Source organism: Polaribacter cellanae (assembly GCF_017569185.1).
Classification (GTDB): domain Bacteria; phylum Bacteroidota; class Bacteroidia; order Flavobacteriales; family Flavobacteriaceae; genus Polaribacter; species Polaribacter cellanae.
In genome coordinates this window covers 692,057-749,727 of the sequence record NZ_CP071869.1, presented here as the reverse complement: position 1 = coordinate 749,727, position 57,671 = coordinate 692,057, and the positions used below count along the sequence as shown (strand labels likewise).

The 57,671-nt window shown below is 30.1% G+C and carries 61 protein-coding genes (2 of these 61 running past the window's edge); 20 read left to right on the top strand and 41 right to left on the bottom strand.

Features of this window, described 5'->3' with window-relative positions:
• The 12 genes from J3359_RS03430 to J3359_RS03375 form a co-directional block, all read right to left on the bottom strand.
• On the bottom strand, positions 1–268 hold the start of the coding sequence (locus J3359_RS03430) for a hypothetical protein (protein ID WP_208079355.1). It extends 533 nt beyond the left edge of the window; only the first 268 of its 801 coding nucleotides appear in the window; its start codon is at positions 266–268; its stop codon lies off the left edge, out of view.
• Positions 269–298: 30 nt separating this feature from the next.
• Entirely contained in the window at positions 299–490 is a 192-nt protein-coding gene (locus tag J3359_RS03425; RefSeq protein WP_208079354.1) for a hypothetical protein, read from the bottom strand.
• Entirely contained in the window at positions 480–857 is a 378-nt protein-coding gene (locus tag J3359_RS03420; RefSeq protein WP_208079353.1) for a hypothetical protein, read from the bottom strand. The genes J3359_RS03425 and J3359_RS03420 overlap by 11 nt, the downstream gene beginning before the upstream one ends.
• Before the next feature lie 193 nt (positions 858–1,050).
• On the bottom strand, positions 1,051–1,317 hold the full coding sequence (locus tag J3359_RS03415; protein ID WP_208079352.1) for a hypothetical protein: 267 nt from the start codon (positions 1,315–1,317) through the stop codon (positions 1,051–1,053).
• 489 nt (positions 1,318–1,806) lie between these two features.
• Positions 1,807–2,331 carry a hypothetical protein gene (locus tag J3359_RS03410; RefSeq protein ID WP_208079351.1) on the bottom strand — a complete coding sequence of 175 codons (525 nt, stop codon included), beginning with the start codon at positions 2,329–2,331 and terminating at the stop codon, positions 1,807–1,809.
• 38 nt (positions 2,332–2,369) lie between these two features.
• Positions 2,370–2,756, bottom strand: coding sequence for a hypothetical protein (locus J3359_RS03405; RefSeq protein ID WP_208079350.1), 387 nt, complete (start codon positions 2,754–2,756; stop codon positions 2,370–2,372).
• A gap of 71 nt (positions 2,757–2,827) precedes the next feature.
• Positions 2,828–3,475, bottom strand: coding sequence for a hypothetical protein (locus J3359_RS03400; protein ID WP_208079349.1), 648 nt, complete (start codon positions 3,473–3,475; stop codon positions 2,828–2,830).
• Positions 3,469–8,178 (bottom strand): polymorphic toxin type 23 domain-containing protein, encoded by a 4,710-nt coding sequence (locus J3359_RS03395; protein WP_208079348.1) that lies wholly within the window; start codon positions 8,176–8,178, stop codon positions 3,469–3,471. Before J3359_RS03395 ends, J3359_RS03400 begins: the two co-directional genes overlap by 7 nt.
• Entirely contained in the window at positions 8,117–10,129 is a 2,013-nt protein-coding gene (locus J3359_RS03390; RefSeq protein ID WP_208079347.1) for a SpvB/TcaC N-terminal domain-containing protein, read from the bottom strand. The genes J3359_RS03395 and J3359_RS03390 overlap by 62 nt, the downstream gene beginning before the upstream one ends.
• Positions 10,130–10,141: 12 nt before the next feature.
• Positions 10,142–11,248 (bottom strand): T9SS type A sorting domain-containing protein, encoded by a 1,107-nt coding sequence (locus J3359_RS03385; protein WP_208079346.1) that lies wholly within the window; start codon positions 11,246–11,248, stop codon positions 10,142–10,144.
• Between the two features lie 400 nt (positions 11,249–11,648).
• Positions 11,649–13,124 carry a recombinase family protein gene (locus J3359_RS03380; protein ID WP_208079345.1) on the bottom strand — a complete coding sequence of 492 codons (1,476 nt, stop codon included), beginning with the start codon at positions 13,122–13,124 and terminating at the stop codon, positions 11,649–11,651.
• Between the two features lie 82 nt (positions 13,125–13,206).
• Complete coding sequence (locus tag J3359_RS03375) at positions 13,207–13,452, bottom strand: helix-turn-helix domain-containing protein (RefSeq protein WP_208079344.1); 246 nt, start codon at positions 13,450–13,452, stop codon at positions 13,207–13,209.
• 116 nt (positions 13,453–13,568) lie between these two features.
• On the opposite strand from J3359_RS03375, the gene J3359_RS03370 reads away from it, so the two are divergent.
• Together J3359_RS03370 and J3359_RS03365 are read left to right on the top strand one after the other, a co-directional pair.
• Positions 13,569–14,309 carry a hypothetical protein gene (locus J3359_RS03370; RefSeq protein WP_208079343.1) on the top strand — a complete coding sequence of 247 codons (741 nt, stop codon included), beginning with the start codon at positions 13,569–13,571 and terminating at the stop codon, positions 14,307–14,309.
• Between the two features lie 205 nt (positions 14,310–14,514).
• On the top strand, positions 14,515–14,772 hold the full coding sequence (locus J3359_RS03365) for a hypothetical protein (protein WP_208079342.1): 258 nt from the start codon (positions 14,515–14,517) through the stop codon (positions 14,770–14,772).
• 56 nt (positions 14,773–14,828) lie between these two features.
• Here the strand turns inward: J3359_RS03365 and J3359_RS03360 are convergent, their stop codons facing one another.
• From J3359_RS03360 to J3359_RS03340, 5 genes are all read right to left on the bottom strand, one after another.
• Positions 14,829–15,128, bottom strand: coding sequence for a type II toxin-antitoxin system RelE/ParE family toxin (locus J3359_RS03360; RefSeq protein ID WP_208079341.1), 300 nt, complete (start codon positions 15,126–15,128; stop codon positions 14,829–14,831).
• Positions 15,089–15,340 (bottom strand): hypothetical protein, encoded by a 252-nt coding sequence (locus tag J3359_RS03355; protein ID WP_208079340.1) that lies wholly within the window; start codon positions 15,338–15,340, stop codon positions 15,089–15,091. The genes J3359_RS03360 and J3359_RS03355 overlap by 40 nt, the downstream gene beginning before the upstream one ends.
• 101 nt (positions 15,341–15,441) lie before the next feature.
• The gene (locus J3359_RS03350) at positions 15,442–15,936 is read right to left on the bottom strand and encodes a hypothetical protein (protein WP_208079339.1); all 495 of its coding nucleotides are present in this window, start codon (positions 15,934–15,936) and stop codon (positions 15,442–15,444) included.
• Positions 15,933–16,265 (bottom strand): helix-turn-helix domain-containing protein, encoded by a 333-nt coding sequence (locus tag J3359_RS03345; protein WP_208079338.1) that lies wholly within the window; start codon positions 16,263–16,265, stop codon positions 15,933–15,935. The genes J3359_RS03350 and J3359_RS03345 overlap by 4 nt, the downstream gene beginning before the upstream one ends.
• 582 nt (positions 16,266–16,847) lie before the next feature.
• Entirely contained in the window at positions 16,848–17,297 is a 450-nt protein-coding gene (locus J3359_RS03340) for a replication protein (protein ID WP_208079337.1), read from the bottom strand.
• 398 nt (positions 17,298–17,695) lie between these two features.
• On the opposite strand from J3359_RS03340, the gene J3359_RS03335 reads away from it, so the two are divergent.
• Positions 17,696–19,396 (top strand): recombinase family protein, encoded by a 1,701-nt coding sequence (locus tag J3359_RS03335; protein WP_208079336.1) that lies wholly within the window; start codon positions 17,696–17,698, stop codon positions 19,394–19,396.
• Between the two features lie 143 nt (positions 19,397–19,539).
• On the opposite strand, the gene J3359_RS03330 is transcribed toward J3359_RS03335, so the two are convergent.
• Positions 19,540–20,220, bottom strand: coding sequence for a hypothetical protein (locus J3359_RS03330; protein WP_208079335.1), 681 nt, complete (start codon positions 20,218–20,220; stop codon positions 19,540–19,542).
• Between the two features lie 78 nt (positions 20,221–20,298).
• Here J3359_RS03330 and J3359_RS03325 point away from each other — a divergent pair, with 78 nt between their 5' ends.
• From J3359_RS03325 to J3359_RS03280, 10 genes are all read left to right on the top strand, one after another.
• The gene (locus J3359_RS03325; protein ID WP_208079334.1) at positions 20,299–21,477 is read left to right on the top strand and encodes a type IV secretory system conjugative DNA transfer family protein; all 1,179 of its coding nucleotides are present in this window, start codon (positions 20,299–20,301) and stop codon (positions 21,475–21,477) included.
• A gap of 213 nt (positions 21,478–21,690) precedes the next feature.
• Complete coding sequence (locus J3359_RS03320; RefSeq protein ID WP_208079333.1) at positions 21,691–22,077, top strand: JAB domain-containing protein; 387 nt, start codon at positions 21,691–21,693, stop codon at positions 22,075–22,077.
• Between the two features lie 34 nt (positions 22,078–22,111).
• The gene (locus J3359_RS03315) at positions 22,112–22,915 is read left to right on the top strand and encodes a DNA adenine methylase (protein WP_208079332.1); all 804 of its coding nucleotides are present in this window, start codon (positions 22,112–22,114) and stop codon (positions 22,913–22,915) included.
• Positions 22,912–24,165 carry a DNA cytosine methyltransferase gene (locus tag J3359_RS03310; protein WP_208079331.1) on the top strand — a complete coding sequence of 418 codons (1,254 nt, stop codon included), beginning with the start codon at positions 22,912–22,914 and terminating at the stop codon, positions 24,163–24,165. The genes J3359_RS03315 and J3359_RS03310 overlap by 4 nt, the downstream gene beginning before the upstream one ends.
• Positions 24,166–24,206: 41 nt before the next feature.
• The gene (locus tag J3359_RS03305; RefSeq protein ID WP_208079330.1) at positions 24,207–24,443 is read left to right on the top strand and encodes a hypothetical protein; all 237 of its coding nucleotides are present in this window, start codon (positions 24,207–24,209) and stop codon (positions 24,441–24,443) included.
• Entirely contained in the window at positions 24,433–25,029 is a 597-nt protein-coding gene (locus J3359_RS03300; protein WP_208079329.1) for a hypothetical protein, read from the top strand. Before J3359_RS03305 ends, J3359_RS03300 begins: the two co-directional genes overlap by 11 nt.
• Before the next feature lie 30 nt (positions 25,030–25,059).
• Positions 25,060–25,563 (top strand): hypothetical protein, encoded by a 504-nt coding sequence (locus J3359_RS03295; protein WP_208079328.1) that lies wholly within the window; start codon positions 25,060–25,062, stop codon positions 25,561–25,563.
• Positions 25,564–25,567: 4 nt separating this feature from the next.
• Entirely contained in the window at positions 25,568–26,008 is a 441-nt protein-coding gene (locus J3359_RS03290) for a hypothetical protein (protein WP_208079327.1), read from the top strand.
• 255 nt (positions 26,009–26,263) lie between these two features.
• The gene (locus tag J3359_RS03285; RefSeq protein WP_208079326.1) at positions 26,264–26,476 is read left to right on the top strand and encodes a hypothetical protein; all 213 of its coding nucleotides are present in this window, start codon (positions 26,264–26,266) and stop codon (positions 26,474–26,476) included.
• Between the two features lie 80 nt (positions 26,477–26,556).
• Positions 26,557–27,441 (top strand): UPF0236 family transposase-like protein, encoded by an 885-nt coding sequence (locus J3359_RS03280; protein ID WP_208079325.1) that lies wholly within the window; start codon positions 26,557–26,559, stop codon positions 27,439–27,441.
• Between the two features lie 72 nt (positions 27,442–27,513).
• Here J3359_RS03280 and J3359_RS03275 read toward each other — a convergent pair whose 3' ends face one another.
• The 8 genes from J3359_RS03275 to J3359_RS03240 form a co-directional block, all read right to left on the bottom strand.
• Complete coding sequence (locus J3359_RS03275) at positions 27,514–28,377, bottom strand: CPBP family intramembrane glutamic endopeptidase (RefSeq protein ID WP_208079324.1); 864 nt, start codon at positions 28,375–28,377, stop codon at positions 27,514–27,516.
• A 10-nt stretch (positions 28,378–28,387) separates the two neighbouring features.
• On the bottom strand, positions 28,388–30,244 hold the full coding sequence (lanM, locus tag J3359_RS03270; RefSeq protein WP_208079323.1) for a type 2 lanthipeptide synthetase LanM: 1,857 nt from the start codon (positions 30,242–30,244) through the stop codon (positions 28,388–28,390).
• 116 nt (positions 30,245–30,360) lie between these two features.
• Positions 30,361–30,720 carry an NHLP leader peptide family RiPP precursor gene (locus J3359_RS03265; RefSeq protein ID WP_208079322.1) on the bottom strand — a complete coding sequence of 120 codons (360 nt, stop codon included), beginning with the start codon at positions 30,718–30,720 and terminating at the stop codon, positions 30,361–30,363.
• 39 nt (positions 30,721–30,759) lie between these two features.
• Positions 30,760–31,092: an NHLP leader peptide family RiPP precursor gene (locus J3359_RS03260; RefSeq protein WP_208079321.1), complete on the bottom strand. Its 333-nt coding sequence runs from the start codon at positions 31,090–31,092 to the stop codon at positions 30,760–30,762.
• A 91-nt stretch (positions 31,093–31,183) separates the two neighbouring features.
• The gene (locus J3359_RS03255; protein WP_208079320.1) at positions 31,184–31,540 is read right to left on the bottom strand and encodes an NHLP leader peptide family RiPP precursor; all 357 of its coding nucleotides are present in this window, start codon (positions 31,538–31,540) and stop codon (positions 31,184–31,186) included.
• A gap of 56 nt (positions 31,541–31,596) precedes the next feature.
• The gene (locus J3359_RS03250; RefSeq protein ID WP_208079319.1) at positions 31,597–31,941 is read right to left on the bottom strand and encodes an NHLP leader peptide family RiPP precursor; all 345 of its coding nucleotides are present in this window, start codon (positions 31,939–31,941) and stop codon (positions 31,597–31,599) included.
• 343 nt (positions 31,942–32,284) lie between these two features.
• Positions 32,285–34,237, bottom strand: coding sequence for an adenylate/guanylate cyclase domain-containing protein (locus J3359_RS03245; protein WP_208079318.1), 1,953 nt, complete (start codon positions 34,235–34,237; stop codon positions 32,285–32,287).
• A gap of 4 nt (positions 34,238–34,241) precedes the next feature.
• Positions 34,242–34,574, bottom strand: coding sequence for an NHLP leader peptide family RiPP precursor (locus tag J3359_RS03240; RefSeq protein ID WP_208079317.1), 333 nt, complete (start codon positions 34,572–34,574; stop codon positions 34,242–34,244).
• A gap of 110 nt (positions 34,575–34,684) precedes the next feature.
• On the opposite strand from J3359_RS03240, the gene J3359_RS03235 reads away from it, so the two are divergent.
• A complete protein-coding gene (locus J3359_RS03235) occupies positions 34,685–35,368 on the top strand; it encodes a hypothetical protein (protein ID WP_208079316.1) in 684 nt (227 codons plus the stop codon).
• A 2-nt stretch (positions 35,369–35,370) separates the two neighbouring features.
• Here the strand turns inward: J3359_RS03235 and J3359_RS03230 are convergent, their stop codons facing one another.
• The 10 genes from J3359_RS03230 to J3359_RS03185 all read right to left on the bottom strand — a co-directional run bounded on the left by J3359_RS03230 (position 35,371) and on the right by J3359_RS03185 (position 49,116).
• The gene (locus J3359_RS03230; RefSeq protein WP_208079315.1) at positions 35,371–37,512 is read right to left on the bottom strand and encodes a GAF domain-containing protein; all 2,142 of its coding nucleotides are present in this window, start codon (positions 37,510–37,512) and stop codon (positions 35,371–35,373) included.
• Positions 37,512–38,648, bottom strand: a complete 1,137-nt coding sequence (locus J3359_RS03225) for a DUF7005 family protein (RefSeq protein ID WP_208079314.1) — start codon at positions 38,646–38,648, stop codon at positions 37,512–37,514. The genes J3359_RS03230 and J3359_RS03225 overlap by 1 nt, the downstream gene beginning before the upstream one ends.
• A 10-nt stretch (positions 38,649–38,658) precedes the next feature.
• Complete coding sequence (locus J3359_RS03220; RefSeq protein WP_208079313.1) at positions 38,659–41,568, bottom strand: NHLP bacteriocin export ABC transporter permease/ATPase subunit; 2,910 nt, start codon at positions 41,566–41,568, stop codon at positions 38,659–38,661.
• A 7-nt stretch (positions 41,569–41,575) separates the two neighbouring features.
• Positions 41,576–43,768: an NHLP family bacteriocin export ABC transporter peptidase/permease/ATPase subunit gene (locus tag J3359_RS03215; RefSeq protein WP_208079312.1), complete on the bottom strand. Its 2,193-nt coding sequence runs from the start codon at positions 43,766–43,768 to the stop codon at positions 41,576–41,578.
• Positions 43,769–43,779: 11 nt separating this feature from the next.
• The gene (locus J3359_RS03210; RefSeq protein ID WP_208079311.1) at positions 43,780–45,045 is read right to left on the bottom strand and encodes an NHLP bacteriocin system secretion protein; all 1,266 of its coding nucleotides are present in this window, start codon (positions 45,043–45,045) and stop codon (positions 43,780–43,782) included.
• Positions 45,046–45,069: 24 nt separating this feature from the next.
• Positions 45,070–46,635, bottom strand: a complete 1,566-nt coding sequence (locus J3359_RS03205; RefSeq protein WP_208079310.1) for a TolC family protein — start codon at positions 46,633–46,635, stop codon at positions 45,070–45,072.
• A gap of 12 nt (positions 46,636–46,647) precedes the next feature.
• Positions 46,648–47,166: a cyclic nucleotide-binding domain-containing protein gene (locus tag J3359_RS03200; protein ID WP_208079309.1), complete on the bottom strand. Its 519-nt coding sequence runs from the start codon at positions 47,164–47,166 to the stop codon at positions 46,648–46,650.
• 164 nt (positions 47,167–47,330) lie between these two features.
• Positions 47,331–47,666: a hypothetical protein gene (locus J3359_RS03195; RefSeq protein WP_208079308.1), complete on the bottom strand. Its 336-nt coding sequence runs from the start codon at positions 47,664–47,666 to the stop codon at positions 47,331–47,333.
• A 78-nt stretch (positions 47,667–47,744) separates the two neighbouring features.
• The gene (locus J3359_RS03190; RefSeq protein ID WP_208079307.1) at positions 47,745–48,413 is read right to left on the bottom strand and encodes a helix-turn-helix transcriptional regulator; all 669 of its coding nucleotides are present in this window, start codon (positions 48,411–48,413) and stop codon (positions 47,745–47,747) included.
• 28 nt (positions 48,414–48,441) lie between these two features.
• The gene (locus J3359_RS03185; RefSeq protein ID WP_208079306.1) at positions 48,442–49,116 is read right to left on the bottom strand and encodes a hypothetical protein; all 675 of its coding nucleotides are present in this window, start codon (positions 49,114–49,116) and stop codon (positions 48,442–48,444) included.
• 169 nt (positions 49,117–49,285) lie between these two features.
• Here J3359_RS03185 and J3359_RS03180 point away from each other — a divergent pair, with 169 nt between their 5' ends.
• Positions 49,286–50,044, top strand: coding sequence for a helix-turn-helix transcriptional regulator (locus J3359_RS03180; RefSeq protein ID WP_208079305.1), 759 nt, complete (start codon positions 49,286–49,288; stop codon positions 50,042–50,044).
• Here the strand turns inward: J3359_RS03180 and J3359_RS03175 are convergent.
• The 4 genes from J3359_RS03175 to J3359_RS03160 all read right to left on the bottom strand — a co-directional run bounded on the left by J3359_RS03175 (position 50,041) and on the right by J3359_RS03160 (position 52,935).
• Positions 50,041–50,796: a ThiF family adenylyltransferase gene (locus J3359_RS03175; RefSeq protein WP_208079304.1), complete on the bottom strand. Its 756-nt coding sequence runs from the start codon at positions 50,794–50,796 to the stop codon at positions 50,041–50,043. The genes J3359_RS03180 and J3359_RS03175 overlap by 4 nt on opposite strands.
• 78 nt (positions 50,797–50,874) lie before the next feature.
• Complete coding sequence (locus J3359_RS03170) at positions 50,875–51,531, bottom strand: HD domain-containing protein (RefSeq protein ID WP_208079303.1); 657 nt, start codon at positions 51,529–51,531, stop codon at positions 50,875–50,877.
• A 7-nt stretch (positions 51,532–51,538) separates the two neighbouring features.
• Positions 51,539–52,522 (bottom strand): hypothetical protein, encoded by a 984-nt coding sequence (locus J3359_RS03165; RefSeq protein WP_208079302.1) that lies wholly within the window; start codon positions 52,520–52,522, stop codon positions 51,539–51,541.
• Positions 52,523–52,530: 8 nt separating this feature from the next.
• Entirely contained in the window at positions 52,531–52,935 is a 405-nt protein-coding gene (locus tag J3359_RS03160; protein WP_208079301.1) for a hypothetical protein, read from the bottom strand.
• Positions 52,936–53,102: 167 nt separating this feature from the next.
• Between J3359_RS03160 and J3359_RS03155 the strand changes: the two genes are divergently transcribed.
• From J3359_RS03155 to J3359_RS03145, 3 genes are all read left to right on the top strand, one after another.
• A complete protein-coding gene (locus J3359_RS03155) occupies positions 53,103–53,276 on the top strand; it encodes a hypothetical protein (RefSeq protein WP_208079300.1) in 174 nt (57 codons plus the stop codon).
• 151 nt (positions 53,277–53,427) lie between these two features.
• On the top strand, positions 53,428–55,467 hold the full coding sequence (locus tag J3359_RS03150; protein ID WP_208079299.1) for a tetratricopeptide repeat-containing sensor histidine kinase: 2,040 nt from the start codon (positions 53,428–53,430) through the stop codon (positions 55,465–55,467).
• The gene (locus J3359_RS03145) at positions 55,460–56,086 is read left to right on the top strand and encodes a response regulator transcription factor (RefSeq protein WP_208079298.1); all 627 of its coding nucleotides are present in this window, start codon (positions 55,460–55,462) and stop codon (positions 56,084–56,086) included. The genes J3359_RS03150 and J3359_RS03145 overlap by 8 nt, the downstream gene beginning before the upstream one ends.
• Before the next feature lie 5 nt (positions 56,087–56,091).
• Here the strand turns inward: J3359_RS03145 and J3359_RS03140 are convergent, their stop codons facing one another.
• Complete coding sequence (locus J3359_RS03140) at positions 56,092–56,622, bottom strand: TIR domain-containing protein (protein ID WP_208079297.1); 531 nt, start codon at positions 56,620–56,622, stop codon at positions 56,092–56,094.
• A 140-nt stretch (positions 56,623–56,762) separates the two neighbouring features.
• Between J3359_RS03140 and J3359_RS03135 the strand changes: the two genes are divergently transcribed.
• Entirely contained in the window at positions 56,763–57,557 is a 795-nt protein-coding gene (locus J3359_RS03135; RefSeq protein WP_208079296.1) for a hypothetical protein, read from the top strand.
• Positions 57,558–57,566: 9 nt separating this feature from the next.
• Positions 57,567–57,671: the start of a toll/interleukin-1 receptor domain-containing protein gene (locus tag J3359_RS03130; protein ID WP_208079295.1), read on the top strand. Its footprint extends 438 nt past the window's final position; 105 of the gene's 543 nt are visible here — the first part of the coding sequence; it begins with the start codon at positions 57,567–57,569; its stop codon lies beyond the right edge, outside the window.

Genomic DNA, 57,671 nt, shown 5'->3' with positions numbered 1-57,671 from the left:
TAACACTGCCAATACCACCAGAAAGAGAACCTGCTGTAATGGTACCAGCGGCTTTCCAAAAGTTGTTAGCACCTACACGTTCTAGACCTTTTAAAGCATAATGCCCAATCGCAGAACCAACAGCACCAGCAGCAAAGCCACTAAAATAGTCACCACCCATAGCCAAAGACATCATTCCACCTAAATGCCCATGGGCTACAGCTTGTACACCTACTTTAAGAATACCTTTGAGCCCTTTTACAGCATTACCTATTGCTTTAGCAAACACACCACCAATAGCACCAAATTGGCGTTGCTTTTATGTTAAAGAACGTTTGTTAAATATACTATTTTTTTTAAAAGTAGTTATTCCGTTTATAGGTACGTTTGTGTTACTAGCAACCAACTCTACTGTAAATGGTTGTTCTTGTGGTTCTACAATATTATTATTTTCTGAGTTACATGAAAAAAGCATAATAGTAAGTAGAAATAGTAATATTTTATTTTTCATTTTTCAACAACTTAAATTTTAGTGTGTCATTATTTTTAATTATTTTAAATAATAAACTGTTGCTTTTCTTTAATAGATGATATGGAGCACTTATATGTCTGATAGCAGGATAAAATTTTGCGCTTTTTGATAGATATATTGGATTACCATGTTCTTTAATCCATTTTGGAAAAGAATCTTTATAAATTAATTTGCATCCGCTAGAAAGAGAATACTTATCGTTTAGATATACTATTCCTCTTTTATTTAAACTATGTTTAACATCTATATTTAAATACATTTCATAAGTAATTGAAATACCCTTTTCTTCTTTTTTACATTGAAGAAACATAAAAATCAAAGCGATATACTTAAATTTTTTTATCATAATTTATTTTTTAAGATACCTTCCATTGTCATAAAAGTGATCTGTAGCACCAAATTTAAATTAGCATCAATAAACGTTGCGCTAGCACCTACGCCCACAAAACCGCCAATACCTAAAACAAAATTATTTTTACCATCAACATTTCCAGCGTATAAAGCTTACCAATATCTTTAATAAAACTATTGGAATATTATTACATATTTATTTTCTCTTTAACTTTATAAATATTTTTAAATTCTTTAAAAATATATTCTTCATTTCTACTATAAACACCTAAATAATAGTGTTTTACCTCTTTTAACTTATCTAAAGATTCTATTCGAATTATAGTCGTTGATATATGCTTTTCAAAAGTGTTTCCTCCTATAATTGATTGAGAAATTATTTTATCATCCTCAATTAAAAAAGGTTGAATAAGGTATTTATTATTTCTCAACATTAAGTTAAAGTCATCAGACAAAAGAAATTTTTCAAACTCTTTAAAATTCACAAAACTGATAGAAAACGAACCAACTCTTAGCCCTTTTTTTGTAAAAAAACTGAAGTAATTATTTCCTTTTCAGAATCATATCTATCCTTTTTTAGTTTGTAATAATATCCATCAAATCGTATTTTGTTTAAATTTTCTATCTTGTTTTTTTATTCTTATATCTTTTTGATACAAATTTTTCATTTTACAAGAAATTAATAAAAAGAGAACAGTGAAAATAATTGTAATTCGAATTACTATAGTGTATAAGGATTATATGATTGGTATTGAAAATAAGAGTGAGATGGAAAACGACCAGGAAGTTCTCTAAACCACCCAGAATCATCAGTAATTTTATGATGTACAAACCTATTTTGAATTGCCCCTCTTATTGCTTCATTATGATAACCTACTTGATGCCCTTTATAACCTAGTAATACTGAACCAAGTCTATATTTATCTCTCCAATAGAAAAAAGTTTTATTTGCAAATAAGAGTTGGTCTTTTTATTCTCTTTAGTTCATATAATTGATTTCTTACAAATCTTTCGCTGCCATCAATTTCAGTTTTAAAATGAGTTAGTTTATTCTTATTTATTATCTTGTAATAATTAGCATAATTTAATATTTTTGAAAATCCTGCTTTTCCTTCACTGTATGCAACTAATGTGTCATTAATAATTTTATACTTTCCCCATGACCTTGAAAAGGTATCCCATTTTTTTAATCTTGACCAATTATTCCCAAATTTATTAGATCCTAAGCTATCAAAATTTTTATCTTTTTCATAAAACAATTTTGTATAATTGCCAAGACTTAAATCGGAGTTTATTCCAATCAAATAACATCCATTTTCATAAAGGACAAATGAACTAATATAGCCTTTTTTATCAACTCCAAAAAACACACCATCTATACTTAGTCCTATTGATGTTGTTATATTTTTGTTGTTCAAGACAATATCTTTTTTCTTTATAACGGTACATTTCACTAGTAATAAAATCATTATCACTAATTTGAATGTTCTTACTATTTTGGGTATTCTTACCATAATGTATAAGGATTATAAAATTGGCACTGGTAATAACCTTGCTTTCGATTTTCTGTTACAGGAACAACTAACATCAATTTAAAATTATTCTTTTCTTTATAACAAATTCCTCTATAGCCATATTTATTTGAGTCAAAATTCTTTTTTTTATTCTCATCGTAGTAGAAAAGATTAACTCTCCCTTTTTTATAAAACTTAAAAGCAGATTTATTATTTTTTCTAGTGTTGAAAAATTTCTTGTTTTTATAATCAATTTGATAAGCATATTCATATAAAGATGTTAAATCGATATTACTTGGTAATTGAACATTCAATATTTCATCGTATTTCTTATAGAAATTAATGTCCTTAGGGACTTTTATATTTGATAAATTACTCAAATTTAACAGATCTACTGATTTACAAGATGATATAATCAAAATTATCGCAAAACAATATCTACCTAATACTATCAGTTATTTTTTATCCAATAATTCTTAATCTCTGGTTTATTGTTATCTGGAATAAAATAAAAATGTATTTCTTTATTATCAATCTTATTTTTTCTATAGTTTTTTTGCTTAGTTATTTTAAATTCATTTTTATTTAAAATTTTTCCACTTAATTCGTAAAGAAAATAAGAATTGAAGGAATCTTTATCTTCTTTTTCTCTCTCTAAATTATAATATTGAATTTTAATTTCTCCTTTACTATCTATTTTATATAATCCTTTATTATATATGTCCTTTTCATCAAATCCACAAGATTTTAACTTTTTTAAATTATTGCTGTTCTTTAAAAAATCTAAACGAAATTTGAAGTTTTCTATAGCCTTATCATAACTATTATCATTTATAAACTTTTTGTCACTACAAAAGTAATTAGAAACACCGTCATAATCTCCTGCATTTACTAGAAATCCATTTTCATAAAGTATAAATACCTTTATTCTCTTCACTCCTTTCCACTTGTAAGTAGTATAATAAAAACCATTTATATTAAGTGGTAGTTTCTGATCTTTGACAGAGTTATATTTTATTAAGTATTCCTTATGGTGAATTTTTGTAAAACAACCATAAATACCTAAAAAACAAAATATTAATATTACTTTTTTTACCATAAAGTGTAAGGATTATGTGATTGATATTGAAAATAACCTCCCCAATTCCAACTTTGATTCATAAATCCAGGCTGTCTCTTATCGATAACCCCTGGAATTCTAAGATTATGTATTGCTTGATCTTGTATTGCATGCCTTACATGTTCAGAGTTTGTGCCAAGTCTATATCCTTTATAGCCTACATATAAAGCTCCAAGTCTATATGGATTACCAACCTCCTTAACAAAGCCATTAGGATATCTCCTACCGTATTTACCAACTTGATTAGAACCTACTTGTGGAGGAGAATCTTCTCCCTCAACATATTCTCTTTTACCTGTAAATAAATTAAATCCTGCTGTAAAATTTTTATATCTAAACTGAACAGCAGCACTTCTATGACTGTCACCACCATCTCCTAATGTACCGCTGAAAGGAGTTCCGTCATTTTCATATCTAAACCCAAACTCTCCATTTCTATAGTTTAAACCACCAACTTTTTGACTTGTTTCTCCGCTTTTAAAGGTCGTACTATACAATCCAAATCCTTGTTCACCATCATCCCAATTTACTCCCCAAGATTTTCTATATTCCCATCCTTTATGACCAGTACCGTGCGCTGAACCATAGAAGGTTACTCCATACCCAGCGGAAAAAGTAAAATCTCCATCTTGATAGCTCACACTTATATTTGCCCCAAAACCTGTAGCTCTTCCAAAAGCTAAAGCTGGGCTTAATCCAAAACTCCAATCTCCAATTTTTACATCTACGGAAGGTAAAAAACTACTTGCTGCAGAAAGAGCTACATTACCCCAAAAACCACCTCCATTTATCAACGACTTAAGCATTCCTGCATTCCCAAGTATGGCTCCTCCAATTGCTCCAGAAATAGCTCCTCCCAAAATAGCTTGCCCAAAACTAGCCCAATTCCAATTTCCAGTAATGGCTGCATTTACAATATAACCAACTGCTCCTGCTGTTGCTCCAATTAAAGCTCCTACCAAAATAGCTGTAAAAAAGAACTCCCCACTTTTATCAGTAAATTTTAACGGATTATTCCAAACATACCCATATCGATTAAAACTTTGTGTACTAAACGGTTCTTGTATATAATTATCTGGCGATAAAAAACGCCCTAGTTTGGCATCGTACATACGACCATTCATATGTATTAAACCAACGCTTATAAAATGTTCGTGCCCTGTATAGCCTCTGTTTAATAAGGTAGTATTGCTTGTAAAAGCTACCTCGCTATTGCCGGTTTTAAATTTATCTACCTCGCCCCAAGCACCAAATTGGCGTTGCTCTATTACATTTGCATTGCTATCTGTAATTGCTAAAATACTACTTAAATAATCTCTATGCAAGTAGTAAAAGCCACTGGTTTCGCCTGTTTTTGTTTGTTTAATGTGTACTATAGGGGCAGAATAAGCATCACCACCTATATAGGTAATAATTTTTGTGTTTCCTTGTTTATCTACCTCAATTTCTACAGGAGTAATACCCGAATAGTGTTTTTGGTACCTACGGCTTAATTTATTATCCTCATTCCCTCCATAATAAGCATGGCTTCTGTTTTGTAAAATGCCATATTCAAAATCTACCTGTGCCTTATTTTTAACCTTAATAGAAACAGGTTTTTTATAGGCATTGTATTTTATATCTTGTAATGGTTGGTTTTGGTAATGTAAATCTCCTTTTGTATTTAAATCTACATTTTGTAAACGATACAAATTACTGGAATTGTACTTATAACTACCTATCTCGGAGTTAGAGGTAATACGCCCTCTGGTATCATAAGCTTGCGAGCGACTTACGGAACCAGATATGTTTGTTAAGCGGTCTAAATTATCGTAGGTAAAAGTTTCACTCCAACCTAAATTAGTGTTTTTTCTACTGTTTAGGTTTCCTCTAATAGTGTTAAAACTATATGCTAAATTCAAGGCTGTTTTTGGGGAGTTTCCAGAAGTTTGGTCCAATATCTCGGTTAAAAAACCAAATTGGTCATAGGTTCTTTTTTTAACCATTCCATTACCTAAAAGAACTTCTTTTGCCTGCCCTCTTTCGTTTGCGTCTTTTAGTTTCCACAAAGAAGTTCCTGCATTATAGTCTTGTACCTCAGTTAAAATTCCAGAATTTGTATCGAATACATTTCTAACTTTTACAGTACTACTTGCATTATTTCCTAAGTTTTTACCAATATAAGTTTCTGCATTTACCCTCCCATAAGAATCTCTAGTTACTTGATGTTCAAAATAAGCTTTGCCATTTTGCTCTTTTGTAATAGAAGGCCTTTTATAGCTATCATATACATAAGTATACGAATAATTTTCATTGGTACGAGCATTATTTCCTTGAATAGAAGTTAACAATTTTGTGGAAGAATTATACGTATAATTCAAATTTATATTCGTTTCCTCTCCATTTATTTTTTTCGTGGTTATTTTACCAAAAGCATCGTAAGTATAAGTTGTAGTGCCTTTGGGGGTGGTTTCTTTTAAAATTTCCCCTAAGTTATTGTATTTATAGGTATAAACGCCTGCAGAAGGGTCTGTTAACTTTGTTTTTCGCCCCCAACCATCTATTTCTGTACTTACTACATGGCTTCCGTAATTCGCTGTTTTCATTACCCCATTACCAAAATACGTATAATTAATAACCCCTCCTGGATCTTCCATTTTTAGGATATTGCCTCCACCATCTTTGGTTGTTTTTACGGTTTTAGTACCATCAGATACGGTGGTAACCAAACCGTTATAAGTTATATTTGCCACTAAACCATTAAAACTAGTTTTCGTAATCTCCCTACCATAAGCATCATAAATAACGGTATTCCATTGGCTTGCAGAGGTAAAATAAGGCTCACTCTCTTTCGTTTTTCTACCAGCTACATCATATTGAAAACTTTTATACGTCCATTTATTATTAATGCCTAAAGCACCACTTTTTAATACCCAACCTAAAGCATTATATTCTACGGTTTCGTCAGTTCCTTGGTCATAATTTGTAGTTTTTCTCAATCCACCTCCATTTAAATAGGTATAAGAAAAGGTAGTCGTTTTATTTAGGTAGTTTTTTTCAGAAATCAAACGATTCCAACCATCATAAGAGAAAGTAGTAACTTGGTTAAAAGGGTTTGTACTTGTTAAAGGGTTTCCAAAAGTATCGTATGTAAACGTTGTTTTTAAGCCTTCGATATCTGTAGATTCTATTAAAAAGCGACCACTGGTGTCATATTTAAAATTTTCTGTTCTTGTAGCTACACCACTCGGAGTTAGTGTTTTTCTAGCAACATTACCAAAAGTATCATAGGTAAAATTCTCCGTATTCCAAGCCGTTCTATTTCCTTTTACTTTTTGCTGTGTGAGTAAATTATTACTGTAACTATATTGTTCTTCTGTGGTAAAAGCATTCCCTCCAATGGTATTGGTTTCCACTTTTTTGGTAATTCGTCCTATATGATAATATTGGTTGTTAGAATTCGGGTTGTTAATATAAGTATATGTAACTTTTTTGCTACCTCCACTATAAACCGTGTTTTCGGTTAGTAAATTTTTATAAGCATCGTAGGTAAAGGTTTTTGTCGTGGTAACATCATTTAAAGCATTGTGTTGTACCACTTTTGTAGGAATGTTTGTAAACACCTTATTACTCGCTAAATTTGTACCAAACGTATTGGTATTCTTAGAGATGTAACTACTACCTTCATACTGCGAAGTAGAAACCCATTGTTCGGTAACTGCTCCTTTTTTAGTAACATCGTGTTTCGATATTGTCCATAGAGTACCTACACCATTACCATACCAATTACTTCTTTTTGTTTTTAAAAACCCTTGGAAACCAATATTAATATTAGAAACCGCTCCATGATACATAAAATCTTGGTAACGTTTTATTCCTGCGCCTTCTTCTGTTAATTTCTTAACGAGTTGAAACGAATTAGCCCTATTAATATTAACATAAGGGTAATTTTGGCTATTATCAGATGTATAGGCTTGATTTCCTAATTGGTTTTCTGGTATTCCTAAACGTTCATAATTAATAGTTGTTTTTATACCATTATTAGTAATGCTCTTAAGAGTAGCATCTTTCCTATGGTCTTTCGCAAACTCATACATATAGATATTGTTTACACTAATATAGCCATATTCTAAATTACCGTTAGTACGATTAGATTCTAAAAAAATTGGATATCCAAATTTACCAACTTGACCACTGGTATCTGTATACCCAGTTTCATAAGAAAATGTAGGAGTAGTACTTGAACTACTTTGATTATTTTTATAAATACTAATATATTCAACAGATCTATCATAAGCAGAATACGGGGCTATTGTATTGTGCATAACCAAATCTGTTTTACCATCTCCATTTACATCTTGCGCTGTATAACGATATTCATAATAAGGGTTGTATATATAAATTCCACTTTTAACAACAGATCCTCTTATTAATTCATCTTTATAATATGCAAAAGGAAGTGTTTTTGTTTGTTTATAAAAGCCTTTCCCTTTAGAGATAAAGTACCTCCAGTTTTTAGATTTATTAACTGTTGCCACTAGAAAATCAGTCTTTCCATCTCCATTATAATCTCCCAATAAAATTGGGTTGTCTAATTTTATTCCTGAATCACTTTCTTCATGAAGTAACACCAAATTATTATCAACATTTAATGTATATATATAACTTCCCTTCTTTAAAATGATAAATATCTTGTTTCCCATCTCCATTATGATCAGCAGTCAGTATTCTATCTTTAGAACCAATTCCTTTTCTTAAATAACCAGAAACTTTAGCGAAATTTGAAGTTACTGTTCTTTTTAAGTCAATAAAATGAACCTTTGCATTGTATTGATTTGTTGTATAAGAACTACAATCGCAATCATCAATAGGTTTTATTTTAGATATTGATTTTTCTTCTGTGTTGATTTTGTTAGCCGATTCTGGTAAAGCTTCTATTAAATCTCCTCCACCAATACCTTGTATACAGTTTCTTGAAGTATATGATTTTTCTATGGCAATAACATCCGTTAAACCATCTCCATTAAAATCTCCTGAAATGTATTTTTTAGGAATGGCATAATAACTAGAACTACTACAATAATTATCGGTTCTGTATTTTGAAGCATTCCATACCTTATCATATTGATGAACAGGTCCATAAGCTGCTTGCGCAAACGTTCTAAATCGAACAGCAGAAGTCGAAGATGTAGATGAGGTAGATGTTTCTCTCACTGTGGTTACAGCTTGTTGTCTTAAGATTTTATTATTCCAAGATAAAATAGTACTTGAAAAAACATCACTAAATTGTTCTGTATTTATTTTGTAGCCTAAACTAATTTTATCATACAAATTTATATGTAAGTATATTTTATCTCTTGTATTTTTATTATAAAAAATAACATCTGTTCTACCATCTCCATCATAATCTCCTGCGATTAAACTACTTGTCTTATAATTAAAACCTGGGTATAAATCTCCAGATTTTACTCTTTTTTTAATCCAAGAAGATGTATTCTCGTAACCAAAAGTAATGGGTCTTAAAGCTTTGTTTTGAGCATTGTATTCTTTAACAGATGCCAAACGTTGGTATCCTAAAGAAGTGGTATTATGGGTTAATTCATATTTTCTATATTGAGAACCACTTGCTGTTACTTGAATACTTCTTAATAAATTAGTTCTTTTAAAGCTATATTCTCCTACATATACATTTTCAGGTCTAACTCTTGTGGCATAGGTAAAGTTAATTTGGTTCATGGGCGAAGGTCCACCAATTCTTCCACCATATTTAATCGTTTTAATGCTCAACAATCCATTATCTGACTGATAATTATAATCTACATAATTTCCTTGTGGGTCTTGCCACCTAAAAATAGCCCACTCTAACCTGCCTCTAGAGTTTCCTGAATTTCCATACCAAGCTCTAGTACCATCAGGATAATACACAATAAAGTAAGAAGGTCCATATGTACTTCCATAAGGAGAAGCTCCATAAGCAACTACTTTAACATTGGAATAATTTTCTGTTTGATACACAGATCCACTTGCTCCATAAGTGCCCGATTTTATAATTAAACGTTGCCCGTCAAGAGAAAAACGATCCTCTTTAAAATCGATACCATCGTGTTTGTTATCATAATATTTAGTGGCAGGTATTCTACTAATAGTAGATAAGCCAGAAACATTCCACCCCCAACCAGCCAAACCATTTGCACCTTGGCTCGTGTAACTTATCCCAATATTAGGCGCTACATCTTTTATACCTGGAGGCACCATTATAGGAATGGAATAACTTGCAGCACCTGTTAAAGAAACGGATAAGCTACCAGCTGTACTACCAGCTTCTTTTGTGTTTGTAATAGGGTCACCTGGTATATCAAAATCAACACACTTTCCTGTTTTGGGGTCTGTTAAACAGTTAGGGTCTATTGGGTCATCTGGTCCAATGGGATCGTCTGGATCAATTGGCTGTACTTTTCTATTGTTTAATTTATTTTTTTTAGAAAAATTACTTAAATTCTTAGCTTCGTTAAATGTTATTTTAGTTTTAATATTGGTTTTTTTAAAATCTATTTTAACCGTACTTTTTCCTCCAACAACGTTTGGGTCTTGTGCGTTAGAAAATTGAAATCCTAAAAATAATAATACGATAAATATGTGTAGTCTTCTTTTCATCGGGGTCAATTTTTATTTTTTTATAATTTTTTTGGTCATACTTTTTCCTCCTTTTAAATGTAAATGAAGAAAATAAACTCCAGAAGGTGTATTCGTTAAATCAACTTCAATTTTATTCGCTTTATTAAAAGATAAATCCTGTAACAGCGTAGAGTTTGTATTGTAAATGCGAATTGTATGAATCTGTGTTAATAATTCTTGTTCCACTTGAATAGATACCCTATTCTCTGTTGGGTTTGGGTACACAGTTAGTTCATTGTTATAATCAGGTTCGGTATCGTCTGTTTCTTCAACAATTTCTTCTTCATGTGTTATTAACTCTTTTGTTTTTTGTTGTTTTCGAGCAGCAGGAGGGGAGCAGTAAGAAGGATCTCCACAATAAAAATTTTGAGTTTGATTGCCAGCAACATCATAAGACAGTATTAATTTAGAATTTTCATTAATTTTTAACAACTTCTTAATTGTTGGTTCATTACCATTTATAACATCTATTCTTGGTTCATAAAAATATTGTTTATCTAATGTATTAGTGTCGTAATACAAATATGAACGATGTCTTAAAGCAGTAACTTTATTTGAAACTTTGTAATCTGTAATTGTTTTTACTTTTTCTCCAGTGGTACCATCATAAATACCTCCTGTATTGGTAGTTCCTGTATAACTACTTTTATGCACATAACCTACCAACAAATACCACCTATTTAGTTTTGGTAAATCTCCATACCAAAAATATAAGTTATGGTAATAAGTACCATTAAGTCTTAAAGAACCAGAATTATTAGCATAAAAACCAAAATAAGTACTTCCATTATTAGAATTTGTTTTTTTTATCCAAACACTAAAACGATATGAATTGGTACTTGAAGCATTTATCCAAGACGTGTTCCAACCTCCATCTGCATTGTTAGCGGCATCTGGTGTGGCTTTCCACAAAACAACATCTTTACCTATGTGGTTTTTACCTAACTCTCTACTATTTTCTATAGTAGCTCCATTTTGTATAAAACCAGTTACAGAACCAGAACCCACAGTCCAAGAACTATTGTTTAGTAAATTTTGAGAATGAATTGAAAATGTAATTGAATAAATAATAGTTAAATAAAGTAATTTTGTTTTCATAACTTATGTAAAATGAGATACTTTACAATAATAAATAATAAATATTAAAATTTTATCCCTGAACTCCGTATATTTTTCGTATCCCTGAGCTCAGGGATACCTATCCCTGAACTCAGGGATATCTGAAAAATAAACACCTGATAATCAGAATTTTAAAAACGATTAAATTTTATTATTTTTAAAATCAAAAAAAAGAAGCACAGCAAGCTGTATGTCAATTATAAAAATGAACTACCCATTTTTATAATTGTTGTCCTATCAATTGCATCCAGCTTCAACAAGATGTTGTCTATCGATCTCGGCTATAAGTAGTTGCGTGGGTTAGCACTTAACTTTGCAAGTACACACCAAGCTAAAAATTTGCGAGGATTTTCAGAAGTAGGCGAGAACAAGCAATTACTTATAGTCTATGTAACCCATTTGCAGTCGATTTAAAAGAAGATGCCTTCGGCAATATATAGTTAAGGTTTATAGTAACTTCCTGCTCGGACACTATTATCTTCTCGGTAATGATTTCTATGATGTTACGCTTTTGTAGTTTATCTAACTTATCCCAATTTTCATATAAAGAACGTGCTTCTTCAATAATATATCCGCTAGATTTAAATTGGTCATTTAATGCATAAATTTCTCCTTCCAGTTGTGGAATTTTCATTTTAAGCTCTTTAATTTCTCTATTAGGTTTATCATAAAATTCTTTAAATCTATCAGTTTCAATTTGTCCTTTTTCATGAAGGTCAAATAATTTTTGAATTTTTATTTCTAGTTTTTCAACCTTAGATTGTATGATTTTTATCTCTTCTTTTTTATCATTTACTATAGTATGAGTTCCATCGAAATAACGATTAACTTCTTCTTTTGATAAAATAAATTCTGTTAACTGTTCTTTAAAGATTTCTTCAATATCTTCTATCCCAATTTTACGTTTACATTTTTTACAGGTATATTTTGGATTTCCAGACGGAATGTACATCTTTCCTCCACACTCACAAAATAGATAACTGGTAAATAAATGGACCTTCTTATTAAGAGGCTGAATTCTGCCTTTTTCTTGTTTGGTAATTAGTTGGTTTACTTCGTCCCATAATTCATCAGAAACAATTCTAGGAGCTTCATGGATGTACCAATCTTCTTTATCTCGAATTTCTGTTTTTCCTTCCTTATTGACTTTAGTATAATGCGACCGCCTTATTCCTTTAGCTGTTGGATCCTTAAGTAATCGTTTAATACTAGTTCCTGAAAAAAGACTATTTCTTTTTGTTCTGTGTCCTTTATCATTTAATATTTTCGCAACAGTACCAAAACGTTGGTGTTCTAAAAAAAGCGTATACATCATTTTTCGAATTGGTGCTTCTTTTTCATCAATATCCATTTCCTCCTTTCCAACTCGCTTATATCCATAAGGGATAGCACCCATTACTTTCCCCATTTTTGCACGTACTTCAACAGAAGATTTTATACGTTCTACAATGTTTTCTCTTTCCCACTGGCTCATTGCAGAAATGATAGTATAGAAAAACCTACCTGAAGGAGAACTAGTATCTATAGATTCTCCAAGTGAAACGAGGTCTGCATTATATTCTTGAAAATGATCTGAAAATTCAAGAAGCTCTTTTACGTTTCTTGCTAGTCGAGCAATTTTAGAAAAAATAAGACCTTGAATATGTCCGCTTTGAATATCTCTGAGCATTCGCTGGGCTTCATGATGAGCCATTACACTTTTCCCACTTACTGCTTCCAAATGATATTCTTCAACAATATCCCATTCTTTTAAATCAGCATACATTTTCGCTTTTTCTAAATGATGCTCTGGACTATCTGAGTTTTGTTGTAATTTAGTAGATACTCGAATCCATACTCCAACTCGTTTTTTCATTGTCTAATACACTTTAAATGAATATCTAAAGTAGACAATGACACTGTTAAAGTCAAGTTTTAATGAAGATATATAACAGAGGTTACTCTTTTGATTTAGTTGGTAAATCAAAAAAATATGATGGGTCAACATCTAGGGCTTTAACGAATTTTAAAAACATAACAAGATGAATATTTGTTTCTCCTTTTTCAATACGCCTTAATACTCTCACATCAATATCCAATAAATCGGATAACTCATATTGTTTCAACCCTCGTTTTTCTCGAAGTTTAACTATTAATTTCCCTAGTTTTATTAGATATTTTTTTTCTTCTTTAGATAAAGCCATACAAATCTTAAATAATTTCAGAAATGTATTGGTTTATAGATAAAATTAAGCGGACTATATAGTCCGCTTAATGATTTTTTTATTATGTTTGCTTTTTAACTTTAAAACATAACATTATGAAGAAACTATTATTTGTATTCTGTATGCTATTATTCTTTGGATGTGGCTCAACAAGTAACATTACAAGCAAAGCACCAAAACACAATCCAAATTTTGATTACACACCACCTGAACGTGCAAATCCAAGAAGTGCAGGAATTACTGTAGCACTAATCAATCCTGTATTTGCAGATGAAGATCCAAACAAACTCGTACCGCCGTATTCCACTTTTATTGAAAATATGGCAGATGATTTTGAAGAAATGTTGATAGCCAAAGGGTTCTCTTTACGTGGACCGTTTAAAAGTCGAGATGAAATGGTTTATGGAGATAAGAAGAATTCTGATATAGCTCTTGAAATTAGAATTAGTTTAAAAGAAGAAGGAAAATTACAATTAGGGAAGAAAACGAATTGGGCACAAGCCATTAATAAAAGTGCTTCAAATCATTATACAGTAGGTGGTACTTTTTACCACTTCGGAAATATAATTATTGAAGCTACTGATCCTTTTACTGGTGAGAAGTTTTGGAAGAAAACAGTATCACTTCCACGAAAAGAGATTGTAGCACAAGGAAACCAAACATGGACGGGAAAACCGACACCAACACAAATGTTATCGCTTGATACTGGAATTTATAATCCAATTGCTAAAGCTTTAGAAGAATATTATCAAGAAGCCATTAAAACTGCTTGGAGGCATATAGATGCTCAAGAAATGCAAATGATAAAGCAAGAGATAGAAAAATCAAAAAACTAAATAAAGCTATGGAATTAAAAACAGCAACTGCTTTAGCTCTTTTTGGAACTGTTTTAATAACCCTTGTTCAATTAGCCTATATTTTGAATAATTTTCTCGGAATTAACCTACCTTTTTTCATTTTAAACATCGTCTATTTTATCGGATGTCTATTCGTACTTATATTTTTTGCTACGCTTTACAGCAAACAAAACAAACAGGAATAATGGAAAGATCAGTTAAAGAAATACTAGGAGTTTCTAGAGAAACAAAAATCCAAGAAGAACAATTAGAAAACAAAAATATAACCATTAAACAAGCTATTATGAGCAAGAAAATTAAATTCACAGGAGGATTCGGAGAATATTTTATTATGTCATTAGGTCTGATGTTACTCTCTATCATTACATTTGGACTCGCAACACCTTATTGGATGTATTGGTCTCTCAAATACTTTTTTACACGATTAGAAATTGTAGAGTAAATATAAATCGTCATTTTTTCAATCTAAAACTCCAACTAAATAGCTGGAGTTTTTTATTATTTTATTTTTAGTTTCTTAGGGTTTTGTCTGGTATCCCAAACAGTAAGTACTTCAATACTAGAGTCTGTAATTCGATAAACAAGTTTGTAGTACTTAACGATACGGATTCTAATACTATCAAACTCCGTTTTTATTCCTGAATAAGGAAAAGAAGTCGTTAAGTTCATAATTTCATTAAAAAGGCGGTCTAGTTTTTTAGGGTATGCAGTAGATTTATTTTTATGAATCCAATATTCATAAATCGCCATTTTATCTTTTAATGCTCTAAGAGTCCACCTGACTTCTCTTCGAACCATTTTGATATGATTTTATCAGATTCTTGCTGATTATAACTATTACCGTTATCAGCATCATTAATTCCCTCAAAAACTAATTTCTTTTCGTCATCAGAAAATCGATAGATTTCTTCTGTTTCAGATTCAATAGAAATTAAACTTAAAATTTCTTTTAAAATTTTTGGGTTATTAATGGCATTGACCTTGTTTATTATTAATTCTTTAATACTCATAATACATTAGATTATATTCAAATTTACAAAATATTTAGCATAGTTAACTAACTAGCAGATTCTAATCTAATATAGCATGAATTATAATATTGTAAATTTATTTAATCCTGAAGATAATAATGGGTAAGCCCTAAACTAATTGCATCAAACATACCTTGATGATGTTGTTCACTATATCCAAGTTTCCAAGGTCTTGGTAATACAGGTTTTAATTTGGGAAACCAATCAGAAATAATTACAGCAATGCCATATTTTGTAGTTTTACCAAACTGTTCAAAAACATTTTTAATGTGTTCTCTTGAATATTGGTGCACATTGATATCTTTACTTTTACAGGTCGATACGATATCTTTAATAAGTTTTGTAACCCGTTCTCGTTTTCGTGATTTTTTAGCGTTCGGGTCTTCTAAAACTACCAAATCTGGTTTTAACTCATTAATTAATTTTTCGATAAAAGCTTTACTCTTACGAGAACACATAGGTCGAACACGTACTAATTGATGATGTAATAATTCCTTTGGGCTATTGAAAACTGCATAACCAACACCCAATGCATTAGGAAACAAGGCACATACTATTTTTTCGCTCTTTTTCATCGTTCTTCTTTTAACAAATTATCAAAAACAGTTTCAAAGAACTTAATTCTTGCTTTTACATCCGTACTTGTTTCTGATTCATCCAATAAAATTAATAATGAAGGCAGTTTTTCCTTCAAATCAATTTTTATTTTATCCACAGTTTTTGGAAATAAGTCAAGTACAGACTTGCCAAACAGTAAAATGTATGTTATGATTATATTAAGGTTGATGGGATGAGTACCTTCTTCTATTCTAGAAATCAAAGTCGTATCAACCCCACCAAGCAAATGTGATATATCTGCTTGGGTGACAGTTGTCTGTTTACGAACGTTTCGTAAATTATTCAATTTGTTCATATATGATTAAGACACTACAGCGTTACTAGTAATAATTTCTGTAGTGTCTTTTTCAATACTATCAATAATGCAGTAGCATTTATATACTGGAAGCTGTAAAGTCAATTTTTTTAATACAATATGTGAATAAGCCGATTGTATATTGTGAAAGATGGTTACATCTTTCTTTTTTCTATTCCAATAATTCAATCCGTTTCTTCTTTTTTAGGGTAAGTTATTATTTATGATTTTAACTAATTTTTAAATTCATTTTTTCAAGATGAACCTGTATTTAAACTCAATAACTATATTAATTTTATGTACAGATTCTTGTTAAAAAAACAGATATGAATTGTTTAATGCTTTGAAATCTGTCTTTATAATTTCTTTGTTCTGTACATCTAAATTCTATATTCCTTTTCAAATTATTGCGTTTCAACTTTCTTTTTGTTTTTCTTTTGTAGTGTTTATTTTGTAGCGTGCAGTTTTTGCATAGATAACGTATAAAAAGTGCATAGCTTCTATAAATTGAGTAATAAAAAGAATATTCTGTCTGCAAATTTTGTAAATAAAAACACCTTTTCGGTGCTTTTTTTAATGATTTTCATTGTTGTTGTGCAAATTTTGCTGCCTCATAATTTCTTGGTAGCGCTGATTATCAGTTAGAAAACGAGTATTCTTTTTAGAAGTATACTGTTGATTTACTTTTCCATTTATTTCTCGTCTCCTCAATGCATAGAAAATTTTTGAAGTCATTCGTCTTTGTTGTGCAGACACAAGAAGGTGTCCTTGCTCATTGGTTAAAGTAATAATTCCTTTTTCAATAAGACCTTCAATACCACTTGAAATAGTTCGTATCGACAAATTAGTTTTCTCTTCAAAAAAACGCTGTGATATCCAATCTTGCTTTTTATAACTTTTTGTTCGTTTATTATACCAACCATAGGTTTGTCTAATAATAACCAACAAAATACACATTTCTGAAGGTTTTAATATTTTTAAATAAGCATCAAATATATAATTTGGAACATTTGTATATGACATTCTAAGAATGTAACAAATTATCATTCGGCTATATATACAGGGCTTTTAAAAGAATCCTGTATTTATAGCATCCAAAGATTTAGATAGGATGCTAATTATGACTGCAATACTTCCTACAAAATTATCCGATTCGCAGATAAAACAATTTCAAGAGTTATATTTTAAGAAGTATGCTAAAACAATCAGTTTAAAACAAAGCGAAGAATTAGGGCTATATCTAATGCGATTAATTTATGTTGTCTATCGGTAATTTTTCAATTTTCATCACTATGCTATAGTAGTAATGCTACACCGTAAAACAACAACTATAAAATATTTAAACCCAACAAGGGGCAAAGGATGATTTACGGTGTAGCGCTTTAAATACATTCCTTTGTCCCTTTTTGAGTCTCAAAATTATGAATAAAAAAAAAGACATAAAATATTTTATATACGCACGAAAGTCAACAGAGTCTGATGATAAGCAAATGGCATCTATTGAGGATCAAATTACGGAAGTTAGAAAACTAGCTGTACAGTTAAATCTTCAGATTGTTGATGTTATTTCCGAATCAAAATCTGCCAAAGAGCCAGGAAGAAAAGGTTTTAATGAAATGATTGAACGCATCAGAAATAATGAAGCTCAAGGTATTTTGAGTTGGAAATTAAATCGTTTAGCTCGTAATCCTATAGATGGAGGAATCATTACTGATTTACTGCAAAAAAACATTATTAAGCATATTCAAACCTATGGAAAAGAATATCTCCCGACAGATAACGTAATTATGATGTATATTGAATTTGGAATGTCAAACCAGTATTCTAATGATTTGTCTGTAGATGTAAAACGAGGTATGCGACAAAAGGCAGAAAGAGGATGGTATCCTTGTGCTGTATTACCTATTGGATACTTGCATAATTCTGGGAGACCTGGCGAAAAAGAAATCATTTCAGACCCTAAACGGTTTTCAATAGTACAACGATTATGGAAGCTATTACTTAAAGGTACTTACTCAATTTCCGATATAAAACGTGAAGCTAAAGAATTGGGATTAACCAATGCAAGAGGGAACCCCTATGCTTTAAATACCTTTGCAAAATTATTTAGAAATGAGTTCTATGCAGGTTATTTTAATTGGAGAAATAGCGAGGGTGTTTTAACTCAATTAGAAGGAAAACATCAACGGATGATTACTTATGAGGAATTTAAACGAGCACAAGAAATCATCAAAAACAAAGGCAGACCTACTCGAGTAAATTCTTATGACTTTCCATATCGTGGGCCGATTTATTGTGGAGAATGTGATTCTCCAATTACTGCGGAACATAAACTTCAAATTAGATGTACAACTTGTAATACCAAGTTTTCATTTAAAAATAGAAACACTTGCAAATCCTGTGAGTTACCAATTTCAGAAATGAAAAAAGCTACTATTACAGAAAAAATTTATTATCGTTGCACCAAACGAAAACAAAAGTGTAGTCAACCTTATATAGAAGAAAAAAAACTTACTGAAATTATTAAAAATCATATTGAGAAAATTCAAATAGATGAAGATTTTTACAATCTTGCAATTACTTGTTTAGATGCTACAGAAAAAGAAGATGTAGTAGATACTCAAAATTTAAAACAAAGTCTTTTAAAACGCAAAACAGAAAGCCTCACGAAGCGTCAACAATTGATTACACTTCGGTTAAACAATGAAATTAGCGCTAAAGAAATGATTACTCTTAAAGCTGAAATGAATAACCAAATTCAAGAATTAGAAGACAAAATATCTGATCTTGAAATTGCTGAGTTTTCTTGGAAAACACACACTAAAAATACGCTAGATTTTAATTTAAAAGCAAGCTCTATTTTTAAAAATGGAGACAATAATAAAAAAAAAGAGGTGTTGTCTCAATTTGGTTCGAACCTGAGATTAAAGGACAAATCGCTTTATTTTATAAGGGATTATCGTTCTGTAGTAATCAGTGAATGGCATCGTCTATATCGTTGTAAAAAAGAAGGGTTCGAACCTGATAAAAGCCTAATTTTAAAGGACGAAAACCTTGATTTGAATGATTTTGAAGCGGTAACTTCAAGATTGCTCTCCAGCCTTAAGTTCGTTCGAACCTGAAAACACAACATATCATCTTAAATTTATACCAAATATTCGTGCGTGTATAAATACTGGAAACTGCCTTTTGGTAGTTTTTCTTTTAGAATAAACATTGCCGATTGTGGTGAAAAATAATGTTCTATTTGCAATAGTATTTTTCATTATCTGCTCATACCAAAATTCCTATCCTTTTTTATTTTTCTAGACTTCTGATGAATCACTTCTAACTCTAGAGTTAATTGTTTTTTTAAAACCAAAATATCTTCATATTCATAAAAATTTATTTCGTTTTTATCTTTATTATAATTAACCATAATTCCTGCATGTCTTCCTCCTGAACTTTTTGGCAATGGAGCGAATCTATTTAATAAAGTTATATATTTTTTTAGTTCATCAATACTTCCTCCAATTTTTTCAGTAGACTTCCCAATTAAAAGAGAATCTTTAAAAACTCCTGATGAAAAAGATTTAAAGTTTAGTGGTGATAAATTATTGATATCCCTAATTTTTGTATAAAAATCAATCATAAAATCATTATTCTCTGGATATACAATAAAGTGTATTTTTTGAGAAAACAAGAAATCTTCTTTGGAATTAAACAGATGGTTTAATAGGCTAACTCTTTGCTTTTTATCAAGCTCTTTTTTTATATTATTTTTTGTTCTCTTGAATTCAAAAATAAAATTCTTTCCACCTATTCTACTTAACAAGTCACCTACAGTTTTATCAGTAGGAGTTTGTTGTGTTAAGTTAAACGAAGTTGGATTCTCAATTTTATTTATCCCAGCATAATACCCAAATAAGTATATAAAAGTTCCGATATATGTGTTTTCATAAATCATTCCTCAAATATACAACATAGTCTTTGCTAAAAAGAGCCCTGTATATAACTATTTCAACACCTGATTTAAAATCAGTGTATGTTTCCTTTCTTAAATCCTAATATCAGTTATTTTGCGGAATCTAACTTTCGAGAAGAACGAAAACGTTTTGGTATTTATCAAAATGATCGGTTGTTTCATATGGCTATTTTTGGAAAAACAGGAGCAGGAAAAACGACACTTATAGAAACATTAGTTCTTCAAGACATTATAAAAAAACGTGGAGTATTTTTGGTTGATGTACATGGAGACATGAGTACTTCTTTGTTAGAACAAATTCCAGAAAATAGAAAAAAAGATATTGTATTTATTGATCTTTCTGACCCAAATTTAAAATGGAAATACAATCCACTACGTTCTGTTCCTTATGAGAAAAGGTCTTTAGTGGCTTCTCATATTTTAGACACCCTAAAAAAATTATGGAGTAGTGCCTGGGGGCCGAAAATGGAACACATTCTTCGTTATATTTTATTATCGCTGTTAGATCAACCTTCTGCACATTTTTCAGATATCATTCGTATTCTTCAAGACAAAGAGTATCGTGATTCGTGTATACACCATTTAGTAAGCTCTGAACTTCGTAATTTTTGGAAAAAAGAGTTTAAAAACTACAAACCCAACGACCTTATTCCTATTTATAACAAAATAGGTGCTTTTGTAGCACATCCAGCAGTAAAAAAATTACTCCATTCTAATACCGAAGAATTACGATTAAGTATTGTTATGAATTCCCAAAAGATTTGCATCCTACGTATTGCAAAGGGGTTTATTGGCCAAGATGCATCTTTTTTATTGTCTTCTCTGTTTATCAATTCTTTTGCATCTGCAGCTTTTTCGAGAGTTGTAATTCCTAAAAAGGATAGAAAACCATTTTTCATTTATTTAGATGAATACCCATCCTATATGACACCAAATATCGGAATTATGCTTTCTGAATTGCGGAAATTCAATGTCGGTTTAATTTTGGCTTGTCAGCATTTAGGAATGATAGAACCACGATTAAAAGAATCTATTTTAGGAAACGTAGGAACTATAATTTGTTTTCGATTAGGAGTTCATGATGCTAATTATTTTACCAAAGAATTCTATCCCATTTTTGAAGCATCAGATTTTACAAATCTTTCTAATTATGAAATCTATTTACGTTTATTCATTTTAGGCAAAGCTTCCATTGCTTTTTCAGCACGAACACTAAGGTATGCTGATATCTTTCCATAATTGCCTGTATATATAGCATTTCAATTTTGCTTCATACTAGTTTCAAACAATTACAGATCATTTTTTATTAAATGTGTCTGTGACACACCTTTAAATGAATAGCCCGTTATGGGCACTTAAAATCATATCCTAATGAAACAAAAAAACGTAACAACTCAACTTTTGAGTTGCAGTGAAGTAGAAGTGAATTATAAGCGTCCACTATTTCAAAACATGATACACATCAAAAGTTCTGAAGATGTAGACAAAACACTCAGGCAGTTTGTAAATTTAAAACGTATCGATCTTAAAGAATTCTTTTGGGTACTACTACTTACGAATGCAAATAGAGTTCTTGGTATTTCAGAAATTGGTGCTGGCACAGTAAAAGGTGTCGTTTCTAATTTTCATGAGATATTTCAGCTAATTCTATTAACAAACACCACAGCATTTTGTGTGATTCACAATCATCCTTCAGGTAATTTAAAGCCTTCTGAAAAGGATAAATCAATAACTAAAAAGCTACAAAAAATAGCAAAATTATTTGATGTTACTTTTTTAGATCATGTCATTATTACTTCTGAAGGTTACTATTCTTTTTCCGACAATCAATGTCTGTAAGTCCTAATTTATAAAACTAACCAACCAATTATCTATGCCAAAAACACCCATTACTTACTATGGTGGTAAATTAAATTTACTGTCAGAAATATTACCACTCATTCCAAAACACTCTATATATACAGAGGCATTTTTTGGAGGTGGTGCGGTGTTTTTTGCAAAAGAACCTGTTGAATCTGAAATTATAAATGACACCAACAATATGGTGGTAAATTTTTATGAAGTTATAAAAACAGATTTCGACTGGCTTAAAACTAGAATTCAAGCTACTCCATTTTCAAGAGCAAGCTACACAGTAGCTTTAAGTATCTATAGAATGCCACATTTATTCAATAAAAAACAACAAGCGTGGGCATTCTATGTGGGGACAAATTTTGGTTTCGCCTGTCAGATTGGTTCTTGGGGTTACGATAAATATGGAAAACAAGCCAAGAAATTATTGAACAAAAAAATGAGTTTCAATAAAGAGATTTTTAAACGATTGGAAAGTACACAAATTGAGTGTAATGATGCTTGTAAAGTCATTAAAGCACGAGATTCAGTAGATACTTTTCATTATATCGACCCGCCTTATTTTAATTCTTGCCAATCCTTTTATAGTGGTTATTCAGAAAAACATTTTAAACAATTATTAACTACTCTTGAAGGCATAGAAGGTAAATTCTTGCTGAGTTCTTATCCATCTGAAATCTTAACAAAATATATTGAGAGAAACGGATGGTACAGTAAACAGTTTGACAAACCTTTATCTGCTAAAAAAAGTGTAGCTGGTGAAAAACGGAAGCGTAAAACGGAAGTTTTAACAGCCAATTATTCGCTAAGCGAAATTAAGCAATGAGTAAAACACCAATAAGAGTAGTAGAACTCTTTGCTGGTGTTGGTGGATTTAGAATTGCATTGGAAGACTATCCAAAGAAAAAGAGTTCAGATTTTGAAGTGGTTTGGAGTAATCAATTTGAACCTCGAACTAAAAAGCAACATGCCAATATTGTTTATAAAAATCGGTTTCTAGATGCAAATCATTCTGAAGAAAATTTTGAAAACATTGTCTCAAGTGGCATCTGTAACATCCCAAAACATGATTTATTAGTTGGAGGATTTCCTTGTCAGGATTTTTCTATTGCTAATCGTACTGCAAACAAAGGGTTAGATGGCAAGAAAGGAAAACTCTGGTGGAGTATTGAAACTTTTTTAAAACAACTAAAGAATGATGCTCCAGATTATCTGTTATTGGAAAATGTAGACAGATTGTTGCTTTCCCCTTCTTTTCAAAGAGGAAGAGACTTTGCTGTTATTTTAACATCACTTAATAATTTAGGTTATGCCGTAGAATGGCGAGTGATAAATGCTGCAGATTATGGATTCCCACAACGAAGGCGTAGAGTTTTTATTCTTGGGTATCGTAAAGGAACAGCTTTATACAAAAAACTGAAAAATACTAATCCTAAAGATTGGCTAATTCAAGAAGGAATCACTGCAAAAGCATTTCCAGTAACGAGTACTGATTCAGCTATCTCTGGAATAATTCCTAATTCCACAGAAAAAATAATGAACTCTTTTTCAAACAAAAACAATCGTTTTAAAAAAGTAGGTCTTATAATAAATGGAATGTATTACACTCAAAATATCAAACCCAAATATGATGGTAAGAAAACCACTTTGGGAGATGTTTTGTTAGATAAAAAATTAATCCCTGAATCTTTTTATATCAAAGAAGAAGACATTCCGAAATGGAAAATCTGCAAGGGAGCAAAATCCATTCATAGAATTAGCAAATACACAGGCAAACCTTATATCTACCGAGAAGGTAATGTTCCATTTCCTGACAAACTGGATAAACCAGCACGAACAATGCTTACGCGTGAAGGAGGTACTTATATCGCTAGAGAAAAACATGTAATAAAAGTAAACGGAAGATACCGAAGATTGCATCCTATTGAATTGGAACGTCTCAATGGTTTTCCTGATGATTTTACCAAATGTGATGGGATAACTGATATCCAACGTGCCTTTTTTATGGGTAATGCTTTGGTAATTGGGATAATTGAAAAGCTAGGAAAAGAACTTTCGAAAGCAGTTAGCTGTTAGCTGTTAACAAAATTAAATAGTAACCTTTAAATTTTTAAAAAATGAAAAAAGTAGTAAACAAAACCGTCAGTCTTGAATTGGTTGGTGTAAACGGAAATGCCTTTATGATTATGGGTGTATTCCAACGTCAAGCTAGAAAAGAAGGCTGGACACAAGAAGAAATTGACTTGGTATTAGAAGAGGCTAAAAGTAAAGATTACAATCATCTTTTGGCTACAATTTCTAATCATTGTGAAGTAATTGATGAATCTTTTAAAACCTCTGATGATGACTATTAAACAACGAAAGCTAATGCTTCATTTTTTGGAGCTATTAGCAAAAGAATTCGAAATTCGAAAAGTAACAGAAATCGATACTGTATTTCTGCAATTAATTCCGAGAAAAGAGCTGATTAAAATTGTCTTATGGTTATTTACTAATTACGATAGAAGTATGCTAACTGAAAAAACGGATGCAGAACTTTTGGAGCTAATTGGTGATGATTCCTGTTTACTTTCTTATATAATTCAAAAATGGAAAGATGGCATAAATGCTGTCCCAAAGTTGACTCAAGATGAAGTAAATGACTTTTTTAACGAAAAGATGATTGACATTCATTACCTAAGAAGCAAACCAGTAGAAGAGTGGGACTCATACGACGTCAGTAATTATTATTCCATTTTGTTTAAACGTGGAAAGACCCAACGCGTATATGCCATTTTCACCTCTGATGTGAAGGATGAAGATAAATATGCCGTAACAACACAGCCTTCATTTTTCTTTGACACCGAAGATGAAGCTGAGGAAGAATTAGAACGTATCTGTATCGAATCTAAACGCCTTAAATCAGATTTTATCATCCATTCCCTATGGAGGATTACATAACTAAATAATAACAATTAAAAATTTAAAATTATGAATACAACTATTGTGGATGTTTTAATAGAAAACATCAAAACAGATCAAGTGCTTTTGGAGCAAACCGAAACAAAAATGGAAACAATCAAAGACGAAAAACGAATCATCGTTGACCGTCTTAAAGATTATAAACGTGATGTTACTGTACTGCTTAAATATGCCGATGATGCTCAACAAAAGAAGATTGAAGCACTTGGCTTTGACCTTTCGGAATCGGAACGTGGATTTAATTTAATTGCTAGTGCTGCCTTAGATATTATTATGAAAGTAAAAGACAATCAACTATCTAATGCTGAACTCTATAATGCATATGTAAAATCTTTAAAAAATAAAGATGAAGCTGTTAATTATACCGAGTTTAATATTAAATGTCGTTCGCTGTTTAATACGCAACGTTTATTGCGTAAAAAAGGAAAAGATTCAAAATCTTCAAAAGAAGATATTATTTCTTTGAATGGTAGAGTTTTAAAATCTCAACCCGGAAAACAAGTAAAGAAATAGAGCTATGAAAAACGATAACTATTTGGACTTGTTTGATAACAAGCAAAAAGCGATTGATCATTGTATGTGGCTTAACTTTAAGTATCGCATTTCTGGTATTCGTTTTGGCGTATTACACGGATCAGAGAATAATTGGGTCGTTTGCGAAGAAGCAACTGCCCAAGAGATGGAAATGGAATTTTTGGATATTTTACCGAAAGATTATTCTGAAATGACTTATGACGATATTCGTCATATTAAAATGCAATATGACCCTCTTCGGCATTGGGAAGATTTAACGGGAACATTCTCTGTAATGGATGGAGAATTATTACGTTTTCTGCTTCATGCCAAAATACCGCTAGAAAAGTTGATTCGTCATGAATTAGCTGGACGAGGCTATGATGAAAATCATCGTTGGTGTGGTTTTGATAGAGCTTCTGAAATTTGGCTTAAAGAAAATTGAATACCAAAACACTTCTTTTTTGAGGAGTGTTTTAATTTTAGCTCATAGGCTCTAAAATATCTCCTTTTATCCAAAAAGTGAAATATTCTTTTTTATTATCTTTATTTATAAAAGAAATAGAAACTTGTTTCTCAAATTGTACAAAAATACTCGTGTCATAGGAAACATTAATTAGATATTTTCCAAGTGTTTTAAACGGGTGCACGACAAATTTCCGTAAAATTATAAAAAGTTGTAATTTTCGAAGAAAGACCAATGGATTTTAAACAGCAAGCCACATCACTTTTCGAGAAATATTTATCAGAATGGGAATCGAACCCTAAACGAATGGAAAGCGGATATGATTATGAGTCTACCTATGCAGAGATGATGCATAAATTAGAGCAAGAGGTTTTACAGTTATCTGTTGGTGAAATTCCCAAGGACAAAAACGTTAAAAAAAACTTCAGACTCGATTTGGAAAAATAGATATTGAAAAAGTTCACATACTTGCTCAAAGCCCGACAACTATGTCGATAAGTAGTTTTGCACAAGAGACGATATGCTATATGGGACAACATTTAGTTTTTAAAGAAGCAGAAGAGGTAATTAACAATCTTACAGGTTCAAGTGTCAATGCCAAACAGGTAGAGCGTATTTGTCACTATTACGGACATAGTTTGGAGCAAGAACAGCTTGAAAATATAGAGGTAAAAGGATATGAAGAAGTTTCACCTAGTGAATCAAACAAACGTCATTATGTAAGTGTCGATGGGAGCATGTATTTTACAAGAGAAGAGGATTGGAAGGAGATTAAACTAGGACGCATCTACAAAGATGAAGATTTGACACAAGTTTCCAGAGATAGGTGCGAATTACTAGGTTCTAATTATGTAGCTCACTTAGGTAGCAGCAAGGAATTCTTGCCCAAGATGGAATACTGTATTGAAAATATCAAGAACAAAGTTTTTATAGCTGATGGTGCTACATGGATATGGAATTGGGTAGAAGATACCTACCCGAAATGTGAACAGATTGTAGACTTTTTCCATGCCAAAGAACACTTGTGTGAATTTGCCAAAGACTATTTTAAAGACAAAACCCAAAGAGAACAATGGATAGATAAACAGCACCTAATAATGCTTAGTAAAGGAATAACCCCAATCATTAAAACACTGAATAAACTTGAGAACAAAACAGAAAAATTAAGACAACTAGTAGGTTATTATAACAATCACGAAAAACGTATGCAGTACCATGTTTTTAAAGAAAAAGGATTACAAATAGGATCAGGTGCGATAGAATCCGCACATAAAGATGTGTTACAAAAACGCCTTAAACTCTCAGGACAAAGATGGACTAAAAAAGGATTGCAGCAAATGGCACAGCTTAGAGTCGTTTATAAAAGTGGAAAATGGAATCAAATCAAACAGTTATGCAAAAAAGCAGCTTAAACGGAAATTTGTCGTGCACCCTTTTAAACTTGTTTGTATATTTTAATGATTAATTTTCCAAAACTTTAAATATTATTTTTTCCAATATGGTTTAATAATTCTTCCTTTTTTATGACTTAAGATCATAAGAATTATAGTTGCCATAAGGCAAAAGACTGTTGCTTGAATTGAACCTTCTGGTCCAAATTGACCACCAGTAAACCAATTTTCGCCTTCAATCCTTGAAGATATCAATGTTTTTGATATTGTATTCCCAGACACATTAGCTCCAAAAATTGCAGATTGTGTAAAATTCCAAGCAAAATGAATTGCAATAGGAAACCACAAATTTCTTGAATAAATATAGGCAGCACCGAGTAATAAACCTGCTTGAATTGCCAATCCAATACTAGCACTTAATGAACTGTTTGGGTTAGTAAAATGTAAAGCTCCAAAAATTATAGCAGATATTATTAATGAGATATAACTTCCTAACTTCTCCTCTGTTATTCTAAATATAATTCCTCTAAATAAAATTTCTTCAAAAATTGCTGAAGCAAAGGCCATAGCTAAAGAAGGTATAATGTACATAATAGGATTTATAGATAAAATTGTATATCCTCCTTTTAAATAGATTACCAATATTGTCAATGCTTGTAATAATGTTCCAAGCATAACCCCTAAAATTAAATTTTTAACAAGGCTATTTTTAGAAAACTCTGTTATATTTCTTTTTTCATAAAACTTATATAAATAAATATATACAATAACTGCTAGGGCAGTTGAAATAATCGTTACAATTAAATTATTCCAATCTTTAGAAAGAAAAGAGAGTCTGGCTATTCCGCCTTTTAAGTTTTTTGCAATCCCATAAGTACTTGAAACAAGAACTATCCCTACTAATATTTTTGTTAATGGAAAATATAAAATTTTACTTCCTATGCTTTTATTTTTCATCCTATTTAGTTTAAAGTGTTATTACTTCATTTATTAGACCTATTTGATGTTGAAAATCATCCATTCCTGCATTCTTGATTTTACTTTTTATATTATCAAATGCATTTAATTGAAAAATGTTTACTTCTTCATTTGATACGATAATACTATTAGAAATCGTATTTGTATAAAATGCTGGGATATCGCCTAATAGCATTTGTTTTCTTTCAGAACTTAAGATACTTGACCAATTCCCATTTACTGCATAAGCCCTAGCTAGAAGCTCTAACTTTAATCCGTATTTCATGGAATCACTTAGGTATTCTGGTTTATTTAAAAGTTTTAAAATTTTGAAATATACTCCTGTACGTCTATTAATAAATCTAATTTTTTGATTCTTAAAACCCTCTAAAGGAGAATTTTTTGATAAGAATTTAGGCTTATTTGCTAATATTAAGTTATAAACTTTTTCAAACCCAGTTTTAAATTCTGATTGATAATTTTTGAGGTTTTCTATCTTATTATTTAAAATTGGTTTATTTTTTTTATATAGTTTTTTTGTTACCATCTCTGGAACTATTACCATATTATCTTTATTACCATTCTTTATTTTTGGAATTACAGTATTTATCTCTACTTCGATAGATGATCCAAACCCGCTAGCATATGATGGAGTATCTTTAATTCCAGTCGGAAGTAGAAGACTTTCTAATACAGTCCCAAAAATTTTATCCAGAGATGAATTGGTTTTTTTATTTATCCTTTTTATTTGAGGACTAACCAAAGTTTCATGGTCAATTAAAACTGGACAATTACCAGCTGCTATTACATTTTCGAAGTGATAATCTGATGAGTTTAAAAAGTATGTTATACACGCCAACATTCCTGCTCGTTCGTAATAGAGTTTAATATCCTTAATATTAATACATTTTTGATTTTCTACATGCTCTAGCCAACCATATTTATTTTTATCTAATACTTTAAAAACCTTTAGTTTATCTTCAATATTCACCGATACCCATTCTAAAAATTGATTATAAACTTTTGTAATAGAAATATTTACTGGTTTATAAACTATTTTAATAGTATTATTAAATTCAAATATTGTTGTAGATTCACCGTTATGTTGATCTCCTAGATTTAAATGTATTTGATTAATTTCATCCAATTTTGTATTAAAACTATTTTCTATTTCCTCTCTATCTGTATCAAATCTTTGAAACATGGTTTTTATAAAATTAAGATATCTGGATGTTTTTGTTGCTAATTTTCTAGCAAGCATTGGGTATTTAAGAAATAGGTCATTATATTTATCCAATAAAATATTATCAACAAATTTTTTGTAATAAATATTATCTTTTAATCCATGTATACATTTTTCTTTCTTAAATTTTTCAAATTCTATAAATAATACTGAACTTGATATGCTAAATAAGCTTTGATATAAAGTCAAGTTTAATTGATTAATGATTTTTTGATTTGGTAACTTTATATTAGAAGTTTTTAAAGCTGAAGAGAAGTAATCAAGAAAAGGAAAAAGTATTTGATAAAAAGGGTTTGTTTTATCTTTAGACTCGTGAGATTTTAAATTTGTTTTCTTTAAAACCTCGGTTAGTGTATTTATCCAAAAAGGGAAATTAACTTCTTCCTTAAAATCAATTATGTTTGAAGTCATTAATGAAATATCAAACTCATTAAGTTTGTTTACTTGGCAATACTCATCAAAAATTTTACATGATGAATTTTTTGATACACTTTTTTTCCAAAAATCTAACAGAATCAATTGTTCTTTTTTTTCAAAAGAACAATTGATTCTGTCTTTAAATTTTAATATCTCAAAAGGGGTTAAAGAACTAATATAAATTTTCTTTAAAAAAGCAGATTGCATATTCTTAATAGTATTATTTATTAATGTTTTAGCATTATTTTTACTTATGAGATATTGTTTGAGTTAAATAAAGAGTGATAGTTTTCTCTTTAAATCCTCCAATAATAATCTATTCTTTATTCTACAGATACAGAAGTACCTCCTGGATCCCCATCTCCAAAACAGATTAAAGTCCATCCTAATTGAACAAACCAACCACCAGCCACAGCTTCTAGCTCAGCGTCTGATAATTCCATATCATCAAAATTTGGTTTTGCAGGAATGTTAATATGAACAACAGACGGATCTGTTTGATCATTAACAACGATTTTTCTCTTACTCTTTTTATTAGAATCTAAAGTTCTACCATAAAAAGTTTCCATTGTCTCAACTGGGTTTTCGATTAATTCTTTTTTGAAATTCTCATCTTCCCAACATTTGTTGATTAACTTGTTAAGATTTTTTTGTGCATTTTCTTGCGATTGTTCTAAACTCATAATTTTAAATTTAATTGTTAATACATTTTAGATTTAGAATTAAGATTGAGTCTTAGGCTTTGTATCTGTTACACATATGAATGTTCCAAAAAGTTCCCAACCTCCTGCAACAGCTTCTAGCTGGTCATCTGTTAACTCTATGTCATCAAATTTTTGATTTTGAGGAATGTTAATATGAATAAAAGAAGGGTCCGTTTGATCGTTAACTACTAATTTTATTCCTTTTTTATTATTTAGTGGCTTCCCTAAAAACTTTTCTAGCGTTTTAGTTGGGTTAGCAATTAATTCTTTTTTGAAATTCTCATCTTCCCAACATTTGTTGATTAGATCATTCATAATTTTTTGATTATCTTGAGATTGTGTAAAATTCATTTTTTTTAATTTTAAGTGTTAATATAAATGTGAGTTAAATTCTGAGATTCTTTGTAAATTTAACTCACATTAAATTGAGAATCATTTAATTCTATACAGCAACTGAAGTATCCCCTGGATCTCCATCTCCAAAACAGATTAAAGTCCATCCTAATTGAACAAACCATCCACCAGCCACAGCTTCTAACTCAGCGTCTGATAATTCCATATCATCAAAATTTGGTTTTGCAGGAATGTTAATATGAACAACAGACGGATCTGTTTGATCATTAACAACGATTTTTCTCTTACTCTTTTTATTAGAATCTAAAGTTCTACCATAAAAAGTTTCCATTGTCTCAACTGGGTTTTCGATTAATTCTTTTTTGAAATTCTCATCTTCCCAACATTTGTTGATTAACTTGTTAAGATTTTTTTGTGCATTTTCTTGCGATTGTTCTAAACTCATAATTTTAAATTTAATTGTTAATATTTATTTGATTATTATTATTATTATTATTATTATTATTGAAATCCGTCCTTAGCTGGATCTGTTGAAATGATAATAGGAAAACCTATTGGCCAAATGCTTCCGCCTCCTGCAATCACTTCTAACTGTTCTTCGCTTAATTCTAAATCTTCCATATTGGGTTCTGAGGGAATATTGATATACACTACAGAATCATCCGTTTGATCTTTTACTATTAAGGCCTTCCCTTCAGGTAAGTTAATACGCTCTCCAGTTACTTTTTCAATAGTCTTAATAGGATTTGCTATTAACTCTTGTTTAAAAGCTTCTTCTTCCCATGCTTTGGTTATTATAGTTTGTAATAATTCTTGAGATTTTTGTTGTGCTGATGTTAATTCCATAATTATTTAGTTTTCCGTTTAACTATGGTGTAAATATATTGTGAAGATTTATGATGAAAATGCCATTAAAACTGATGAAACTGTTTTTGGTTAGATTTTAGACCGCTACGCTGTTAGAATTGGAAAAAAAGACTTTAATAAACTGCTCAATTTTGATTATTTAGGTATAGATCAATGAAAACACAGGTTAATCTATTTTTAGATTCTTGTCTTCGCAGGATGACAGACTACTTCGTTCCTCGCAATGACAATTGGATTTTAAAGAAATGAAATAATAAGTAGATTCGGATATTCATCGGGATTAGTTCGGCTAACAACTTTAAATGCGTTGCGTTGCAACTTTTTAAATTAGAGCCTTACTAACAAAATACATTTCCAAGTCTCCTTTCCCCTTTGTAGCAATTTTCCCTCGGTATTCAAAAGCTAGGTCTTTTTCGTTCTTAACTAACAAATAGGTGTCTTGGCTAATATTTACCTTACCAACCTCACTATTGCTTTCCATACGGCTTGCAGTATTTACGGTATCTCCCCAAATATCATATTGGAATTTTTTAACACCAACAATACCTGCTACTATAGGGCCTACATGAATCCCTACACGCATTTCAAAAGCGGGTTTGTTTTGTGCATCATTTTCTCGTTTTCTTTTACTTACAAAAGTTTGCATATCTAACGCTGCCATAATAGTATTCTTAACAGCATTGATATCTGGTTGTGGTAAACCTCCTGCTGCCATATAAGCATCACCAATAGTTTTTATTTTTTCAATATTATACTGTTCCATTATATTATCGAAGGCTTTAAAGCATACATTAATTTCTTCAACCAATTCTTGAGGACTTAATTTGGATGCAGTTTCGGTAAAAGATTTAAAGTCTGTAAATAATATAGAGGTTGTTTCAAAATCTTGGGCATCTACATAGCCTTTTTCTTTGAGTTCTTCGGCTACTTCTTCTGGTAAAATATTATGTAATAAATGTTCTGATCTATCTTTTTCTACTTGTAATCTTGCTTTCGATTTTTTTACAAAATTTAATCTGCTAAAAATTCCTATAGCTAACAATAACGCAAAACAACCTGCTATGATAAAAATGTTACGTTGCTTTTCTTTTTTCTCTACTACCTTTTGGTGGGCTAAAGTTACTTTTCGTTCTTTTTCTACATGGGCGATACTATCTAATAGCATTTCTTTTTCAAACTTCATGTTTAATATTTTACCTGAAGTTTGTTTTAGATTTAGGCTATCTCTTAACAGATACATTTGCTCATTGTATTGTAAGGCTTTAAATAAATTATTTTTCGATTTATAGCCTTCATACAAACATTTACATGCTTCTTCCTGAATAGAAACAGTTTTTATTTGTTCTGCTAAAAGCAACCCTTTATTACAATTACTAATTGCTAAATTTATCTTATTAAATTCTAAGTATACAGTACCTAACGTAACTAAAGAAGTGCTTTTTTGAAGATCATTTTTTATTTCTTCAGCGATTAAAACAGATTGTTTTAAATATTTTACCGATTCAAGAAAGTTTTTTTTTGATTTATAAAGATCACCTATATTATACAAGACTTCAGTTTGAACTTGCTTGTTATTAGAGTCCCTTGCAAGTTTTAATGAAGTATTAAAGTATATAAGTGCCTTACTAAATTGCTTTTCTTTCAAGTAAATTCTACCTAAACTACTTTTTACAAGAGCTAGTGCTTCATTATTTTTAGATTTTTGATGGTTTTTTTCTGCTTTTTCATAATATATTTTTGCATTAACAAAATCATTAAGAACATAATAAATGTTACCTATGTTTTGTGTAGTACCAGCTATTTGAGCTTCATTTTGTAGTTCTTCATGGATTTTAATTGCCCATTTATAATTATCAATAGCTTTAGAGTAATTACCCAAAGAATAATAAATAGCTCCAATATTATTTGTTGAAGATGCAATACCGTTTTTAAAATCAGCTTTTTTAAAAAATGTCTTACTTTTTTGAAACGCCGTCAATGCTTTACGAAATTCACTCTTGTAAAAATATATTGTCGCAATTTGATTGTAATTATCAGCTATAGCTTTGTATTTTTTTGTTTTATTAAAAATCAATAAGCTCTGTTCAACTAAAGAAAGTGCAATATCATATTCTCCTTTTTTTAAATGAATTTTACTTTTAGAGAATAAACTATCTGCTATATTTTTATACTTAATTTGCCCATTAAGTATTGTAGGAATTAATATAAAAAAGAGAAGTGATGTAAAGTAGCACTTCTCTTTAATTGAATTTAATATGTTATTAAAAACAAACATTATTCTAGCCTTCTACCATTCCATTCAATGGATCAGAAGCAGTTGAAGCTTGTATAATTACACCTGGATTACCACCACCAGCAACAATTTCTAATTGCTCTTCTGTTAATTCCATATCATCCATATTAGGTTCAGCAGGAATATTGATGTAAACAACGGAAGTATCTGTTTGATCTCGTACCACAACAGTTTTACCTTCTGGTAATTTTACTCGCTTTCCTGTTAAATTTTCAATTGCTTCTATAGGGTTGTTAATTAGTTCTTGTTTAAAAGCAGTGTCTTCCCAAGCTTTTTGTACAACGGTTTGAAATAATTTTTGTTCTTTTGTAAGTTCCATAATGTTACTAATTTGTATTTAAATAATATGATATAAAAGTACCCTTTTGGGTAGGTAGAAAAATGACAAAAAGACTGACGAAAATGTCTTAAACAGAATTAAAAAGTACAATGAATAAAAGTCAAAATAAAATATGTTCAGTTTGTTCTAATGAAATTGATAAGAAATATTGTTCAAAATGTGGACAATATTTCACAAACAAACGAATAACAAGTGGATCAGTTTTAAATGACCTATTTAATAGTATTTTTTCATTAGAAAAATCTTTTTTTAAAAATATGAAAATAGGATTAACTCAGCCTGAAAAACTTATTCTAAATTATTGGAAAGGATATAGAGGGTTCTACTATAGTCCTGGTAAGTTTTTTACAATAGGTTCACTACTTCTTTTATTACACTATCTATTTGCAAACGATTTTTTAGGGATTATTGTAACAAGTACTATCTCGTCACAATTTGTTATACTATTGTTTAATATTTTTCTTTTAACTTTTTTGAGTTATCTAGTATATTTTAAACAAAAAAAGAATTTTCATGAGCATCTTGTACTGAATATTTACAACGTTAGTATTTGGACGATAATATTTGTGCCAATATCCATAATGTTAAATGCGTTTGTAGGAGATAATTTTATTGAACAAGCCTTTTTTCTACCCTATCATTTGCTAATTATTATTTGGAATTCTAAGGTTTTTGAAATTAGTAGACTGAAACGTTTTAGTTTTGTTTCTCTAAATCTTATTCTATTTTATGGAATAATATTTTTATTGATTTTTACCTTTGGAGAGTTTTAAAATTAAACTGTTTTTAAAAGAAGATTGTTCAGTTTTTCAATAAACACATGTGTTGGACCATCATTAGGAATTAATTTATCTGCTTCTTGAAAAAGTTTTATGGCTTTTTGATAGTTGTTTTCTTTATAATAAGCCAAGCCTTCTATATATTTTGAGTTGAAATCTAATTGTTGTTGTGTAAGCTCTATGTTCTTAGGGGCAATTACTGTAAATACTTTAACTGGAATGTTTTTTCCTTTTACCAATAAGGTATCTATTTCTCTGCAATGAAAATCTTTTTTTACTTCATTATAGGTTTCTTCGCAAATTAATAAATTTACATTATAGGTTTTTGTTGCGCTTTCTAAACGAGCCGCTAAATTAACAGAATCTCCAATTACGGTATATTCAAAACGTTTTTCAGATCCAATATTACCAGAGACCACATTACCAGTACTAATACCAATACCTATATTTAAAGTAGGTAATTTTTTATTTACTTTATTTAAATCGGCAAGCATTGAAAACATATCTAAAGCACAATTTACCGCATTTTTTGCATCAGAAATATTAGCATAAGGTACTCCAAAAACGGTCATAATAGCATCACCGATATATTTATCTAAAATTCCATTGTACTTATGTACCGAAGTAATCATTGCTTCAAAATATTTATTTAACAATTCTACAATTTGAATAGCACCAAACTCTTCCGTTAATGTGGTGAAATTTCTAATATCTGAAAATAAAATACTGCATTTAGAATAATTACCTTTTAATAAAGATAGATTATCATGATCCATAACTTGTTTTACTAAATGCTGTGGAATATATCTGCTTAAATTAGATTGGATTCTCTTTTCTTTAGAAATATCATTAAAAACAACGATTGCACCAATAACCTTTCCTTTAGCATCTTGCATAGGTAAAGTACTACTATTAATAGTAACAAGCTTTTTATTGGTAATTTTTACTTTTACTTCTTCTTGATACTGTTTTTCTCCTGTACTTATTGTTTCTTCACAATGCTTAAATAAAGGTTTTAATGAGCTCTCTATATCATCAATAAAATTATTAGTTAAATTTTGGTTCTTCTTTAAACCAAATAATTCATTAAAAGTTTGATTAACAGTACTTATTTTAAGCGATTTATCTATAGTTACAATACCACTATCTAGATTTTGAACTAAAATATCTAAATGATTCTTCATTCCTTGAATTTGGTCAAACAGTTTTGCATTTTCTATGGCAATACGAATTTGACTTGCAAACCCTGTAAGGATATCTAAATCGTCTGTATCAAAATTATTTTTTAATTTATTAATAACTTGTATAACTCCTAATACTTTATTTTTAGAATTAAAAACAGGAACACTTAAAATAGATTTTGTGGTGTATTTTGTTTTTTTATCTACTGAAGTATCAAAATGTGGATGGTTATAAGGGTCGTTAACAATCAATGGTTTTTTACTTTTTGCTACTTCAGCAACAATTCCCTTTTTTGTTCTCACAACTTGGTTTTCAAGTCCTTTAGCAAAAACCGTCCAAAGTTCTCCAGTTTCTTCATCTACCAGAAATAATGAGCTTCTATCAGATTTTGTGATTTCTGCTGCCTTATTCATAATAACTTGAATAAGTCTGTTTAAATTTAATTCAGATGAAACAGCTTTAAAAACCTCTAATAAGGTTGAAAAGTTATTTTTAATATGCTCGCTAGCAAAATAGAGTTCGCTATTTTTTATTATCAAAGTAATGGCTGATGCAAAACTCTTTAATATTTTAATGTCTTTTTCTGTAAAAGTTCCATTCTTCTTGTTTAAAGATTGTAATGCACCAATGGGTTTTCCTTTTTCATTAAAAACAGGTACACATGCTACCGATTTTGTAACAAAGTGTAATTGTTTATCATACGATTTGTCTAACAAATTACTAATTTGTGCATTATTTTCAATGATTGGTTGTTTTTGTTGAAACATAGTTCCTACTATTCCTTTTCCTAATGGAACAGAAATAATAATATTTTTCACTCCTTGAGCAACCAAGCTTTCTAGGGTAGAGGTTTCTCTATTTAATAGAAAAAAAGTACTTCTTTCCACCTGCATTATTTTAGATATTTGATCTAAAATAGCATTCATTTCTCCTAATATTTTTTCGTTTTTCATCATCACACTAAAATCGTAACTTGCTTACTATTATATTTCTCCATTAATTTCTGTTTCCCTTTGGAAGAAGCCATTGTAATTAAATCAACTTCGCAAATACTTTTTATTCGATGTAATTGATCTGTTGCAGATTGTATTTTTCCTAAACTATTATCAAATTGAAAAATTGATTCAGTAACATTTTTAATTATTCTTTTTAAACCTTCAAAAGCTTGTTCTGATAACTTATTCTTCCCTTGATAATTTTCTAAACGGGCTCCATTTCTATATTTAGGGTAATTTTCTAAACCTATAAAATGCAAGCACCAATCTTTATTAAAATGACCTAGTACTTTTGTAATACCTGCATAATCTGCAATAATTTCATCATGCATATTATTCGCCATCACTCCATAATGTTTTAAAGTAAATAAATGAGCACACTCATGTTCTCTTCTAATTATTAAGGAAGACAATTTCCAAGTGCTTTTTGAAACTCCAATACTTTGACTTTTAATACCGCTATATTCTTTTGTACTCAGTATTATTAATTTATCTTTAAAAAGATGAGGTTTTGGTAAAATATTTTCTTTAAAATACAAACTCCAATTTCCTGTTGAGTTTCCTTGTAACCAATCTGCTTTTAATTGGTGTATTCTATCCCAATTATTGATTCCGTTAATAAATGAAGCACCCATAGACTTTGTTAATTCTTTAGGTTCATTTTTATTAGATAACGCACAAACTAGCGTGTTAAAATCTTCGTCATCTGGAATTATAAGTACTGGAACACTCCCAACCAAAGCACTTTTGTAGATTTCAAGTTTTAGTCCCTTTGGTTGATTTAATTTTAAAGCTGATTTATTTAAGTTACTTTTCCCTCTTAAAGTTGTATTAATATACGCCCCCGTTTTTGAAATTCCTTTTTGAACAGGAAATTGTAATTGAACAATATACTTTTTCAAAGTTTCAAAAACACCTATTTCTTTTGATTCTTCAGAATACCTTTCCCAAGTATCAACATAAGAATCTTCTAATAAAGTGTTCGTTTTTTGCTCATTTGAAATAAACTTGTTTTTTGAATATATAAGTAATTCATCTATTACTTGTTCTTCTTTAACAAGCTCTTTTAAAAATGTATATTTTTCATCTTCAGTCATCCTTAAACACTTATGCTATTTGTCGTTTGGCTAAATTTGCAAACACTCCTTTTTTCTCCATCAATTCTTCAAAAGAACCCGATTCTACAATTGCTCCTTTATCTAACACATAAATACAATCAGCATTTTTTACAGTACTTAAACGGTGAGCAATTACTATTCTCGTAGCTTGAAGCTTATCTAAACTTTCTGACACAATATTTTGTGTTTTATTATCTAAAGCACTTGTTGCCTCATCCATAAATAATAATCTAGGTTTATGCACAATGGCACGAGCAATCATTAAACGTTGACGTTGCCCTCCAGAGAATGTTCCTGCACCTTCACTTATCACAGTATGCATTTCCATAGGCATTTGCTTTATATCTTCTTCCATTCCTGCCATTCGTGCTGCTTCCCATGCATCCTCCAATGTTAGTTCTGAGTTACCAACAATATTCTTATAAATACTTCCAGACATCAAGGCTCCATTTTGAAGCACAACACCAATCTGTCTACGCACCAAATCTTTATTCATAGAATCATATGCATCACCATCATAGTATATTGAACCAGCTTCAGGCTCTTCAAACCCTAATAACAAGCGCATTATTGTAGATTTACCAGAACCAGAAGTTCCTACAAAAGCGACCATTTCCCCTTGATTAATCTTAAAAGATAAGTTGTTTAAAATTAACGGTTGGTCTTCATGATACCTAAAAGAAACCGAATTCATTTCAATATCTCCAACCAATTCTCCTGGGTCTGTACTTTGTTCTGAAGATTCAGGTATTTCTTCTAAAATTGGTTTTACCCTTTCATATAAAGTAATGATATTTAACGATGTAATTAGCGCCATGCTCATTTTTAAACAATCTCTTAAAAACTGATTAAAAGCACTGATAAATGCCATAAAAGCACCTACAGAAATCATAGCACCTACAGCAGTAGCATTACTAACGGTATAATATATAAAACCAAAAAATAGAATATTAGTGAATAATGGATACGAACTATTAAAAACTTCTACAAAATTCTGGTAACTTCCAGAGCTAAATCCTAATTGTTTTAGTTTAGAGAATTTTGTTCCCCAAAGTGTAAATATTCTACGTTCTCCACCCGTAATTCTAATTTTAGTAATTCCTGATAAGAATTCAAAAAGAAACCCTTGTAACTCACCTTGAATATCAGAGATTTGACGGTCATATTTTAATTTCATAAAACCAATAATAGTCATAAATGTCACAGCTAATAAAGCCAAACCAACTCCTATCCAAGCTAAACTAGATTCGTAATAAAATAACAACCCTAAATTTACAAATGAAAAAGCACCACTTAAAACAGCAGTCATTACTGTGCTAGATAATATTTGTCGAATACCATTAATACTTAAAGCTCTGTTAGTTAAATCTCCCGCTGAGAATTTTTTATAAAAAGTAACTGGCAAGCGTAACAAATGATCCATTACACCAGCTTGTAAATTAATACTGGATTTAGATTCTACTCTGAGTTGTAAGACTCCTTGAACGAGTTGTAACCCTGCTGTAACCAATCCTAACATGAGCATGATTGCAAACACTTCGAAGTGTAACGATTTATCGGCAGTAGGTATTACATCATCAAACATAACTCCTGACAAAACAGGAACTAATAAGCCTATTAAACTTCCTGCAAATGCAGCTAGGATTAGGTATTTAGAATCTTTTTTTATCCCTTGAACTGCAAATTTACCAATCTTTCTTACTGATGTCATGGTCTCATTAAATCCGTAAAAAAGCATATAACAAATAGGCTCTAATTGATCTGCAATTTTATGATCTATTTTTAGTTCTTCTCCTGTTGAAATATCTTTTAAAAGATAAGAATTTGGTGTGCTTTGTATTAAAGCTACAGGTCTTTTATCTTCTTTATAAAAAGCAATTAAATGTCCATTTTCTTCTTTCCACCATGTGCCTCTAAGAATTATTTTGCGAACTCTTACTTTAGATGATTGAGCAATAGCATATAATTGATTCGTAGTACTATTTTTATAAGACTCCATAAATTTTGGAGCTTCAAATTGAAATCCAACTGCATCACCAATAAGCTGACAAGTAGCAAATAAATTATTGTCTAAAGCTTTATTACCTTTTAGTACAGTTCCTTTTTTGTTTTTCCCAACAACAATAGTTCTTAATTGTTGTAATGTGCTTGATAAATTAGAAGCTTCTGAGGTTACTTTTTCTTTTATTCGATTTCTTTCTTCCTCGATTTCTAAAGTGTTATTTTCAAGTAATTTTGCATATAAATAATCTTGTAAATTATTTAATGAACGCATAAAATCTATTTCATCTTTAAGAACCTCTTTTGTACTTGAAACCTTTATTTCGGTTTCATTTAAAAGTCCTTTTATCCACAAACTATTGGATACAGCTATTGGGTAATTAATTCCTGAATCTGAAGTTACTATTCTATCTTCAGAGTATATGTTATATTCTCCTTTTATTAATGAACTCCACAGTACACCTTTTGCAGGAAATCCAATAGCATCTTTTTTTAAGTCTGTTGAATCAGACGGTTCAATAATTGTATATACTCTTGGACTATTTGTTTGTTGTATACGGTGGGCAGTCTTTAAAACCCATTTATCAATCATGCTCTTTAAGAAAAGATGCTCTATATATAATAGCTTATTTTTATTGATTGCGACTATAGACGCTCCTTTACTAACAACAATTAATTTATAGTTATCTTCTTTTTTTTCCGAAGTCTTTAAACTAAAAAGCAATTCTCCAGATTTTGCACTATATAAATATTTTAAAGCGCTAACGTACTCTCCATTATCATCAATAGCAGTATAAAAAACATCAACCTCTCCAGAAGTAACCATCCAAAATCTATCAAACTCTTTTAAAACTAATGATTGATTTTCTGCTAACCTTATTTTTTTGTTTTCAAACATATCTACTTTATTTTGAATCAATTAACTGAGCATAAGTCCCATTTTTACTCATTAATTCTTGATGCGTTCCACGTTCTACTATTTTTCCAAACTCCATTACAATGATTTCATCACAATCCATAATGGTACTCAATCTATGGGCTACAATTAAACAAGTACAACCTCGCTTTTTAATATTATCCATCACAATTTTTTCAGATTTTGGGTCTAAAGCACTTGTGGCTTCATCCATAATTAAAATAGATGGATTTAATGCTAACGCTCTTGCAATTTCTAATCGTTGGCGTTGACCTCCACTAAAATTTGCTCCTCGTTCCATTACTTCACTATCATAAGCATCTGTTCTTGCCGCAACAACATCGTGAATTGCCGCATCTTTAGCAGATTGAATAATATGTTTTTCAGGAATTTTTGCATCCCAAAAACCTATATTTTCTTGAATAGAACCTTTAAACATCAATACTTCTTGATCTATAACAGCTACTGATTCGGTAATAATATGTCTAGGAATCTCTTTTCGTAGCTTATTATCAAATCGTATTTCTCCTTCCCAAGGATCATAAAGACCAGAAGCTAATCTTGCTACTGTTGATTTACCACTACCAGATCCTCCAACCAATGCAACTCTACTACCAGGTTTTAGCTTTAAACTAAAATCTTCAATTAAGGCAGGCATTGTGGTATTGTAACCAAAAGTTATATTCTTCATTTCAAAATGACCTGTTAACTTTTGTAAATTCTCTTCAGAAATTTTATTTTTTATTTCTTCTTTTTCTTCAAATTCACTTGCAATTTCATAATTTAATACATCATCAATTCTTCCCATATCGCCTTCTGTTTCTTGAAGTAAACTTCCAACTCTTACTAATTGATTTACAGGTCCCATAAAATTATTCATCAAGTATAAAAAAGCAACTAGCATTCCTAAGGTCATTTGCCCATCCATAACACGCATAGCACCAGCACCAAGAATGATAGTTGTTGTAAGGGACATTAATAATGGTGGAATTATATTAAGTCTTGTGGTTAGCCAACCTAATTCTTGTTGTGTGTTCATTACTTTGGCTAAATACCCTGTCCAAGTTGTAAAAAAATCATTTTCTCTTCCAGATGCTTTTAGAGTTTCAATCATACTAATACCAGAGGTTGTAGTTCCTAAAAGCTTCCCGTTTTCATTCATAAAATTACGATTCGCATCTTTACGTGCTCTAGAAACAAATTGTAACGCCACTATGTTTAAAGTAGCCATGGCAATACCTATTACTGTGAGTACGATATCGTAAGAAAACATTAGCAATGCATAAAATACAACCACTATGACATTTAAGGCTGAATTTGCTAAATCTCCACTTAACAATCTTGCTACTTTATCATTTAAGGATACTCTGTTTCCAACCTCTCCACTATATCGCTGGGTGAAAAAAGCTATTGGCAAATGAAATACATGCCATAAAAACTTACTGGATGTGGTTAGTGCGAGTTTTGTTTCTAATCGTAATAAATAATATTGTTGTAGATACACCAGTATTGAATTTATGAGAAGGATACCTCCCATTACTAAAAGTAAAGGCATTATAAACTCTGAAATTCCATTGACTAGATATTTATCAATAAATATTTTTGTAAAAGAAGGAATGACAAGACCTGGAATTACTAAAAATAAACTTGCAAGAATAATATAAGTAATACTCATTTTTGAGTTTTTTACTCTTGAAGCAAGAGAACTCATTAAACCTTGCTTTTCGTTTCCTTTTTCAAAATTCTCTCCAGGCTTAAAAGTCATTACTACACCTGTAAAAGCATCATCAAATTCTTGATGACTTACATGATACCTCCCTTGAGCAGGGTCACTTAAATACACTTTGTTTTTTGTAAATCCTTCAATGACTAAAAAATGATTAAAATTCCAGAAAATAATAGCAGGCATTTCTAACTGCATTAATTTTTCAATAGATTTTGCATAACCTTTGGCTTCTAATCCATATTCTCTAGCAGCTTTTAAAATGTTTGTTGCTTTTAATCCATCTCTAGAAACACCACAAGCAATTCGTAATTTTTCCAATGGGACAAATTTTCCATAGTACCCAAGAATAATACTTAATGCAGCCGCCCCACATTCTACACCTTCCATTTGTAAAACAGTAGGTGTTTTAACAGGACGTGCTTGTTTTTCTATTTTAAATTCTTTCTTTTTGCTCATGATACGAGGATTTAATAAAGGTCGAAGAATTTCTTTAAAGCAGGAACAACCATGGTTGCAGGTGGTTCACTTTTTACGGTTATTTTACCCATACATGAGGTTCCTTCATTAATTGCAATTTGTGGTCCTTTTGCTGATGTCCATTTAAAACCACTAAAAGCTTCATCATCTTTTTCAAATTCAACATAGACTTCAAACAGTGCTCCTCTAGATAACATTCCTTGTACTAATTGATCGTTTTTAACCGTCATCATCATACCTTTTTGAGTGATAGGAAAATCTGAAACATAAGTTACTTTTCCTTTCATAAAGCCATATTCTTGAGGTTGAACAGTAGAAGGGACGACCAAGGCATCCATTCCTTCTTTAATTTTTTTACCATCTTGTGAAGGAATATATAAGACACCTCTTAACTTATCATTTCCAGCAATTTGATTTTGATTTTTAAGTTTAAATAAAGGTGTTCCTTGACCTACGATTACACCAGCATCTGTTAAAACCTCAACTACTTCTCCAGCATAAGAACTTCTTATATTTGTTTGTATGTCATAGCGTTCTTGCAAATGCTTTAAACGTCTTTCTGTTTCTGCTATACGTTGTTTGTTTACATTAATTTTTTGTTGCAAATCAAATCCAATATTTAATTTTTGACTAGAAGTTTGTACCATCTGACTTTTAAGGCGTTCTATTGCGTTTTTAGAAGCTTCAATTTGTTGCTGTGTGTTCACTACTTGTGAATTTGTAATAAGTCCTTGCTTAAGTAAGTTTTTTTCGGTCTCTAATTGATTTCTTAAAAATTCTAAATTTTTATTTTCAAATTGTGTTTGTAATTCAATTGTACTTCGTTGCTGCTGTACTAATTGACCTTGTAAGCGGGTATCTTGATTGCCATAAGACAACAATTGTTGTAAATCGAATTCTCGTTCTTTAAGAGATGCTTTTACTTCTTCTATTTGCTGAAAAAGTTCTGGTTGCTCTATACTTGCAATAACATCTCCCTCTTTGACAACGTCTCCAATATTTACATCAAGACTTATTAATTGACCTTGTGATGTAGCAACAACTTCATGTATTTCTCCTCCTAACAATACACCTACAACATTTAATTTTGTTTTAACATTACCAAAAAAAGACCAAGCAATACCTGTACCTAAAGCTATTGCTATGGTAAGTAATGCAATCCAACCTTTTGGACTCGTTACTTTTATAAGTTGGTCTAATTTTTCTGGGGTAGATAATTTTTCTAATGCTGCTTTTCTAAAAAATCCTGCTGCCATGATATTTATTTTTTAATAATTATTTTATTTAGGTATTGTATAAAACAAATCCTTGCTAATTCCTGCAAGTCCATTTTTATTAGCTACTAATAGCGTTCCTGTTTCGTAACGAAGATTGATAATTGCAGAAGCAAATTGTTGATGCGCTTGTAGATATTCTAACTCTGCAAAAGTTAATCGTTCTTGAAACTGTATTAGGTTTAATAAAATGGTTAACCCATTTTTAAATTTTATTTGCTCGTTATTATAAACCTCTTGGTAGAAATTAAGAGATTGCTGTGCCTTTTCTAAAACTTGCACACTGTTTTCTAAATTATTTAATGCAATAGAAACATTTAAATCTATATTCCTTTGTAAATTATCATTTGCTATTTGTTGGTCTTTTAAGGCAACTTCATTTTGTATATAAGTACCTTTAGCCAAATTATTGTTAATAGGAAAAGTGAGGTTTAAACTGATTCCATATCCAATATTACTTCCTTCTTTTTGTGAGAATGTCTCTAAAGCACGACCTAAACCATTTCCCATAGTAGCACCACCGTAATTTACAAATCCAGTAAGATCCAATTGAGGTTTTTTATTGTTTTCAGAAAGACTTAATTGTAACTCTAAGGCTTCTTGTGATTTTTTAGATGCAAAAATGTCTTTCCTGTTGTTTTGGGCTATATTGATGAACATAGCCTTATTAATATTTTTAGTGTATCCAGATTCTACTATTGTTGGAAACCCATCTGTCGGATTTCCTAATTGTTTACTTTCTTCTTCTGACAATCCAATTGATCGTCCTAAATTTAATTTTGTCGCATATAGTGTTTGTTCTGCTACTTTTGTTTGTCGTTCTTGATTTGCTAAATCTGCTTGTACTTGCGCTAAATCTCCTGCAGGTCTTTTATCAGCCTTTACTAATTCTTGTGTTATTTCTAAAACTCGCCTTACACGCGCTTCATTTTCTTTAAATATTTTTAGCCTTTTATATGCGGCAACATATTGCCAATAAAAAGCACCCATTTGAGATAGCTCAAACGAATTAGCAAATTCAACATTTTCGTTGGTACTTTCTAGATTTAATTGTGATGCTCTTTCTAAAGCTGTTGCTATTCCATTACCTCTTCCTCTTAACAATGGTTGAGTTAATGAAAATGTACTAGAAACAGTGTGGTCTTGAAAATAAGCACCTACATCTTGGTTAAATCTATTGAAAGGAAAATTATCATTTGCATTTGTATAATCAACACTTATGTTAGCTCTCAAACTAGACCTAAACGCTTTTTGTAAACCAACAGACACTCCTGTGTTTTTTGATTTTAACTGGTCGGTTATAAATTCATTTCTTGGGTCTACCTCAAAAAGATTTAAGGAATTACGTCCTAATGAAAGAGCTGAAATTAACTGATAATCAAAAGCACTTTCTTGTATTTGCAAACTACCTTCGGCATTGGTAACGCTTAAAAGATTTCTTTTAATTGTTGGATTTTTCGCAAGTGTAATTTCTGACAGCTTAACAATATCTACAGGTATTGTTGCTTGACCAAAAGTTTTACTTATTCCAAAAAATAGTATTAAATTAAATAGCAGAAATTTATACTTCATTATATGAGTGTTTTATACTTCAGAAAATTTTTGTAAAATTTGACCAAATCTTGATCCTGCTTGAGAAATACCATCCAAAACATTTTCGTCTATAGTATCTGCTTCTTCTGGCGAACCATACCCTAACTGACTTGTTGTTTTACGAAGTCTGTTAGATAAGAATAATGAAATAGCATAATAGAAATTAGCTTTAAACTCTAGGTTGTTTGCTAATCTACTGTTCATCAATTCTCTTGAAATACTATAAATTGTTGATGGTTGCGTAGCGATAACAGAAACTGATGGTGGACGAGATTCTAAAAAGGACATCTCACCTACAATTTCTCCTGCACCAATAAGCGCTATGTGTTTTTGGCTTTCTCCATCTGTAATAGATAATTCACCTGATAAGATGATATATAAGTTTTCAATAGTTTCACCTTTACGAATTAATCGGTCACCCGTTTCTAATTCGGCTTTACTACCGTTATTAATCATCCATTCGATATCTAAATCGTTTAAATGACCTAATAAAAAAAGTACACGTTTCATAATTATTATGCGTTAAATATTAATAAGGATAAAGGTATATTTTGATGTTGTTTTAAAACTGACATTGATACAGTTAAAAATGACAAGACCTATTAAATAGAAAAACAACCTTATAACAGGTCATTTTTTAAAATGGATACAGCACGATTATTTACAACCAAATACTACTTTGAATTAGTTAAGAATGTTTGATTAGATAGTAAATCAAAATACCAAAGTAATTTACTCCCACCAGTAGCAACTTCTAGCTGTTCTTCGTTTAACTCTACATCTTCTATATTTGGTCTAGCAGGTATGTTTATGTAAATGTGATCAGGATTAGTTTGATCTTCTACTATTACAACTTTGTGTTTTGGTAGATTGGCGGTTTTACCAGTAAACTTATTTAAGGTCTCTATCGGAGAATCAATTAATTTTTTTTTAAATGAGCTATCCTGCCATACTTTTGAATAGATTCTCATCAAAAACTGATGAGCTTTTTGCTGTTCTGTAAGTTTCATAATTATTGTAATATAATTGATGTAAAATTATTTTTAATATTACTTACCAAACTGTCAAAAAAACTGTTAAATGATTACTTATAACCGTCTAGAGTTAAGTAATTCTTTTGGAGATACACTATATTGTTGCTTGAAAAGTTTTGAAAAATAATGTGTGTCATAATATCCAACAGCGTAAGAAATTTGTGAGATAGTATCATACAAATAATCATCAATGCATTGTTTTGCTTTATGCAAACGTAAAACTCTTATGTACTTATTAGGTGTTAAATGAAGTAGACTTTTTATTTTACGATGTAATTGTCTTTCACTTACAGCCAATTTGTACGATAGGTCATATAAATTTAAATCTTTATGTTTAATGTTTTTATAAACTTCGTCTTCTAAATTTAGTAACCATGAAGTGTCTTGTTTTGATATTTTTCGAGGATTAATTTCATTATTACACATAGACTTAACACATTCATTAGAATGATAAATCTTATAAATTAAAGGTATTCTCTCTGCTTCTTTATTTCCACTTGCTAACTTTACTACTTCTTCAATTAAATTTGCTATCTCTTGACTGCTTGATAGTATTACCTCATTAGGTTTAACACTTAATGAATTTAATGCATTAATAGTATTTAAGGTTGAGAATTTTTTATTAGCTTCAATTATTGAAGCTAAAGGCGTTTCTATATTCTTTATTAGTTGTATTAAAACATCTGAAGAACTATCGTTTATATCTTTTTTATCAAGGTTCATTTTTATATATTTTAGTTATTCATTTATTTTAAGCACTATAAGCCATTGGCATTACAGCTTCATTTTTTGGTAATACATAAGAATCTGGACTTTTATTAAAGTTGTTATCAAGTAAATGCTTGTTATTATTGTAGAAGTCAATTATTCCATTGTAAGTCATTGCAATTGGTATGGTTTCAGAGCCCAAATAATTGACAGATTCGCCTATTACCATAGCCTTAACTCCTAATAACTTTAGTATTCTTAAAAGTTTACTGTCACATTCAGCAAAAGCTACATTACCTTTATCATTGCATATAATTTTAGCAATACACACCAGTAACTTTTTAAACAAATTAATGTCTTGTAAATCCTTTTTTACAGCAAACCTTCCTATATGATAGATGTCATTTATATTTGGTTGGCTAAGTGCTAATAATGGATTTATTCCAAAAATCTTTTGAAGAGGTAATACATCTGTATAATTCCATTTTAAAAGGCGAATAGCCCCTAAAATATTTCCCGTATGATCTTTAGTGGTGAAAATTTCAGAGTTTTCATAAAAACTTAATTCTTCTTGATAAATTGAATTGATATCATTTTTATAATTTTCAGGTAGTTTATTATTTGAATGATGTTTAAAGTTTTCTGTAACGACAAATTCTGCTAAATCTATCAATTGGTTTTTCGGAAGCCTTTCTAAATAGTTATTTGTGAGTATCATAGTATTTAATTTTGATACTCAAATCTATTTGTTTAGATCATCCTTTAAGCTACTCAAAAAGGTGGTAATGAGAGGTTTATATTGATTCCACACTAAAGGGTAGCGCAAAAACTACCTTAAAGGGTAATTTTTTTAAAAAAAAACTATCTTTGTCAGAAAAAACGATGTTATGCCAGATGTAGATGACTTTTTCTCTTTTATAAACAGAGTTGATGATGTTTCTGAAGAAGATCAAAAACAAGCTGTTAATTATTTAGAATCAATTGATGCTTTTGCAAGGACAACTTATAAAAGTCTTTATGTAATTGATTATGAAAAAAAGGGATTTGATTATGTTTCTGAGAATCCATTATTCTTATGTGGAAATACTTCTGAAGAAGTAAAAAAAATGGGGTATGCATTCTATTTTAAACATGTTGTAAAAGAAGATTTAGAACTTCTTTTAAAAATTAATACAATAGGTTTTGAGTATTATGAAAGAGTGCCTCTTGGAGAACGAAAGGACTACACAATATCTTATGATTTTCATTTAGTTAATAAATTGGGAGAAAAGACTTTAATTAACCACAAAATGACGCCCTTATTTATGACTTCCGAAGGAAAATTATGGAAGGCAATTGCTATTATTTCTCTTTCTTCTGAGACTAAATCAGGTAATATTAAGGTAACTAATAGAAAAAACAATAAAGTAATTATTTATAATTTAGAAAGCAATTTTTGGAAAGAAACAGAAGCTATAAAATTGACCAACAGAGAAAAAGAAATTTTAAAGCACTCGACAAGAGGCTATACTGTAAATCAAATAGCTGAAGCAATATTTGTATCTCCAGATACTGTAAAATTTCATAGGAAAAAACTATTTGAAAAATTAGGAGTAGCAAACATATCAGAAGCCATTACCTATGCTACAAATAACAAATTAATCTAATCATTCATTATTGTAGATAAATAAAATTCTGGAAATTCTTTAGTCTTTTTATTTGTTGCAATATTAAATAACAGGTGTGTACACATAGCTGCTACAGTCCATGAAGCTATAGGTAATTGAGGTGGTGGTAAAATTTCTTTTTCTTTCATGTATTTTTCCATAGTCTCATCAATCCAATCATGTGGAGTTCTCCAAAACTTTAAATAACTAGAAGCATATTCTACAACTTTAACCTCATTAAATTTTTCGTTTGGTTTTTCTATTGAACTTAATGACAATCCTTTGGGTTTAATTACTGTTACTAAGCCTCCCCAACCTAAATTATATGGGTGTAAAACAGGAATGTTTTTTCTTTGGCAAACTTCATCAAAAAGTAATGGGACATCTGAAGTGAAGTCTAAAGCATTAATAGCTATTTTATGCCCATCAATATAACTTTCAACATTTTCAGTTGTTAAGAAACAATTATGCACATTTATATTAGCTTCATTATTAATTGATAATAATCTTTTTTTTATTGCACTAACTTTATCTATTGTGATATCTTCCTCAGTATAATTCTGTCTATTTAGATTTGAAAGTTCTACTTGATCTCCGTCAATAATCGTAATATTTTCAAAACCTAAACGCAAAGCACACTCAGCAATCACACTACCTATCCCAGAACCTCCTAAAATTATCGGATAGTTTTTAATTACTTCTTGCTCTTCTTTAGTTAAGTATATTCTATTTCTACTGTATCTAGTATCCATTATAATAAGATTTACAGCAAAAATAGGAAGCAATTGGTTCTTATCCTTTACTCAAATGGGTAGTTTTGTTTTGAAAGGTTATTTCTCTCCTTCCCATTCTTTATAAAATTGATTAAGAAAGTCTTGCATAAAAATATGCCTATCATGAGCTAGCTTCTTACCATATTCAGTATTTAGTCTGTCTTTTAAAAGAAGTAATTTTTCATAAAAATGATTTACTGAAGTTGATGGCTTATTATTTTTCACGTAAGAAGTCTCATTAATATGATTTATTGGTGGTATTTCAGGATGATAAATTAATTGACCTTTATGCCCTCCGTATGCAAAAGTTCTCGCAACTCCCATTGCTCCCATTGCGTCAAGTCTATCAGCATCTTGAACTATTTGACCTTCTAAAGTTAAAACTGGTTTATCTGCATTAGCTCCTTTAAAAGAAATATTTTCTACTATAAAACAAATATGGTCTATTTGTTCTTCATTTAAAGAATCAAAATTAGAAAGCCACTCTCTAGATACTTTAGCGCCAATTGAGAAATCTCCATCATTGTCTTTCCAATCGGCAATATCGTGTAATAAAGCGCTCAATTCGATAACATATTGGTCACAATTTTTATAATTATTAGCTATATTCTTGGAGGTTTTCCAAACTCGATAAATATGCCACCAATCGTGACCTGATGAATCATCTTTTAATTTTTCTTTGACAAATTTTATTGTTTCTTGGATTACTTTCATTACTTTTTTAATTTATTATTTGACTTGTAAACTTTGTATTATTCCATATTTCTTCAAAATATTTGGTATAAAAATTCCCTACAATTGAATTAACTTTAAAATGAAATGTTATGGTTTGTTGGCTTCCTATTCCATATAAATATGGGCCTATAAATAGATTATCGTCTTGTCTCCAATAAAAGTCAAGAGGTGTTGAATCGTAAAATTTAAGAATAATATTTTTAGCTAAACTTTTATTATTATTCATTTTAATGCTCCAATCTTGTAAATCTTGAATCGTTTTTTTTATACTACCTTCAATTAATTTTTCTTCTTTTTCTCTTGCTTGAAGAAATTTTGACAAAGGGTTTGGTGATAAAATACGAATGTTTAAACCATTTTGAAGCTGTTGATATATTGCTTGAGATTTTGAATCTCTAAAAGATTTTAAACCAAAAGCTACAATATCTAATTGTGTCAATTTTTTATCCCAATATGGGGTTAAAAACATATTCATAGCTTGTCTTGTAGTAAAGATGTTTTGTAATCCAAAAAATTTATCTGTAAATATATTTTTATAAAAATTGTTAAGTGTATCAATTGAAGATAATTTATAGCCACCTTCGTCAATATTTTTAATTGTTTTTTTTATATTATTACTAAGCGATTCAGCCCATTTTACTTCATCTGTTTTATATATTATTGCTCTAATATGTCTATAATCAAAAGGAATATCTTCAGAATTTTGTGATAAAATTATTACTTGTTTACATAGAGCATGTGCTAGGCCTAATTCATAATTAACATTAGGACTTTTATTGCTAACGTCAGCAATAATATAATCCGATGTTATTATCTGTTCAATAATATCGTTAATTATAGGTTTATTACTATAAATTTCATCTCCTCTTATCGCTTCAATATCTAAATCACTTAAAGCGGGTTTGATTATTTTATTATAATATGTATCAAAATGATCTTTAAAAGGAATTACAACAAAACATTTTTTCATAATTCTTGTTATTTAATGGATTGCCAGTATTTTTTATCAATGCATTGACCTAAAGGTAAACAGTGATCGCAAAGATTACTTTTTTCGCACCAAGGCTGGATTTTTTTTGTGTACATACCTATAGTAATACAAGGTATTTTTTTCCCAGCGAACCTATATAAAATCACTTGATGCTTTTGATTCACATTTCTATTAATTATAGAAAATGGTTTGTGTTTATATTGTATACCATCAACCCATTCTTTATATGCCCCAAAAACCAAAAAGCTCTTGAAATTCCAAGGATGTTTATGCGGTATGTCCAAATCATCATTTAAAATTAAGTGAATCTTTATAGATCCTTTTTTAATTGGAATTGATATTCTAATTAAAAAAACTCTTTCTTTTTGTTTGATCACTTTAAACTTTACCATTCTATAAAATTTTAAAGTAAAATTATGTCAAGGTTTAATATTGCATCTACATAAAAACGAGTATATGCACATCCTCAAAATTGAGGATATATAAACAATGATTTTTGATGAAATTTGTTTTCAAGTAATCTTCCATCTTTGTAATATTAATTTTAAAATCATACACCATGAAAAAAGAGTACAATGAACAATTAGAAAAGAACGAAGAAATCACAAGCAACAATGAAACAGAGAACACTACTACAGAAAAGCCTAAAGAGCCTACAGGAACTCCAAATTCGTCTGGAGAAGTAATTAAACCAGGAGGAGATAAAGAAAAGAATCCGAAAAAGAAGAGCTAGTATTATTTCTATATCAACATAGCAAAGTTCTGGCTTTATTATCTTTACGGAAAATAAAGCCTTTTTTATGAAAAATCTATTCAAAATGAGTTCTTTCCAAATGACATTCATATTCTATTTATTTTTTTCAGTTCACATATTTGGGCAAAACATGACTGTAATAGATAGCTTATTATTGGTTTTAAACACTCAGAAGGATACAATAAAGATTAAAACATTAAATGAGCTTGCTTGGGAGTATAGAAAAGCAGATTCAAAAAAGGCTTCCATATATGCAAGTAATGCTAAAGCTATGAGTGATTCCCTTTCCTATTTGGACGGAACACTTACCTGTCTTAATCGTTTAGGTGCAATTGCTATATATCAAAAAAACATTAAAGAAGCGGAAGAGCTATATTTAAAAATCCTTAAGGAAGAAATAAAAAGAAACAATGATTATGGAATTGCTCGAGCCTATAATCAGTTAGGGCTTATTTATACTGAAAAAGGAGAGTTTTCAAAAGCTTTAGCACATACACTTAAAGCAGAAGAAAAGTTTGAATTACTCAAAAAAACAAACATTGTTGCCATTACCTCAAATAATATAGGGGATTTATATCGTCGTCTTGGAAACTATAAGCAAGCAATGCAATATTTCCTAAAAAGCTTGAATATAAAGGAGAAAAGCGGAAATAAAGAAGCAATAGCACTTACACTCCAAAATATTGGTGTTTTTCAAATTGACCTTCAAAACTATAAAATGGCACTCAATTATTTAACGAAAAGCGAAATCATTTTTGAAGATATAAACGATCAATATGAACTTTCAAAAACCTACAACAATATTGGACTTTCATTTTTTTCATTAAAAGAATATGAAAAAGCATTAAAATATTACAATCAATCTATTGAATTAAAAAAAAGATTAAGTTTAAAGGAAAAAGACTACAGCACCTATAACAATCTAGGAACCATATACCATCAAAAAGGATTATTAAATTTAGCTTTATCTAGTTATAAAGAAGCTCTGGAAATTGAAAAAGACGCTAGTATTTATAATAATATAGCTCATATCTATTTTCAAAAACATGATTATAATCAAGCATCTACTTTTTACAAAAAAGCATTAGGTGAAGCTGAAATATCTAGCCAAAGATTTGAAAGAATGGGTACATTAAATAATCTATCTGATGTTTACTCTAAGTTGAAAAATTATCCTCTAGCAATACATTATAATGAATCTTATTTGAAATTAAGAGATAGTTTAGAAAACGATTATAAGGGAGCAATAAATCTGAAAATGGATTATGAAGAAAAACAAAAACAAGTTGAACTGCTTGAAAAAGATAAAGAAATATCGCAAATAACCCTTGAAAAAAAAGTAGTTGAGAATAGGCGTAAAACAATTTTAATTTATAGCTTATTAATCGGTTTAATCTTAGTTTCGTTATTATTTTTTGCCATTATCAAAGTTAAACGCCATAAACAATTGGCAAAATTGGCAGAACAAAATAGTTTGATTGAATCTCAAAAAGTTGAAGAATTACTAAAAAGGCAGGAGTTGAAATCAATGAATGCAATGATGATTGGGCAAGAAGAAGAAAGGAAACGTATTGCTAGAGATTTACACGACCGATTAGGAAGTATGTTAGCGATGGTCAAGAATCATTTTAAATCTGTAGAAACAAGTATTGACAATTTAAAAGATACCAATACAAAACTATACAAAAAGGCAAATAAGCTACTTGATGAAGCTTGTGAAGAAGTTCGAAAAATTTCTCAAGATATGGCTTCTGGTGTATTAACTAAATTTGGGTTAACAGCTGCTTTAGAAGATTTAAAAGATACCTTAGAAGAAAGTAAACAATTGGAGGTAGAGTTTGTAAGTCATGGATTAAATGATAGATTACCTCTGGAATTAGAAATCAGTATTTATAGGGTGATACAAGAATTAATTAGCAATATTTTAAAGCATGCCAAAGCTTCAGAAATTACGATTCAGCTATTAAAAGGCAAAAATGGATTGAATATTATTGTAGAAGATAATGGTATAGGTTTTGAAACATCTGAGGCAAAATTAGGAATGGGATTAAAAAATATTGAAGCAAGAATAGATGGACTTAATGGAGAATTAAAAATAGATTCCACATTAAGAAAAGGAACCACAATAACCGTTGATATACCTTTAAAAAATAAGAAACAAAATGATTAATATTATTATTGCCGATGATCATGAAATTGTCGTTGAAGGCTTACATTCTTTATTAGAAAATGAAGAAGGAATCGCTATTGTTGGAGAGGCTTATAATGGCGAAGAAGTCATTCCTCTTTTAGAGTCTAATGCAGTCGATGTTGCTGTATTAGATATCAGTATGCCAAAAATGGACGGTATTGATTTAACTAAGTTTATAAAAAGTAATTACCCAAAAGTCAAAATTTTAATCCTAACCATGCATAATGAAATAGGTTTTATTAGAAGGATTATAGAAGCAGGAGCTCATGGGTATATTTTAAAAAACAAAGGTAAAGAAGAGTTAGTAAGAGCCACTCAAGCATTATATAACGGAAATGAATATTTAGGCGAAGAAGTTACAAAAACTCTGTTTTCAAGTATAAGGAATACGACTGTTTATGGAGAAATTCAACTCACAAAACGAGAAAAAGAAGTTTTAAAACTGATAGCTAACAGCTATACTACACCAAAAATCTCTGATGAACTTAATATTGCTCCATCAACAGTAGAGACTCATCGTAGAAACTTGATAGAAAAAACAGGAGTTAAAAACTCAAAAGGATTAGTAAAATTTGCCATTGAGAATGGTTATCATTAAACCATTTACCAAAAATTTCCTTTCCAATTATTTTTCATAATTGGCATAGTATTATTTGGTAATATTTTGTTTCTTTTCAAAAATGCATCATGAATCCAGTTTTGGTTATCAATAGGGTTTTCAGACCAAAAATGAATATTTGTATAACGATTTTGAATATTTTGAGATAGTCGTTTTGGGATAGTACGTGAATTATAAGTTCTAGATTGGTATGAATCATAGCTCGGTAAAATAATTCTTAATAAGCCAGATCTTGAATTGTTTGAGGTAACTTTTAACGTATTATAAATCTCATAATCAACATGTTTTCTACTCCAAGTGGCTTCTCCTATTAATACAATAGTAACGGTTGATTCTCTTAAATGCTTCTCTCTAATAATCCGTCTAAATTCTTCAGTTCCAACATTACCAATCTCATTTTGCTTTACAGCGTAAGAGTCTAAAATATCAAATTGGTTTGAAAATAATTCTTCAAATCTTTGTCTATATAATAAATCTTTTTCATGATGGTAACTAATAAATACTTTATGCTTCATAATTATTTTTTACAAAAATAATCAGACGGTAGTTTATAAAGGTCATCACTTTTAAGGATAAAAATATCAATATAATTAAGGTAATATAGTGAATGTAAATTCTTGAATTTTGTTCTATATAAATTTAATGATTGCGTATTATGTCAAAATTACAAATTCAATACTCAAAAGAACTTGCTGAAGAATTAGGGAAAATTGGAGTTTATTTACCGGGAGAACAAGTTAATGTTGGTGATATTATAACATTTCCAAACGGAAAATCTTTTCTTGGAAAATCACGCCCTGTCGGCACCTTTAAAAAAGTCACATCCCTAAAAAATCTGAACGTAAAATATACTGAACCAAGCTTTTCAAAAAAGCCTGACACCTATCAGTTTTCAAGTAAAAATGCTGTTAGTTTTAACTTTAATATTGATTCAAATGTAGACTTAGGAAGTGAAAAACTACCAAGTGGTAATGTTAAAATCAAAATTAATTTCACTTCTGAAGGTGCCATATATTTCCTAGCAGTAGACTGTGATAAAAAAGAACTAGATGATTTGAGTGCTTTGGAGAATGAAATTAATGCTAAAGGGAAAAAAATGTTATGGAAAGATACTTTCCTCGTAACTTCTGTAACAGTAGCCAAAAAAGCTTTTATAGCTCAATCACGTTCTAAAACTTCAGAATTATTTATAAATGGAAATATTCAAGGTATTCAATCTGGTACAGTAAAAATAGGAGCAAAAACAAATCTCGGAATAAATAAACAACAAGGCGATATTTTCATTAAAGATTGGTCTAACGATGTTACTGTATTTATGGATCTTATTCGATTTGAGAAAGAAGTATTTAGCGAAAACTATAGAGGAAATAAAACAACTTCTACAAAAGAAGTTGAGGAGTCACGAATACTATTCAAACCTGTACTTATTGAAGATTTACTAACAGATTAACTACATACAATGAAATTTTATACAAAAAGCTATTTATCAGACCTTTCAGAATCAAGAAGAAAAGGAACAAAAACTTTTTCTTCTGCTTTGAATGAAAATAAAAATCGAACTCAT

What these genes read in the sequence shown, in the direction of transcription:
- J3359_RS03425 (WP_208079354.1), bottom strand. Translation starts at nt 490, where the DNA reads ATGAAAAATAAAATATTACTATTTCTACTTACTATTATGCTTTTTTCA.
- J3359_RS03420 (WP_208079353.1), bottom strand. Translation starts at nt 857, where the DNA reads ATGATAAAAAAATTTAAGTATATCGCTTTGATTTTTATGTTTCTTCAA.
- J3359_RS03410 (WP_208079351.1), bottom strand. Translation starts at nt 2,331, where the DNA reads ATGATTTTATTACTAGTGAAATGTACCGTTATAAAGAAAAAAGATATT.
- J3359_RS03400 (WP_208079349.1), bottom strand. Translation starts at nt 3,475, where the DNA reads ATGGTAAAAAAAGTAATATTAATATTTTGTTTTTTAGGTATTTATGGT.
- J3359_RS03395 (WP_208079348.1), bottom strand. Translation starts at nt 8,178, where the DNA reads ATGGGAAACAAGATATTTATCATTTTAAAGAAGGGAAGTTATATATAT.
- J3359_RS03390 (WP_208079347.1), bottom strand. Translation starts at nt 10,129, where the DNA reads ATGAAAAGAAGACTACACATATTTATCGTATTATTATTTTTAGGATTT.
- J3359_RS03385 (WP_208079346.1), bottom strand. Translation starts at nt 11,248, where the DNA reads ATGAAAACAAAATTACTTTATTTAACTATTATTTATTCAATTACATTT.
- J3359_RS03380 (WP_208079345.1), bottom strand. Translation starts at nt 13,124, where the DNA reads ATGAAAAAACGAGTTGGAGTATGGATTCGAGTATCTACTAAATTACAA.
- J3359_RS03375 (WP_208079344.1), bottom strand. Translation starts at nt 13,452, where the DNA reads ATGGCTTTATCTAAAGAAGAAAAAAAATATCTAATAAAACTAGGGAAA.
- J3359_RS03370 (WP_208079343.1), top strand. Translation starts at nt 13,569, where the DNA reads ATGAAGAAACTATTATTTGTATTCTGTATGCTATTATTCTTTGGATGT.
- J3359_RS03365 (WP_208079342.1), top strand. Translation starts at nt 14,515, where the DNA reads ATGGAAAGATCAGTTAAAGAAATACTAGGAGTTTCTAGAGAAACAAAA.
- J3359_RS03360 (WP_208079341.1), bottom strand. Translation starts at nt 15,128, where the DNA reads ATGGTTCGAAGAGAAGTCAGGTGGACTCTTAGAGCATTAAAAGATAAA.
- J3359_RS03355 (WP_208079340.1), bottom strand. Translation starts at nt 15,340, where the DNA reads ATGAGTATTAAAGAATTAATAATAAACAAGGTCAATGCCATTAATAAC.
- J3359_RS03350 (WP_208079339.1), bottom strand. Translation starts at nt 15,936, where the DNA reads ATGAAAAAGAGCGAAAAAATAGTATGTGCCTTGTTTCCTAATGCATTG.
- J3359_RS03340 (WP_208079337.1), bottom strand. Translation starts at nt 17,297, where the DNA reads ATGTCATATACAAATGTTCCAAATTATATATTTGATGCTTATTTAAAA.
- J3359_RS03335 (WP_208079336.1), top strand. Translation starts at nt 17,696, where the DNA reads ATGAATAAAAAAAAAGACATAAAATATTTTATATACGCACGAAAGTCA.
- J3359_RS03330 (WP_208079335.1), bottom strand. Translation starts at nt 20,220, where the DNA reads ATGATTTATGAAAACACATATATCGGAACTTTTATATACTTATTTGGG.
- J3359_RS03325 (WP_208079334.1), top strand. Translation starts at nt 20,299, where the DNA reads ATGTTTCCTTTCTTAAATCCTAATATCAGTTATTTTGCGGAATCTAAC.
- J3359_RS03320 (WP_208079333.1), top strand. Translation starts at nt 21,691, where the DNA reads ATGATACACATCAAAAGTTCTGAAGATGTAGACAAAACACTCAGGCAG.
- J3359_RS03315 (WP_208079332.1), top strand. Translation starts at nt 22,112, where the DNA reads ATGCCAAAAACACCCATTACTTACTATGGTGGTAAATTAAATTTACTG.
- J3359_RS03310 (WP_208079331.1), top strand. Translation starts at nt 22,912, where the DNA reads ATGAGTAAAACACCAATAAGAGTAGTAGAACTCTTTGCTGGTGTTGGT.
- J3359_RS03305 (WP_208079330.1), top strand. Translation starts at nt 24,207, where the DNA reads ATGAAAAAAGTAGTAAACAAAACCGTCAGTCTTGAATTGGTTGGTGTA.
- J3359_RS03300 (WP_208079329.1), top strand. Translation starts at nt 24,433, where the DNA reads ATGACTATTAAACAACGAAAGCTAATGCTTCATTTTTTGGAGCTATTA.
- J3359_RS03295 (WP_208079328.1), top strand. Translation starts at nt 25,060, where the DNA reads ATGAATACAACTATTGTGGATGTTTTAATAGAAAACATCAAAACAGAT.
- J3359_RS03290 (WP_208079327.1), top strand. Translation starts at nt 25,568, where the DNA reads ATGAAAAACGATAACTATTTGGACTTGTTTGATAACAAGCAAAAAGCG.
- J3359_RS03285 (WP_208079326.1), top strand. Translation starts at nt 26,264, where the DNA reads ATGGATTTTAAACAGCAAGCCACATCACTTTTCGAGAAATATTTATCA.
- J3359_RS03280 (WP_208079325.1), top strand. Translation starts at nt 26,557, where the DNA reads ATGGGACAACATTTAGTTTTTAAAGAAGCAGAAGAGGTAATTAACAAT.
- J3359_RS03275 (WP_208079324.1), bottom strand. Translation starts at nt 28,377, where the DNA reads ATGAAAAATAAAAGCATAGGAAGTAAAATTTTATATTTTCCATTAACA.
- lanM (WP_208079323.1), bottom strand. Translation starts at nt 30,244, where the DNA reads ATGCAATCTGCTTTTTTAAAGAAAATTTATATTAGTTCTTTAACCCCT.
- J3359_RS03265 (WP_208079322.1), bottom strand. Translation starts at nt 30,720, where the DNA reads ATGAGTTTAGAACAATCGCAAGAAAATGCACAAAAAAATCTTAACAAG.
- J3359_RS03260 (WP_208079321.1), bottom strand. Translation starts at nt 31,092, where the DNA reads ATGAATTTTACACAATCTCAAGATAATCAAAAAATTATGAATGATCTA.
- J3359_RS03255 (WP_208079320.1), bottom strand. Translation starts at nt 31,540, where the DNA reads ATGAGTTTAGAACAATCGCAAGAAAATGCACAAAAAAATCTTAACAAG.
- J3359_RS03250 (WP_208079319.1), bottom strand. Translation starts at nt 31,941, where the DNA reads ATGGAATTAACATCAGCACAACAAAAATCTCAAGAATTATTACAAACT.
- J3359_RS03245 (WP_208079318.1), bottom strand. Translation starts at nt 34,237, where the DNA reads ATGTTTGTTTTTAATAACATATTAAATTCAATTAAAGAGAAGTGCTAC.
- J3359_RS03240 (WP_208079317.1), bottom strand. Translation starts at nt 34,574, where the DNA reads ATGGAACTTACAAAAGAACAAAAATTATTTCAAACCGTTGTACAAAAA.
- J3359_RS03235 (WP_208079316.1), top strand. Translation starts at nt 34,685, where the DNA reads ATGAATAAAAGTCAAAATAAAATATGTTCAGTTTGTTCTAATGAAATT.
- J3359_RS03230 (WP_208079315.1), bottom strand. Translation starts at nt 37,512, where the DNA reads ATGATGAAAAACGAAAAAATATTAGGAGAAATGAATGCTATTTTAGAT.
- J3359_RS03225 (WP_208079314.1), bottom strand. Translation starts at nt 38,648, where the DNA reads ATGACTGAAGATGAAAAATATACATTTTTAAAAGAGCTTGTTAAAGAA.
- J3359_RS03220 (WP_208079313.1), bottom strand. Translation starts at nt 41,568, where the DNA reads ATGTTTGAAAACAAAAAAATAAGGTTAGCAGAAAATCAATCATTAGTT.
- J3359_RS03215 (WP_208079312.1), bottom strand. Translation starts at nt 43,768, where the DNA reads ATGAGCAAAAAGAAAGAATTTAAAATAGAAAAACAAGCACGTCCTGTT.
- J3359_RS03210 (WP_208079311.1), bottom strand. Translation starts at nt 45,045, where the DNA reads ATGGCAGCAGGATTTTTTAGAAAAGCAGCATTAGAAAAATTATCTACC.
- J3359_RS03205 (WP_208079310.1), bottom strand. Translation starts at nt 46,635, where the DNA reads ATGAAGTATAAATTTCTGCTATTTAATTTAATACTATTTTTTGGAATA.
- J3359_RS03200 (WP_208079309.1), bottom strand. Translation starts at nt 47,166, where the DNA reads ATGAAACGTGTACTTTTTTTATTAGGTCATTTAAACGATTTAGATATC.
- J3359_RS03195 (WP_208079308.1), bottom strand. Translation starts at nt 47,666, where the DNA reads ATGAAACTTACAGAACAGCAAAAAGCTCATCAGTTTTTGATGAGAATC.
- J3359_RS03190 (WP_208079307.1), bottom strand. Translation starts at nt 48,413, where the DNA reads ATGAACCTTGATAAAAAAGATATAAACGATAGTTCTTCAGATGTTTTA.
- J3359_RS03185 (WP_208079306.1), bottom strand. Translation starts at nt 49,116, where the DNA reads ATGATACTCACAAATAACTATTTAGAAAGGCTTCCGAAAAACCAATTG.
- J3359_RS03180 (WP_208079305.1), top strand. Translation starts at nt 49,286, where the DNA reads ATGCCAGATGTAGATGACTTTTTCTCTTTTATAAACAGAGTTGATGAT.
- J3359_RS03175 (WP_208079304.1), bottom strand. Translation starts at nt 50,796, where the DNA reads ATGGATACTAGATACAGTAGAAATAGAATATACTTAACTAAAGAAGAG.
- J3359_RS03170 (WP_208079303.1), bottom strand. Translation starts at nt 51,531, where the DNA reads ATGAAAGTAATCCAAGAAACAATAAAATTTGTCAAAGAAAAATTAAAA.
- J3359_RS03165 (WP_208079302.1), bottom strand. Translation starts at nt 52,522, where the DNA reads ATGAAAAAATGTTTTGTTGTAATTCCTTTTAAAGATCATTTTGATACA.
- J3359_RS03160 (WP_208079301.1), bottom strand. Translation starts at nt 52,935, where the DNA reads ATGGTAAAGTTTAAAGTGATCAAACAAAAAGAAAGAGTTTTTTTAATT.
- J3359_RS03155 (WP_208079300.1), top strand. Translation starts at nt 53,103, where the DNA reads ATGAAAAAAGAGTACAATGAACAATTAGAAAAGAACGAAGAAATCACA.
- J3359_RS03150 (WP_208079299.1), top strand. Translation starts at nt 53,428, where the DNA reads ATGACTGTAATAGATAGCTTATTATTGGTTTTAAACACTCAGAAGGAT.
- J3359_RS03145 (WP_208079298.1), top strand. Translation starts at nt 55,460, where the DNA reads ATGATTAATATTATTATTGCCGATGATCATGAAATTGTCGTTGAAGGC.
- J3359_RS03140 (WP_208079297.1), bottom strand. Translation starts at nt 56,622, where the DNA reads ATGAAGCATAAAGTATTTATTAGTTACCATCATGAAAAAGATTTATTA.
- J3359_RS03135 (WP_208079296.1), top strand. Translation starts at nt 56,763, where the DNA reads ATGTCAAAATTACAAATTCAATACTCAAAAGAACTTGCTGAAGAATTA.